Source organism: Streptomyces sp. NPDC051555 (assembly GCF_044454405.1).
GTDB lineage: Bacteria > Actinomycetota > Actinomycetes > Streptomycetales > Streptomycetaceae > Streptomyces.
Genome location: NZ_JBITDP010000008.1, coordinates 1 through 56554 on the forward strand (window position 1 = coordinate 1; position 56554 = coordinate 56554).

Below are 56554 nucleotides of genomic sequence, written 5' to 3' on the forward strand. Positions count from 1 at the left end.
CCCGAACGGATCGGCGTCCACCTCTCCGAGGAGTTCCAGCTCCACCCCGAACAGTCCACCGACGCCATCGTCATCCACCACCCCGAAGCGAAGTATTTCAACGCACGCTGACGCGGACCGACGTACACTTGTCGGTCCCATACAGGCCGGTCGCCTGTTCCCCCCGGGTATGCCCGCGGGGAAGAGGTGACCGGCCTTCTCGTCCCTACAGAGAGGTGTGCCGGATGACCAGCACCGTTCCCGCGCCCGTAGCCCGTACGGCCGACGGACACGCCCTGCAGGCGGTGCTGCTCGACATGGACGGCACCCTCGTCGACACCGAGGGGTTCTGGTGGGACGTCGAGGTCGACATCTTCGGCGAACTCGGCCACCGACTTGACGAATCCTGGCGTGACGTCGTCGTCGGCGGGCCCATGAGCCGCAGCGCCGCCTTCCTGATCGAATCCACCGGCGCGGCCATCGGCGTCGCCGAGCTCTCCGTCCTCCTCAACGAACGCTTCGAGGCCCGCATCGCCGACGCGGTGCCCCTGATGCCGGGCGCCGAGCGGCTGCTGTCCGAGCTGGCCCGGCACAACGTCCCCACCGCCCTCGTCTCCGCCTCGCACCGCCGGGTCATCGACCGGGTCCTGCGTTCGCTGGGCCCCGAGCGCTTCGCCATCAGCATCGCCGGCGACGAGGTACCGCGGACCAAGCCCCACCCCGACCCGTACCTGATCGCCGCCCGCGCCCTCGGCGCCCACCCCTCGCGCTGCGCCGTGGTCGAGGACACCGCGACCGGGGTCGCCTCCGCCGAGGCCGCCGGCTGCCGGGTGGTCGCCGTACCGTCCGTGGGCCTGATCCCGCCCGCCCCGGGCCGTACCGTCGTCCGCTCGCTGGAGGACGTGGACCTCCGCTTCCTGCGGTCCCTCATCACTCCGATGAACTGATCGCACACTCAGGGTTCCGAACAGAATGACGGTGGGACCAAGGTCCCACCGCAGACCGTCCGGTACGGAGCCCCGGAGGCCGAAATTCCATCCTTGCCGGGGCAGTTGCCCGGGTGACCTTTGTCACCGGAGCGGCTGCCCCCGGCCATGCCCAGAGCACCCATCGGCTTCCTTTGTGTCCCGATTGATCAGCTCCTGACCGAATCCGCGCGGACTTCGGTGTGAGCAGGCGTACTCCTCCCATCACGGTGCGAATACACCCCCGCCGCGACCCGTTCAAGCCACCCCTTCCGGGCCCACTAATGTCGTCGCGGGACCTGCCGCCGCACCGCAGCCGCCCCGCGCACACACCCTTGTGCCGGGGTCGCGCGGACCGATCGTCACACCACCGGCCCGATCGTTCCGCCCTGAACGGGCGACGCCGCGCAGTGCCCTTTTCACCGCTGTGAAACAAGTGCCGGGTTGAGGGAGTTTTTCGAGGATGAACCGCAAGACCATGGTGCTGACGGCCGCGGCCGGCCTGCTCACCCCCGCGCTGACCGCCTGCGGCAGCACCAGCGGAACCGGAGCGGGCACAGGAGCGATCGTCGTCGGCACCACCGATCGGTTCGAGGCCGCCGACACGGTCCCCGCACCGTTCGACCCGGCGTACGCCTACGACGCCGGGACCTGGAACGTACTGCGCCAGACCGTCCAGACCCTGATGCACACCCCGCGCGGCGGCGGCCAGCCCGTCCCCGAAGCGGCCTCCGACTGCCGCTTCACCGACGCGGGCAACGAGAGCTACCGCTGCACCCTGCGCCCCGGGATGAAGTTCGCCAACGGCGACCCGCTCACCGCGAAGGACGTCAAGTTCTCCATCGAGCGCGTCCTCGCCATCAAGGACGAGAACGGCCCGGTCTCCCTGCTCTCCACCCTCGACACCGTCGAGACCAAGGGCGCGGACACCGTCGTCTTCCACCTGAAGACCCCGGACGCCACCTTCCCGTACAAGCTGTCGACGCCCGCCACCGGCATCGTCAACCAGAAGATGTACGACGGCAAGAAGCTCCGCGACGGCTTCGACGTCGACGGCTCCGGCCCGTACACGATGAAGGCCGAAGTCAAGGACAACCACCTCGTCCGGGCCGTCTTCAGCAAGAACCCGAACTACAAGGGCGACATCAAGCTGCAGAACGACAAGGTCGAACTGCGCACCTTCACCGACTCCGCCGCGATGGGCAAGGCCCTCACCGACGGGTCGATCCAGATGCTCTCGCGCACCCTGTCGCCCGCCCAGATCCAGGACTTCGCCGCCAAGCCGCCCAAGGGCGTCAAGCTCGTCCCGATGCCCGGCCTGGAAATCCGCTACATCGCCTTCAACACCGAGGCCCCGGTCGTCAAGGACAAGGCCGTCCGCCAGGCCCTCGCCGCCGCGGTCGACCGGAACGCGATCATCTCCAAGGTGTACGGGAAGTCCGCGACCCCGCTCTACTCGCTGGTCCCCACCACGGTCAACGGACACGTCAACTCCTTCTTCAACAAGTACGGCGAGGCGAACACCGCCAAGGCCGCCGCACTGCTGAAGGACGCCGGGATCAAGACCCCGGTCAAGCTGACGCTGAACTACACCAACGACCACTACGGCGACGGCACCGCCGGAGAGTTCGCCGCCCTCAAGGCCCAGCTGAACTCCACCCAGCTCTTCGACGTCACCGTCCAGGGCACCGACTGGGCCGACTTCCGCCCCGCGCAGAAGAAGGGCGACTTCGCCGCCTACGGCCTCGGCTGGTTCCCCGACTACTCCGACGCCGACAACTTCCTCGCCCCGTTCCTGGAGCAGGACAACTTCCTGGGCACCCCGTACGCCAACAACGCGGTGCGCTCCAAGCTCATCCCCGAATCGCGCCGCGCCGTCGACCGCAGCGTCGCCGCCCCCGCGATCGCGGAGATGCAGGACATCGTCGCCGACGACGTCCCCGTCCTGCCCCTGTGGCAGGGCAAGCAGTACGTCGCCGCGCGCGACGGCATCACCGGTGTGGAGTGGTCCGTCAACTCCATCTCGGACCTGCAGCTGTGGGAACTCGGCCGGGGTGTCAGCGGCTGAGCACCACAGCGACCGGCCCGCGGGACGACCGCGGGCCGGCGTCAACGAAACAGCTCGACTGTGAAGGACGTTCGTGAGATGAGACGTAACCCGTGGCTGGTCGCCCCGGTAGGGGCGGTCACCGCCGCCGCGCTGCTCAGCGGTTGCGGAGCACAGAACGGCGCCGCCGCCGGCGACGGCAAGGGCGTGGTCATGGGCATATCCGCCGATGTGCGCTCGACGGACCCGGCGGCGGGTTACGACCCCGGCTCCTGGCTGCTCTTCAACAACGTCTTCCAGTCGCTGCTGGCCTTCCCCAAGGGCGGCACCTCCCCCGAACCGGACGCCGCCCAGTCCTGCGCCTTCGAGGGCAGCGACAGCAAGCTCTACAAGTGCACCCTGCGCGCCGGCCTGAAGTTCAGCAACGGCAACAGCCTCACCGCCCAGGACGTCAAGTACTCCTTCGAGCGCACGCTCAAGATCAACGACCCGAACGGCCCCGCCGTCATGTTCGGCTCGGTCACCCGCATCGACACCCCGGACGACAAGACCGTCGTCTTCCACCTCAAGTCGTCCGACGCGACCTTCCCCAGCAAGATCGCGTCGGGCGCGGGGTCCATCGTCGACCACCGCGAGTACCCGGCCGACAAGCTCCGCACCGACGGCAAGGCCGTCGGCTCCGGCGTCTACAAGCTGGACTCCTTCTCCAACAAGAGCGCCGCCTTCTCCGTCAACGGCTCCTACACGGGCCAGGCCAAGGCGAAGAACACCGGCGTCACCATGAAGTTCTTCCACGAGGACGAGGGCGCCCTCAAGGCCGCCCTCGAAGCGGGCGACGTCGACTTCGCCTTCCGCGGCCTCGCCGCCAAGGACATCGCGGGCATGGCCGCCAAGACCGGCGACGAGAAGGTCCTCGTCGTCCAGGGCGCCGGAGCCGAAGTCGAGCACCTCGTCTTCAACATGAACGACCCGGTCGTCGGCAAGCTCCCCGTCCGCAAGGCCATCGCCTACCTCGTCGACCGCGACGCCCTCGTCAAGGACGTCTACGACGGCACCGCGACCCCGCTCTACTCCATCGTCCCCGCCGGGATCGGCTCCCACAGCACGGCCTTCTTCGACCGCTACGGCGGCAACCCCCAGCCCGACAAGGCCAGGGCCGTCCTCAAGGCCGCCGGCTACAAGGACAAGATCAAGCTCACGCTGTGGTCCACCCCCTCCCGCTACGGGCCCTCCACCGACCAGGAGTTCCAGGCGATCGCCAAGCAGCTCAACGCGAGCGGCCTGTTCGACGCCGAGGTCAAGTCCGTCGAGTTCGGGCAGTACGAGAAGGACATCCAGGCGGGCAAGTACGGCGTCTACGTCAAGGGCTGGGTGCCGGACTACCCCGACGCCGACAACTTCACGCAGCCCTTCTTCGGCCCGGACAACGTCCTCGTGAACAACTACGACAACAAGGAGATCACCGGGACCATCATCCCGGCGACCTCCGCGAAGGCCGACCGCACCGCCACCACCACCGACTTCACGCGCCTCCAGGACATCGTGGCCGAAGAGGTGCCGATCCTCCCCCTGTGGCAGAGCAAGCAGTACGCGGTCGCCCGCCCCGACATCGCCGGACTCCAGTGGTCCCTCGACGCCTCCACGGTCTTCCGCTTCTGGGAGATCAGCAAGGGCTGACCGGCCCCCGCCGCCCGACCGCCCCGCCCTCAGGGAGTCACTGCGCTCCCGGGCGGACCAGGCCGCTCTCGTACGCGTACACGGCGGCCTGGACCCGGTCGCGCAGACCCAGCTTCGTCAGCACGTGACCCACGTGCGTCTTGACCGTGGTCTCGCTCACGAACAGGTCCGCCGCGATCTCCGCATTCGACAACCCGCGCGACACCAGCTTCAACACCTCGACCTCGCGCTCCGTGAGCGTGCCCAACGTGTTCGGCACGGGGGAGTCACCCGACGGCAGGTGCCCCGCGTACTTGTCCAGGAGCCGGCGCGTGACGCTCGGCGCGAGCATCGCCTCGCCCGCCGCCACCACCCGGATCGCCTGCAACAGCTCCACCGCCGGCGCGTCCTTCAACAGGAAGCCGCTCGCCCCCGCACGCAGCGCCTCCACCACGTACTCGTCCAGGTCGAAGGTGGTCAGCACCAGCACCTTCGCCGGCCCGTCCCGCCCCGGCCCCGTGATCTGCCGGGTCGCCTCCACCCCGTCCATCCGCGGCATCCGGATGTCCATCAACACCACGTCGGGCTGGAGCGCCCGCACCTGGTCGATCGCCTGCAGGCCGTCCCCGGCCTCGCCCACGACCGCGAGATCACCCTCGGCTTCCAAGATCATCCGGAAACCGGTGCGCAGCAGTGGCTGGTCGTCGACCAGCAGGACGCGGATCGCCACAGGGTCTCCCTCGTAATCGCATCAACACTCGGACAGCACGGCAGGACCCCGCCCATTCTGCCCTGCCCCACCCCTCACGATTCCTCCGACCGCTCCACCGCCGGCCGCGCCGGGGGCACCTCCCGGCGGTAGCCGGGAGAGATCACCAGCGGATACACCGGGGGAGTGCCACCGAACTCCGGACACACCGCCTGGTGGTCGCACCAACCGCACAACTTCGTCGGCCGCGGCCGCCAGTCACCCGACTCCGTCGCCTCCTTGATCGCCTCCCACAGCGCCAGCAGCTTGCGCTCCATCCGCTCCAGGTCCTCGATCACCGGGTCGTACGTGATCACGTCACCGCTGCCCAGGTACACCAGCTGGAGCCGCCGCGGCACCACCCCCTTGAGCCGCCACACCACCAGCGCGTAGAACTTCATCTGGAACAGCGCGCCCTCCGCGTACTCCGGCCGCGGCGCCTTGCCCGTCTTGTAGTCGACGATCCGCACCTCGCCCGTCGGCGCGACGTCCACCCGATCGATGATCCCCCGCAGCCGCAGCCCCGAATCCAGCTCCGTCTCCACGAAGAACTCCCGCTCCACCGGCTCCAGCCGCGTCGGGTCCTCCAAGGTGAACCACCGGTCCACCAACGACTCGGCCTCCGTCAGCCACCCCGCCAGACCGACGCCCCCGTCGTCCCCCGGGAACAGCTCCGTCAGCTCCGGCTTCGCCTCCACCAACCGTTCCCACTGCCCCGGGATCAAGGCCTTCGCCCGCGGCGCCGTCCGCTCCTGCGCCGGGTGATCGAAGAGCCGCTCCAGCACCGCGTGCACCAGCGTCCCCCGGGTCGCCGCCGCGCTCGGCTTCTCCGGCAGCTTGTCGATCACCCGGAACCGGTACAGCAGCGGGCACCGCATGAAATCGCTCGCCCGCGAAGGGGACAGCGAAGTGGGCCGGGCTGCTTCGGCCGGACCGGTACCGGGGCTCGTCGTCATACCAAGACCCTACGACCCGCCGCCGACAGCACGGGCATACCATCGACGCCGACCCCCCTCGCACTGCATGATCGGAGCATCACACCGCGCGACCGCGCGGCCCCACCGACCCCGGCAGGACCGCACGGACGCCGCCGATCGACCGAAGGACAACCGTGGCAGACAGCGACGAAACCGGCGAGCGCACCAGTCGCCGTCCCGGACCGGGCGGCGGAATCCTCATGGGCCGACCCTTCGGCGTACCCGTCTACGTCTCGCCCAGCTGGTTCCTCGTCGCCGCCCTCATCACCTGGATCTTCGGCAACCAGCTCGAACGCGTCCTCCCCGACCTCGGGCCCACCCGCTACCTCGTCGCGCTCTTCTTCGCGATCGCCTTCTACGCTTCCGTCCTCGTCCACGAACTCGCCCACACCGTCGCCGCCCTCCGCTTCAAACTCCCCGTCCGCCGCATCCAGCTCCAGTTCTTCGGCGGCGTCTCGGAGATCGAGAAGGAATCCGAGAGCCCCGGCCGCGAGTTCGTCCTCGCCTTCGTCGGCCCCCTCCTCTCCCTCCTCCTCGCCGGCGCCTTCTACCTCGGCATGAAGGCCGTCGAACCCTCCACCGTCCCCGGCGTCCTGCTCGCCGGACTGATGATCTCCAACCTCCTCGTCGCCGCCTTCAACCTCCTCCCCGGCCTCCCCCTCGACGGCGGCCGCATGCTCCGCGCCGTCATCTGGGCCCTCACCAAGAACCCCATGACCGGCACCGTCGCCGCCGCCTGGGTCGGCCGCGCCATCGCCGTCGCCGTCCTCTTCGGCCTCCCCCTCCTCACCGGCACCGGAGTCATCGACGGCACCCCCACCCGGGACCTCGGCGGCATGGACACCGTCATGAACGCCCTCCTCGCCGCGATCCTCGCCGGCATCATGTGGACCGGAGCCGGAAACAGCCTGCGCATGGCCCGCCTGCGCCAACACCTGCCGCAGCTGCGCGCCCGCACCCTCACCCGGCGCGCCATCCCCGTCGAATCCGCCACCCCCCTCTCCGAGGCCCTCCGCCGCGCCAACGACGCCGGAGCCCGCGCCCTCGTCGTCGTCGACGGCCACGGCGACCCCACCGCCCTCGTCCGCGAGACCGCCATCGCCTCCGTCCCCGAACACCGACGCCCCTGGGTCGCCGTCAGCGGCCTCGCCCAAGACCTCACCGACGGCATGAAGGTCTCCGCGGAACTCTCCGGCGAAGACCTCCTCGACCGCCTGCGCGCCCACCCCGCCAGCGAGTACCTCGTCCTCGAACCCGGCGGCGAGATCTACGGCGTCCTGTCCACCCTCGACGTCGAAAAGGCCTTCGTGAAGGCCATGGCACGGCCCCAGTCCTAGACCCAATACACTGGTCACATGTCCGAACCGACCGGTGCCGCCCGCCGACGCGGGCCCTTCAAGGTCGGGGACCAGGTTCAGCTCACCGACCCCAAGGGCCGCCACTACACGTTCACGCTCGAAGCCGGGAAGAATTTCCACACCCACAAGGGTTCCTTCCCGCACGACGAGCTGATCGGTGCTCCCGAGGGCAGTGTTGTCCGCACCACGGGGAACGTCGCGTACCTCGCGCTGCGCCCCCTGCTCCCCGACTACGTCCTGTCCATGCCCCGCGGCGCCGCCGTGGTCTACCCCAAGGACGCGGGCCAGATCCTGGCCTTCGCCGACATCTTCCCCGGCGCCCGCGTCGTCGAAGCGGGAGTGGGCTCCGGATCGCTGAGCAGCTTCCTGCTCCGCGCGATCGGTGACCAGGGCATGCTCCACAGCTACGAACGACGCCCGGACTTCGCCGAGATCGCCACCGCGAACGTCGAGCGCTACTTCGGTGGCCCCCACCCCGCATGGCAGCTCACCGTCGGCGACCTCCAGGACAACCTGTCCGACACGGACGTCGACCGTGTGATCCTCGACATGCTCGCCCCCTGGGAATGCCTGGAGGCCGTCTCCAAGGCCCTCGTCCCCGGCGGCATCCTCTGCTGCTACGTGGCCACCACCACCCAGCTCTCGCGCACCGTCGAATCCATCCGCGAGTTCGGCTGCTACGCCGAACCGCAGCCCTGGGAATCGATGATCCGCAACTGGCACGTCGAAGGCCTCGCCGTCCGCCCGGACCACCGGATGATCGGCCACACCGGCTTCCTCGTCACCGCCCGCCGCCTCGCGGACGGCGTCGAGGCCCCGCTGCGCCGCCGCCGCCCCTCCAAGGGCGCCTACGGCGAGGACTACGACGGCCCCGGCAGCCGCTCCGCCGAGCGCACCGCCGAGACCGAGCGCACCGCCGACACCGAGCGCGGCTGACCGCCGCCCCGCACAACGCACCGGCGCCGGTGTGCAGTTCCCCGCTCCCAGCGGGAACTGCACACCGGCGCCTCTTCGTTGTACCCACAGAAAGCACGGGCCCCACCCGTCTCACCGGCCACCAGGACGGACCCGCCCGTTCCGCGCCCGTGTGAGGTGTGGCACGATGCTGGCTCCCCGTCAGCGCCGCCCCACAGGAGACGCACCGCGTGCCGCACACCCCCGCCGCCCCGGACCAGGCCCACACCCGCACCCGACCGGTGCACTGGACCGCCACCGCGGTGGCCCTGGGCGCCGTCGTGGCCGCCGCGGCCTTCCTCCAGCCCGACCCCGCCGCAGCCTCCGCGCCCCGAGCCGTCGCCGGACCCGAAGCCCGACCCGCCGCACCCGATCCGGCCGCGGTGACCTACCCGCTCGACTGCCACGGCGTACCGCAGCGCGTCATCGCCAGCGCACAGGGCGACCTAGACGGGGACGGCCGCCCGGAAACCGTCGCCGCCGTCCGTTGCGACGCGGGCTCGGGCACCCCGCCCCACGCCGTCTACGTCCTCACCACGGGGCCCGGAGCCGGCGCGGCCGCCGCGACCCCCCGGGTCGTCGCGACCCTCCTCGAAGCCGGTGCGCGCAAGACCGTCACCGACCTCGCCGTGCGTGACCACATGGTCACGGCCACCCTGCTCGGGTACTCGTCACCGGAGATACCGCGCTACGCACCCGATCTGAAGCAACAGGCCAAGTGGCGCTGGACCGGCGGAAAATTCAGCCAGGAGCTTACGGACTCGGCCGCAAAACGGGTTTGATTCCGGTACGGCATTAATCCGCGTCCGGGCCGAAGACCTCGACCCTGTCCGAAACCCGTCGCACGTGGATGCAGTCGCCCGGGCATTCCTTGGCCGAATCGACGACGTCCTGCAACAACGGCAGCGGAACCGGAGTCGTCGCCCCCGCCTCCTGGAGCAGTTCGTCCTCACCGCTCTTCACGTACGCCAGACCATCGATGTCCAGCTCGAAGACCTCCGGCGCGTACTGGACGCAGATCCCGTCGCCGGTGCAGAGGTCCTGGTCGATCCAGACCTCCAACAGCTCGCCGCCCTCGCCGGCACCACCCGTGTGGGCCTCGTGCTGCACGGTCATATCTCCTGCCGTTCCCTGTCCTCGGTGATCCACTCCGTTCACGCATCGCAGCAAGTCGCGCGAGCCCTGACGGGTGTTGAACAGTTCGACCTTACAACCGGCTGCTTTCCGATGTTGAAGGGTGGGTATTTCCTTGGCGTGAGGGAGTACGCAAGGGTGAAGATCGGACACACCCCTACCGTCTTTGTGATCTAGGGGTTTCAATCACCACCAGCCCAGGTAGGGTCAGGAAGCGTCCAGCTCCCCTTGGAGGAGGTGAGGACCGTGGCAGCCCACGACGATGACATCACCCGCGGCATCCGGCCGGGGCGAGGGTCCGATGACCCCGCCGGTCAGGTTGCCTATCTCGAGCAGGAAATCGCCGTCCTGCGACGCAAGCTCGCCGACTCTCCGCGACACACGAGGATTCTCGAAGAGCGGATCGTCGAACTGCAGACAAATCTGGCCGGTGTATCCGCACAGAACGAGCGACTCGCCAATACGCTCCGCGAGGCACGCGACCAGATCGTGGCCCTCAAGGAGGAAGTCGACCGGCTCGCACAGCCGCCGGCCGGCTTCGGAGTCTTCCTGCAAGCGAACGAAGACGGCACGGTCGACATCTTCACGGGGGGCCGCAAGCTCCGCGTGAACGTCAGCCCCAGCGTCGACCCCGAGGACCTCAGGCGTGGCCAGGAGGTCATGCTCAACGAGGCCCTCAACGTGGTCGAGGCCATGGAGTTCGAACGGGCCGGGGACATCGTCACCCTCAAGGAGATCCTTGAGGACGGCGAGCGCGCCCTGGTGGTCGGGCACACCGACGAGGAAAGGGTGGTGAGGCTCGCCGAGCCGCTCCTGGACATCACCATCCGCCCCGGCGACGCCCTCCTGCTCGAACCCAGGTCCGGCTACGTCTACGAAGTGGTGCCGAAGAGCGAGGTCGAGGAGCTCGTCCTCGAAGAGGTCCCGGACATCGACTACGAGAAGATCGGCGGCCTGGGCGACCAGATCGAACTGATCCGCGACGCGGTCGAGCTCCCGTACCTCCACCCCGACCTCTTCAAGGAACACGAACTGCGCCCGCCCAAGGGCATCCTGCTCTACGGCCCGCCCGGCTGCGGAAAGACGCTGATCGCCAAGGCGGTCGCCAATTCCCTGGCCAAGAAGGTCGCCGAGGTGACCGGCCAGCCCGCGGGGAAGTCCTACTTCCTCAACATCAAGGGCCCCGAACTCCTCAACAAGTACGTCGGCGAGACCGAGCGGCACATCCGCCTCGTCTTCCAGCGTGCCAGGGAGAAGGCGAGCGAGGGCACCCCCGTCATCGTCTTCTTCGACGAGATGGAATCCCTCTTCCGCACCCGCGGATCCGGTGTCAGCTCGGACGTGGAGAACACCATCGTCCCCCAGCTGCTCGCCGAGATCGACGGCGTGGAAGGCCTGGAGAACGTCATCGTCATCGGCGCCTCCAACCGCGAGGACATGATCGACCCGGCCATCCTGCGCCCCGGCCGTCTCGATGTGAAGATCAAGATCGAGCGTCCGGACGCCGAGGCGGCCAAGGACATCTTCGCCAAGTACCTCAAGGCCACCCTGCCCCTGCACACGGACGACCTGTCCGAACACCAGGGCTCCCCGGCCGGCACCGTCCACAGCATGATCCAGACCGTCGTCGAGCAGATGTACGCCGAGTCCGAGGAGAACCGCTTCCTCGAGGTCACGTACGCCAACGGCGACAAGGAAGTCCTCTACTTCAAGGACTTCAACTCGGGCGCGATGATCCAGAACATCGTGGACCGTGCGAAGAAGATGGCCATCAAGGCCTTCCTCGAGCACAACCAGAAGGGCCTCCGGGTCTCCCACCTCCTCCAGGCGTGCGTGGACGAGTTCAAGGAGAACGAGGACCTGCCCAACACCACGAACCCGGACGACTGGGCCCGCATCTCCGGAAAGAAGGGCGAGCGGATCGTATTCATCCGCACGCTCGTCACCGGGAAGCAGGGCGCGGACACCGGACGCTCCATCGACACGGTGGCCAACACCGGTCAGTACCTCTGACGGAGCGGGGCGGCTGCGGGTGCCCCCACCGGGGCACCCGCAGCCGACTGCTTTTCGGCCGCGGCCGGGCCAAGGCAATGATTGAAATGATCTCCCCACCAGCGCGGAGCCGCTCTAGGCTCTTCCGTACCGCCGCATCCGCTGTGCGGGGACGGGCACCGCACACGCACCGGAGCACCAGCGGTACTTGAGCGCCGCTTCCGATCGGAAGCGCCGCCGGGCAAGGAGGGCCGCATGACCGTACGGCGAGTAATGGGGATCGAGACGGAGTACGGGATCTCCGTCCCCGGTCACCCGAACGCCAATGCCATGCTCACCTCGTCCCAGATCGTCAACGCCTACGCGGCGGCGATGCACCGGGCGCGACGCGCCCGCTGGGACTTCGAGGAGGAGAACCCGCTGCGGGACGCCCGCGGCTTCGACCTCGCCCGCGAGGCCGCAGACAACAGCCAGCTCACCGACGAGGACATCGGCCTCGCCAACGTCATCCTCACCAACGGCGCACGGCTCTACGTCGACCACGCGCACCCCGAGTACAGCTCGCCGGAGATCACCAACCCGCGCGACGCCGTCCTCTGGGACAAGGCCGGCGAACGGATCATGGCCGAGGCTGCGGAGCGGGCCGCCCAGCTGCCCGGCGCCCAGCCGATCCACCTCTACAAGAACAACACCGACAACAAGGGCGCCTCCTACGGCACGCACGAGAACTACCTGATGAAGCGGGAGACCCCCTTCTCGGACATCGTGCGCCACCTGACGCCCTTCTTCGTCTCCCGCCAGGTCGTCACCGGCGCCGGCCGGGTCGGCATCGGGCAGGACGGCCGCGAACACGGCTTCCAGATCAGTCAGCGCGCCGACTACTTCGAGGTCGAGGTCGGCCTGGAGACCACCCTCAAGCGCCCCATCATCAACACCCGCGACGAGCCGCACTCGGACGCCGAGAAGTACCGTCGCCTGCACGTGATCATCGGCGACGCGAACCTGTCCGAGATCTCCACCTACCTCAAGCTCGGCACCACCGCCCTGGTCCTCTCCATGATCGAGGACGGGTTCATCAACGTCGACCTGGCCGTGGACCAGCCGGTGCGCACCCTGCACCAGGTCTCCCACGACCCGGACCTGCGCCAGCTCATCACCCTGCGCAGCGGGCGCACGCTGACCGCCGTCCAGCTCCAGATGGAGTACTTCGAGCTGGCGCGGAAGTACGTCGACGAGCGGTTCGGCTCCGACGCGGACGAGCAGACCAAGGACGTGCTGGCCCGCTGGGAGGACGTGCTGGGCCGCCTGGAGACCGACCCGATGAGCCTCGCGGGGGAGCTGGACTGGATCGCCAAGCGGGAGATCCTGGAGGGCTACCGCAGGCGCGACGGACTCGACTGGGACGCGGCGCGGCTCCAGCTGGTGGACCTCCAGTACTCGGACGTCCGCCCCGACAAGGGCCTGTACAACCGCCTGGTGGCCCGCGGCAAGATCAAGCGACTGGTGGACGAGCCGGCCGTCGAGCGGGCCGAGAGCAAGCCCCCGGAGGACACCCGGGCCTACTTCCGCGGCCGCTGCCTGGAGCAGTACGCCGACGACGTGGCCGCGGCCTCCTGGGACTCGGTCATCTTCGACCTGCCGGGCCACGACTCGCTCCAGCGGGTCCCGACCTTGGAACCGCTGCGCGGCACCCGTGCGCACGTCAAGGAGCTCCTGGACCGCTGCCGCACGGCGGAGGACCTGGTCCGGGTCCTTTCGGGGCGCTGAACACGGCTGAAAGGCCTCCGGTCCGGGAATCATGAGAAAGACCGGATGTTGAGGAAAGTGCGGGGACGAATGTCGGACCCTCCTTGTAGGGTCCGACGTAGGGTCTGATCTTGAGGGATCCCGAATTCGCGGGGTCTCTCGACGTGAGCGTGCGAACCGAGCGGGGTGAGGTAGACATGGCGACCAAGGACACCGGCGGCGGACAGCAGAAGGCGACGCGCTCGACCGAGGAGGTCGAGGAGACGACCGCCGAGGCGAGTTCGGACGTCCAGGAACGGCACGAGAAGCTCTCGGACGACGTCGACTCGGTACTTGACGAGATTGACGATGTACTCGAGGAAAATGCCGAGGACTTCGTTCGGAGTTTCGTACAAAAAGGCGGCGAATAACCTTCGAATCTAAGGCGATTCGGCCAGTGTGGAGTTCATGTCCAATGGCACGAAGTGGTGTCGCGGCTGCGCCCGCGACGTTCCTCTGAGCGGATTCGCCGCAGATCGAAATCGAGGCGACGGCCTCCAGGCGAGGTGTCGTGAATGCGTGGCGGCGTACGGTGCGCAGCACTACCGGCGCCGCCAGGCAGCCTTAGGCAAGACGGTCAAGGAGAGAGTCGATGTTCCGCCGGGGCACAAGTTGTGCCGGCAGTGCGGGGAGGTCAAGCCGCACAGCGACTGGCACAGGAACGCGACTGCCTCTGACGGCCTGTCCACTCGCTGCAAGGCATGTCGGGCCGTGCAAGGTCGTGCGGGCCATCTCAAGCGCGCGTACGGCATGACCGAGGCTCAACGAGACGCGATGATCGCAGCTCAAGGCGGGCTGTGTTGCATCTGTCTGAAGCGTCCCGCAGTACATGTGGATCATTGCCATCAGACGGGTAAGGTCCGGGGCGTACTTTGCTTTAACTGCAACACGGCCATCGGCAAGTTGGGCGACGATCCCGACGCTGCACGCCGGGTCGTCTCATACCTGGAGGGACACGCGTGGAAGCCAACAATCACGGCACAGGGCGTCTACCGGCAGCCTTCCTGACGCCGGGGTCCTCCTCCTTCATGGACTTCCTGGGCGCGCACTCGCCCGAGATGCTGCCGGGGAACCGGAGGCTGCCGGAGGGGATCGTGCAGGCGCCGCACGGGACGACGATCGTCGCGGCGACGTTCCCGGGTGGGGTCGTGCTCGCCGGTGACCGGCGGGCGACGATGGGCAACATGATCGCCCAGCGCGACATCGAGAAGGTGTTCCCGGCCGACGAGTACTCCGCGGTGGGCATCGCGGGTACGGCGGGTCTGGCCGTGGAGATGGTCAAGCTGTTCCAGCTGGAGCTGGAGCACTTCGAGAAGGTCGAGGGCGCGACCCTCTCCCTGGAGGGCAAGGCGAACCGCCTGTCCACCATGATCCGCAGCAACCTCGGCATGGCCATGCAGGGCCTCGCGGTCGTCCCGCTGTTCGCCGGCTGGGACGAGGCCAAGGAGCGGGGCCGGATCTTCACCTACGACGTGACGGGCGGGCGCTCCGAGGAGCACGGCTACGCCGCCACCGGTTCGGGTTCGATCTTCGCCAAGGGCTCCATGAAGAAGCTGTACCGCGACGATCTGACGGAGCAGCAGGCCACGACGCTGGTCGTGCAGGCGCTGTACGACGCCGCGGACGACGACTCGGCGACCGGTGGCCCGGACCTGGCCCGTCGGATCTTCCCGATCGTCACCGTGATGACCGACGAGGGCTTCCGCAGGCTCACCGACGTTGAGTCGGGGGAGCTGGCCCGCGCGGTCACCGAGCACCGCCTGGCGCAGCCCGACGGGCCGCGCGCCGCTCTGCTCTGACCATCCGTAGCCCTGTAGAAGACCGGAAGAAAGGGACGGACAGCCGGTGTCGACTCCGTTCTATGTGTCACCCCAGCAGGCCATGGCGGACCGTGCGGAGTACGCCCGCAAGGGCATCGCCCGCGGTCGCAGCCTCGTCGTGCTGCAGTACGCCGACGGCATTGTGTTCGTCGGCGAGAACCCGTCCCGCGCGCTGCACAAGTTCAGCGAGATCTACGACCGCATCGGTTTCGCGGCGGCCGGCAAGTACAACGAGTACGAGAACCTGCGGATCGGCGGTGTGCGGTACGCGGATCTGCGCGGGTACACCTACGACCGCGAGGACGTGACGGCCCGTGGTCTGGCCAACGTCTACGCGCAGACGCTGGGCACGATCTTCTCCAGTGCGGGTGAGAAGCCGTACGAGGTGGAGCTGGTGGTCGCGGAGGTGGGTGCGACGGCGTCCGGCGACCAGATCTACCGGCTGCCGCACGACGGGTCGATCGTGGACGAGCACGGTTCGGTCGCGGTCGGTGGCAACGCCGAGCAGATCAGTACGTTCCTGGACCAGCGGCACCGGGACGGGATGACGCTGGCCGAGGCGTTGAAGTTGGCCGTGCAGGCGCTGTCGAGCCAGGCCAACGGGACGGACCGGGAGATCCCGGCGGACCGGTTGGAGGTGGCGGTGCTGGACCGTACGCGGGGTCAGCAGCGCAAGTTCAAGCGGATCCGGGGGCGTCAGCTGTCGCGCCTGTTGGAGGCCGACGTGCCGGTGGCGGCGCAGGTCGACGCCGTGTCGAACGACGAGGACCCCGAGGACGAGGCGGCCGAGTAGGCGTCGTCGCGGTGTGGTCCGGTGCCCCGGTCCGTCTCTCACGAGGCGGGCCGGGGCACCGGTGCGTTCAGCGCCCGTCAGCGCCCGTCAGCGCCCGTCAGCGCCCGTCAGCGCCCGTCAGCGTCCATCGGGGTCGGCGGGGGTGCGGTGGAGCCGCGTACGACGAGCTGGACGGGGAGGTCGGGGGCGTTCCAGGGGGCGCCGTCGAGGACGGCGAGGAGGGCGCTCATGCCGTGTTCGCCGACGCGTTCGGCGGGGAGGCCGATGGTGGTGAGTTCGGGTTCGACGGCGGTGGCGAGGGCGAGGTCGTCGAAGCCGGTGACGGAGAGGTCGTCGGGGACGCGCAGGCCGAGGCGGCGGGCGGCTTTGCAGGCGCCGGCGGCGAGGATGTCGTCGTCGCAGACGATGGCGGTGGGTCGCTGCCCGGGGGTGGTCAGGGCGGCTTCCATGGCGGCTCTGGCGGCGTCGACGCTGAGGTCGGACCTGGTGGTGCGCAGTTCGGTGCCGGGGCCCAGGAGGCGGCTCAGGGCCTTGGCGCGGACGTCGAAGGTCCAGGTGTCGACGGCGGAGGCGAGGTGGAGGAAGCGGCGGTGGCCGAGGGCCTGGAGGTGTTCGGTGACCTGGCGCATGCCGTCGGCGATGGCGAGGTTGACGTGGGCGGCGGCGCGGCCGGCGGTGGGGTCGCTGTCGAGCATGACGAGGGGGAGGTCGTTGCCGCCGATGGCTTCGAGGGCGTGGGCGGCCATGGAGGAGGCGATGACTCCGTCGAGGGCGGCGCTGGCGGAGGCGAAGGGGTCGCGGGCGGGTCCGGTGCCGTCGGGGGAGGGGTAGAGGACGACGCCGAAGCCGTTTTCGGCGGCGATCCGGGCGGCTCCGCTGTAGACGCGGGCGAAGAATTCGTTGGTGAGGGCGGGGACGACGAGGAGGGCGGTGCGGGTGCTGCCGAGGCGGAGGTTGCGGGCGGCGAGGTTGGGGCGGTAGCCGAGGTGTGCGGCGCTCTCGCGGACCTGGGCGGCGGTGCGCTCGGAGACGCGGCCGCGCCATTTGTCGCCGAGGACGAGGGAGACGGTGGCCTGGGAGACCCCGGCGGCGTGGGCGACGTCGCGGCTGGTGGGTCGGGTCACGGGGGTCTCCGGGGTGGGTGGGGCGGGCGGTCGGCGGGCTTGTGGGGTGGACCCCTGGGCTGTCGCCATGGTACGTATGACCCGTCACGTTATACGTATTACCCCGGCTGGATCCGGGCGGAAGGGGGCGGTCATGGCCGCGGGATACGCGGAGCTGCTCAGGACCCGGCACGCGGCGAGGCTGCTCGTGGGCACGCTGATAGGCCGGCTGCCCAACGGCACCGCCCCGATCGCCATCGTCCTGTTCACCCGGGCCGAGGGCGGCAGCTACAGCCTCGCGGGTGCGCTGGCCGCGGTGTACGGCGTGGCGAACGCGGTCGGGCAGCCGTTGCTGGGTCGGGCCGTGGACCTCTTCGGGCAGCCGCGGATCCAGTTGCCGGCCGCGTTGGTCTCGGCGCTCGGCATGGTCTGGCTGGCGCTGGCGGGCACCGGTTCGGCCCTTTCGGCGTACGCCGCCGTGGTGGTGGCGGGGCTGTTCACGCCGCCGCTGGAGGGTGGGCTTCGGGCCCTGTGGCCGGGGGTGCTGGGCGGCAAGGAGGAGCGGGTGCACGCCGCGTACGCGATGGACGCGGTGGCGCAGGAGGTCATGTTCACGGTCGGTCCGCTGATGGTGACCCTGTTCGTCGCCCTGTGGGACCCGGCCGTGGCGCTGTTGGTGATCAATGCGATCGGGGTGCTGGGTGCGCTGTCGGTCGTGGTGAGCGAGCCGTCGCGGAGCTGGCGCTCCGCGCCGCGGGAGGCGCACTGGTTGGGTGCGCTGCGTTCGCGGGGGCTGCTGGCGCTGCTGGGCGCGTTCTTCTTCGTGGGGACGGCGCTCGGTTCGATCACGGTGGCGGGGGTGGCGTACGCCGACGAGCACGGCGGCCAGGCGGTGTACGGCTGGCTGATGGCGGCGCTGGGGCTGGGCGCGCTGATCGGTGGCGTGGTCTACGGGGCGCGGCACTGGGCGGGGGCGCCGGAGCGGCGGCTGCGGGTGTTGGTGGCGTTGTTGGCGGTCTGCTACCTGCCGCTCATGTGGGTGCCGGGTGTGGTGGCGATGACGGTGTTGGCGGCGTTGGCCGGGGTGTTCCTGGCGCCGGCCATCGCGTGCGCGTTCATCGTGGTGGACCGGCACGCGCCGTCGGGCACGGTCACCGAGGCGTTCTCCTGGTTGGTGACGTTCTTCGGGGTGGGTGCGGCGATGGGTACGGCGGCCGCGGGTCCGGCGGTGGAGCTGGGTGGTACGGCGTCCGGTTTCGCGGTGGCGAGCGTGGGTGGGGCGGCGGCGCTGCTGGTGCTGACGTTGACTCAGCGTGCGCTGTCGGGGCGGTCGACGGGCGTGTCCGAGAGGGCTTCTGACGGGGCATCGGAGGAAAATGATCGGAACGCCGCTCTCGAACCCGGTTTCAGAACACAGCAGAAGGCGTAATGTTCAGTCATGGACCGCCGCATTTTCGGGCTGGAGAACGAGTACGGCGTCACGTGCACGTTCAGGGGACAGCGCCGACTGTCTCCTGACGAAGTGGCGCGCTACCTCTTCCGCCGTGTCGTCTCATGGGGCCGCAGCAGCAATGTCTTCCTGCGGAACGGCGCCCGCCTGTACCTCGATGTGGGTTCGCATCCGGAATATGCAACTCCCGAATGCGACAACGTGACCGAGTTGGTCACCCACGACAAGGCCGGCGAGCGCATTCTCGAAGGTCTGCTCGTCGACGCCGAACGCCGCCTGCACGAGGAGGGAATCGCGGGCGACGTCTACCTCTTCAAGAACAACACCGACTCGGCGGGCAATTCGTACGGTTGCCACGAGAACTACCTGGTGGCCCGGCACGGAGAATTCTCCCGCCTGGCGGACATCCTCATTCCCTTCCTCGTCACGCGCCAGCTGATCTGTGGCGCGGGCAAGGTGCTGCAGACCCCCCGGGGCGCGGTCTACTGCGTGAGCCAGCGGGCCGAGCACATCTGGGAGGGCGTGAGCTCCGCGACGACCCGGTCGCGGCCCATCATCAACACCAGGGACGAGCCGCACGCGGACGCCGAGCGTTACCGGCGCCTGCACGTCATCGTCGGTGACTCGAACATGTCCGAGACGACCATGCTGCTGAAGGTCGGCGCGACCGATCTGGTGCTGCGCATGATCGAGGCGGGCACGGTGATGCGCGATCTGACCCTGGAGAACCCGATCCGGGCGATCCGCGAGGTCAGCCACGACATCACGGGTCAGCGCAAGGTGCGCCTGGCGAGCGGTCGGGAGGCCTCGGCGCTGGAGATCCAGCGCGAGTACTACGACAAGGCCGTGGACTTCGCCGAGCGCCGGGGGATCCGGACGGGGGTCGTGGACCAGGTCCTGGAGCTGTGGGGCCGCACGCTGGACGCGATCGACGCCGAGGACCTGGACCGGATCGGCACGGAGATCGACTGGGTCATGAAGTACCAGTTGATCGAGCGGTACCGGGCCAAGCACAACATGACCATGTCGAACCCGCGGGTCGCGCAGATCGACCTCGCCTACCACGACATCCACCGCCGGCGGGGTCTGTACTACCTGCTGGAGCGCAAGGGGCAGGCGGCGCGGATCTGCAACGACCTGAAGATCTTCGAGGGCAAGTCGGTGCCCCCGCAGACCACGCGGGCGCGCCTGCGCGGTGATTTCATCCGGCGGGCGCAGGAGCAGCGGCGGGACTTCACGGTCGACTGGGTGCACCTGAAGTTGAACGACCAGGCGCAGCGCACCGTGCTGTGCAAGGACCCCTTCCGGTCGGTGGACGACCGGGTGGAGAAGCTCATCGCCGGGATGTGACCGGGTTCCCGCCGGTGGTGGAACGCGCGGCGGGATCTTGGAGTGGCAGATCTCACGGGCCCCGTACGTCTCTCGTACGGGGCCCGGTGCACGCCTTAGAGTTGGCGGCGACCGATGTGCCGTCTGAGATCTGAGGAACACGTGCGCCGAATTGCCGGCCTGCTTGTCGTCCCCCTTCTGCTGCTGTCGACAGCGGCCTGTGGTGGCGGCGACGACAAGGGCTCCGACTCCGCCCAGATGAAGAACGGGGTGCCCTCGATCACGAAGGGCGCCAAGTTCGGCGAGGAACCCACCGTCTCGAAGGGCAAGGGTGACCCGCCCAAGGAGCTGAAGGTGGAGGTGCTCAGCGAGGGCAGCGGCCCGGCGCTGAAGAAGGGTGACGCGGCGCAGGTGAACTACCTGGGTCAGGTCTGGGACGGCAGCGAGCCGTTCGACAAGAGCTTCGGGCGTCCGGCTCCCTTCGACCTCACCATCGGTGCGGGCGCGGTCATCAAGGGCTGGGACCAGGGCCTGGAGGGCAAGAAGGTCGGCAGCCGCGTGGAGCTGGTGATCCCGCCGGAGCTCGGTTACGGCAAGGAGGGCTCCGGCGACAAGATCAAGCCGAACGCGACGCTCGTCTTCGTCGTCGACATCGTCAAGGGCACGTCCATCCCGGCTTCGGCCAAGGGCAAGGAGGTCCCCCAGGAGGACAAGGACCTGCCCAAGATCGGCACGAACACGGACGGCAAGGAGGTGTCGGTCGCGGTTCCCAAGGACGCGACCCCGCCGGCCAAGCTGGTCTCGAACTACGTGCTGGAGGGTGACGGCGCCGTCGTGAAGGAGTCCGACAGCGTGGTGGTCCGGTTCAACGGCAAGACGTGGAAGGACGACAAGACCTTCGAAAGCACGTACGCCACGGACTCGTCGGTGACCTGGCCGCTGTCGCAGATGTCGGTCAAGGGCCTCAAGGACGGCATCGTCGGCAAGAAGCTCGGCAGCCGCGTCCTGCTGGTCATCCCGCCGGCCGACGGCTTCGGTGACAAGGAGCAGGGCACCATCCCCGCGAACTCGACGCTGGTCTTCAGCCTCGACATCCTCGCCGTGATGTAAGACTTGTCCGGTTGCCCTCCCGGCTCCCGCTGGGAGGGACCCCTTTTTTGTCCGTACGTATGAGGAGCAGTTCCGTGAGCGACAAGCTCGAGAAGCCCGAGATCGACTTCCCCGAAGGCGACGTCCCGACCGACCTCGTGATCGAGGACGTCTGGCTGGGCGACGGGGCCGAGGCCAAGGTGGGCTCCAAGATCCGCGTCCACTACGTGGGCGTCGCCTTCTCCACCGGCGAGGAGTTCGACTCCTCGTGGAGCCGCAACGAGCCGCTTCCCTTCACCCTCGGCATCGGTCAGGTCATCCAGGGCTGGGACAAGGGCGTCCAGGGCATGAAGGTCGGCGGGCGTCGCAAGCTGACGATCCCGGCGCACCTCGCCTACGGCGACCGTGGCGCGGGTGCGGCGATCGCCCCGGGCGAGACGCTGATCTTCGTGTGCGACCTGATGGCCGCCTGATCCACCGGTCTTCACCGTGAGGGGCCCCCGCCGTACGGCGGGGGCCCCTCACTTGTGCGTTCGCTTTTGCCGACGGGGCCCAGGACGGTACGGTCAACGGTCACGAGTGTGTCGTGGGAGATCGGGGGGATGGGCGTCGATGGCGATTGCCAAGGCCGAGCGGTTGATGAACCTGGCGCTGTGTCTGTTGGGGACCCGCCGGCCGCTCAGCAAGCGCGAGTTGCGCGGGTCCATCGAGGCCTATCTGGAAGCCGGCAACGACGAATCCTTCAACCGGATGTTCGAGCGGGACAAGGACGACCTGCGCGAGCTGGGGCTGGTCATCGAGACCGTCGAGAGCCTCGACGGGGACATCGGCTACATGGCGCGCCGGGACAGCAACCGGCTGCCCGCGGTCTCCTTGGACGCGGAGGAGGCCGCCGCGTTGGGCGTGGCCGCCAAGGTGTGGCAGCAGGCGCGGCTGGCGGGTGCGGCCAGTGGCGCCCTGCAGAAGCTGCGGGCCGGGGGCATGCCGGAGGCGGGGGATCCGTACGACGGTCAGCACAGTGCGATCGAGCCGCGCATCCCGGTCCACGAGGCGGCCTTCGAGCCGTTGATGTTGGCGTGCCGGGACCGGCGCCCGGTGGTCTTCGACTACCGCAAGTCCAATGCGGCGCACCCGGCGACCCGGCAGGTCGAGCCGTGGGCGCTGGAGTGCTGGCGGGGCCACTGGTACCTGGCCGGTTTCGACCGGGACCGCGGCGCGGAGCGGGTGTTCCGGCTCTCCCGGATCACCGGCAAGGTGCGCTCGCGGGCCGGGCAGTACACGGCCGGGGTGCCGGACGTGGTGACCGTGCGCGAGACGGTGGCGAGCTGGGCCGGGGACACCGCGGACCGTTCGGCGCTGATCCGGCTGCGGGCGGGTGCGGGTTATCCGCTGCGGGCCCGGGCGACGGCCGTGCGCGAGGGCGCCGACGGCTGGGACGAGTTGGAGATCCCGTACGGTCACGGACTGGATGCCTGGCTCGTGGAGTTCGGGCCGGACGTGGTGGTGGTGGAGCCCGCGGACCTGCGGGCCGACGTGGTGGACCGGCTGCGCGCCGTGGCCAAAGGCTGAGGGGAACACGTAGCGGCATGGCTGCCAATGCCATTGACCAGACCCGACGGATGTTGTCGCTGGTGACGTACTTGCGCGAGCGCCCCGGGGCGCACGTGGCGGACGTCGCGCGCGCCTTCGGGATCACCGAGGACGAGCTGATCTCGGACCTCGACGTGCTGCCCATGTGCGGGACGAGTTTCCGCGGCGGGGACCTGCTGGACATCGACACCGACGGCGAGCGCATCTGGTGGCGCAACCCCGACGCGTCGGGGGAGTCGACGGCCGAGCCGCTGCGGCTGGCCGCCGACGAGGCCACGGCCCTGTTGGTGGCCGCGCGGGCGGTCGCCACGCTGCCGGGGCTGCGCGAGAGCGACCGCGAGGCGCTGCTGCGGGCGACCGCGAAGCTGGAGGCCGCGGCGGGCGAGGCGGCCGGGGCGAGCTCGCGGCTGTCGGTGACCTTCGAGTCGGAGGGCGGGGTCTTCGCGGACGTCGACCGGGCGATCGCCGAGCGCCGTCGGGTGTGGCTGCGGTACTACTCGCCGGCCCGCGACGAGCTGACCGAGCGCACGGTGGACCCGATCCGGTTGTTCGCGGTGGGGCACACCTACATGGAGGGGTGGTGCCACCTCTCCGAGGCGAGGCGCACCTTCCGGCTCGACCGGGTCGCGGAGATCCGGTTGCTGGACGAGCGGGCCGACCCGCCGGCGATCGAACCGCGCGACCTGTCGGTGGGGCTCGTACAGCCGGCGGCGGGGGACCCGGAGGTCGTCATCGAGGTGGGGCCCGGCGGCCGCTGGGTCGCCGAGTACTACCCGCACGACAGTGCGCAGGAGCTGGCGGACGGGGGGCTGCGGATCACCCTGCGCACCCCGGATCCGGCGTCGCTGCGCCGGCTGGGACTGCGGCTGGGTGGGGACGGTCGGATCGTGTCGCCGACCGAGCTGTCGGACAGTGCGCGCCGGGCGGCGCGCGAGGCATTGGCCGGGTACGGAGAAGAGGTCTGAGGACCGCGACCGAGGGGGACCGCCGCACGATGTCAGTCATCACCACGCCCGACACCGCCGCGCCCGGTGGGGAGGCGGTCAGCTTCAAGGCCGCCTGTCCCGACTGCCGGGGTCGCTTCGAGCTGACCGCGGGGGCGCTCCGGCTGGCCATCGGGGGCAGCCGCCGCACCACCTTCTACTCCTTCACCTGCCCGGAGTGCGGGGCGGCGGTGCGCAAGCACGCCGGGGAGCGGATCATCGAGCTGTTGACCGGCGGCGGTGTGAGCACGCTGCGCAGCGTGTAGACAGCGGTGCGCGGTCCCCGCGGGGAGGGTGCGGGCGCAGGCGTTCCGCTCGACGGTCGCTGGACGTCCCGTCGTGTGTGGCCGGGCGCCGCGCCCTGCCCGTACCGGCGGCGGGGGCAGGCGCTAGGCTCGGCGCATGCTGTGGCCGATGCTCGCAATTGTCCTGGGTTTCCTCGGGGTCGCCGTCCTGGCCGTCCTCGCCGTGCGGGTGTTCGTCGAGGTCCGCAGGCTGTCCGGACAGGTCGCCGAGGCGAGCCGCCGGATCGCGGACGCGTCGGGCGAACTGGAGCGGGCGAGCGTCGATCTGGCCCGTGCGGGCGGCGGCGCGCACTAGACGCGCGCAATCACGGGGGCGCCGGGGGATTGCCGGGCGTTCACCCCTGGGGGTTACGATCCTTGTCAGAGCGGTTTCCGGATTCCTGTCCCGGACCACCGCGTCCTTACGACCAGCCGCTTCGGTGAGAAGGAAGTCAGACATGATCGGCAATCTGAAGCCTCTTGAGATCCTCCTGATCATCGCCGTGATCTTCCTGCTGTTCGGCGCCAAGAAGCTCCCGGACATGGCCCGCTCGCTGGGCAAGTCCGCCCGCATCCTCAAGAGCGAGGCCAAGGCGATGAAGAAGGACGGCGAGGCCGAGGACGCCGCGGCGGCCGCTGCCGCGCCCGCCGCTCCCGCGGACCAGGCTCCGCAGGCCGCCCCGCGCACCATCCAGGCCGCGCCCGGTGACGTCACGAGCGCGCGTCCGGTCAGCGAGCCGAACCGCTCCACCCAGGCCTGACCCCCACCGGTCGCGCCAGTCATCTGCAACGAGCCAAGGGACCTGGGTTGCTCAAGTCTGCCCGAAAGCAGGAGAAGCGGGAGAAGGACGCCGAAGGGCGGATGCCTCTCATCGAGCACCTGCGTGAGCTGAGAAACCGCCTGCTCAAGACGGTCGTGGCGATCCTCGTGATCACCATCGTGGCGGCTTTCTACTACAAGAACCTGATCGACTTCATGCTGAAGCCGATGCTGGATTCGGTGGGCTGCACCAACGGAGTGGTCTCGCAGCGCAACGGCCGGCCCTGTGCCGACATGACCGTGAACGGCCTCATCGCGCCGTTCTCGATCGCCTTGAAGGTCTCGCTCACCGCGGGCATCGTGCTCTCCGCCCCGGTCTGGCTCTACCAGCTCTGGGCCTTCATCGCGCCGGGCCTGCACAACCACGAGAAGCGGTACGCGATCGGCTTCGTGGCCATCGGCGCCCCGCTCTTCGGCGCGGGCGCGGTGCTCGCGTACAAGATCCTGCCGCAGACCGCGCAGATCCTGCTGGAATTCACTCCCGACAACGCGCGCAACCTGCTGCCCGTCGATGACTACCTCGACCTGGTCACGCGCATGGTCGTCGTCTTCGGTCTGGCCTTCGAGCTGCCGCTGCTGCTGATCCTTTTGAACGTCACCGGGGTGCTGACCGCCAAGCGGCTGGCCAGCTGGTGGCGGATCATGGTCCTCGGCATCACGATCTTCGCGGCGTTCGCGACGCCCACCGGCGATCCGCTCACGATGATGTCGCTCGCGGCGCCGATCATCGCGCTCTACTTCATCGCGCTCGGCATCTGCCTGATGAACGACCGCCGGCGCAAGCGCAAGAACCCCGACGCCGACCTCGACGACGACGAGGCGTCCGCGCTGGACCTCACCCCGGCGCCGGTCGGCTCGATCGACGAGGTCGCGGCGCCCACGGCGCTGCCCGGCCAGGCCGACGGCGGACGCCAGCGGATCAACGGTTTCGACGACGCCACCTGACAGGTAGATTCCGCGGGGTGAGTGCAGAGATCACCCTCTTCGTCAATCCCACCGCCGGACGCGGCCGGGGCGCGCACGCCGCGCAGCCGGCCGCTTCCGCGCTCCGGGAGGCAGGTTTCTCCGTGCGGACGGTCGTCGGCACGGACGCCGCGGACGCGCTGGTGCGGCTGCGCGCGGCCGTCCGTGAGGGCACCGGAGCGGTGATCGCGGTCGGTGGGGACGGGATGGTCTCGCTGGCCCTGCAGGCCGTGGCGGGCACGCTGGTGCCGCTCGGTGTGGTCGCGGTGGGCACCGGCAACGACTTCGCGCGGGCGCTGGGGCTGCCCGTGCGGGAGCCGGCGGCGGCCGGACGGCTGGCGGCCCGGGTCCTCAAGGAGGGCCGGTTCCGCGAGATCGACCTCGGGCGGGTGGCCGGCAGCTGGTACGGGACCGTGCTCTGCTCCGGCTTCGACTCGCGGGTCAACGACCGGGGCAACCGGATGCGCTGGCCGGTGGGGCGCTTCAAGTACGACCTGGCGATCCTCGCCGAGCTGGCCGCCTTCCGGCCCTTCCCCTACCGGATCACCCTGGACGACGGTCCGGTCATCGAGACCGAGGCCACGCTGGTCGCCGTCGGCAACGGGTCCTCCTACGGCGGCGGGATGCGTATCTGCCCGGACGCCCGGCCCGACGACGGGCTCTTCGACGTCACCGTGGTCGGGGACTGCTCCCGGGCCACCTTGCTGAAGGTCTTCCCGCAGGTCTACAAGGGGACGCACACCGGCCACCCGAAGGTGAGCGTGCACCGGGCCGCGAAGGTCACCCTGGAGGCCGTCGGGCTCACCGCCTACGCGGACGGGGAGCCGGTGGGGCCGCTGCCCGTGACCGCCGAGTGCGTGCCCGCTGCGCTGCGGCTCCTGTCATAAAGATCGCGCTTGTTGTCAGAGGGGGCGGGTAGGCTCGACGACAAGATGACCGAGGAACTTTCCCCCGCCGACGCGTACGCCGCGTTCCGCCGCCGCGCCGCCGAAGAAGCCATGGCCCTGCACCCCTTCCGGGAGATGTACGAGTTCGATCTGGATCCCTTCCAGATCGAAGCGTGCAAGGCCCTGGAGTCCGGAAAGGGCGTGCTCGTGGCCGCCCCCACGGGCTCGGGCAAGACCATCGTCGGCGAGTTCGCCGTCCACCTGGCACTGCTCCAGGGCAAGAAGTGCTTCTACACCACGCCGATCAAGGCCCTGTCGAACCAGAAGTACGCCGACCTCGCCAAGCGCTACGGCGCGGCGAAGGTGGGTCTGCTGACCGGTGACAACAGCGTCAACGCCGATGCGCCGGTGGTCGTGATGACCACCGAGGTACTGCGCAACATGCTGTATGCGAAGTCCCCCGCATTGACCGGTCTCGGCTACGTCGTCATGGACGAGGTGCACTACCTTTCCGACCGGTTCCGCGGAGCCGTCTGGGAGGAAGTGATCATCCACCTCCCCGAGTCGGTCACCCTCGTGTCGCTGTCGGCGACCGTGTCCAACGCGGAGGAGTTCGGCGACTGGCTGGACACCGTCCGCGGTGACACCGAGGTGATCGTCTCCGAGGAGCGGCCCGTTCCGCTGTGGCAGCACGTCATGGCCGGCCGCCGGATCCACGACCTCTTCGAGGAGGAGAGCGACCACGGCGGCCGCGGCAGCGCGCGCCGCGAGGTCAATCCCGACCTGCTGCGCATGGCGCGGGAGGAGAACACCCGCTCGTACAACCCGAAGGACCGCCGGCGCGGCAAGATGGTCCGCGAGGCCGACCGCGAGCGCGAGCGCCGCTCCCGCAACCGGATCTGGACGCCCGGCCGCCCCGAGGTCATCGAGCGCCTGGACAACGAGGGCCTGCTCCCGGCCATCACCTTCATCTTCAGCCGCGCCGGCTGCGAGGCCGCCGTCCAGCAGTGCCTGTATGCCGGGCTGCGCCTGAACGACGACGCCAAGCGCGCCCGGGTCCGGGAGATCGTCGAGGAGCGCACCGCCTCGATCCCGACCGAGGACCTGCACGTCCTCGGCTACTACGAGTGGCTCGAAGGGCTGGAGCGGGGCATCGCCGCGCACCACGCCGGAATGCTGCCGACCTTCAAGGAGGTCGTGGAGGAACTCTTCGTCCGCGGCCTGGTCAAGGCCGTCTTCGCCACGGAGACCCTGGCGCTGGGCATCAACATGCCCGCGCGCACGGTGATCCTGGAGAAGCTGGTCAAGTGGAACGGTGAGCAGCACGCCGACATCACCCCCGGCGAGTACACGCAGCTCACCGGCCGGGCCGGGCGCCGCGGCATCGACGTCGAGGGTCACGCAGTGGTGCTGTGGCAGCGCGCGATGGACCCGGCGGCCCTCGCGGGCCTGGCCGGTACCCGTACGTATCCGCTGCGCTCCAGCTTCAAGCCCTCGTACAACATGGCCGTGAACCTGGTCCAGATGTTCGGGCGGCACCGCTCGCGCGAGCTGCTGGAGACCTCCTTCGCGCAGTTCCAGGCGGACCGCTCGGTCGTCGGCATCTCCAAGCAGGTGCAGCGCAACGAGGAGGGCCTGGAGGGCTACACCGAGGGCATGACCTGTCACCTCGGGAACTTCGAGGAGTACGCGCAGCTGCGCCGCGACCTCAAGGACCGCGAGACGGACCTGGCCAAGCAGGGCGCCTCCCAGCGCCGGGCCCAGGCGGCCGGTTCGCTGGAGAAGCTCAAGCCGGGCGACATCATCCACGTGCCGACCGGCAAGTTCGCCGGGCTCGCGCTGGTCCTGGACCCCGGTGTGCCCGCGGGGCGCTCCAACGGGCACCGCGGCCAGGAGTACACCGAGGGCCCGCGCCCGCTGGTGCTCACGGCGGAGCGGCAGGTCAAGCGGCTCGCCGCGATCGACTTCCCGGTGCCGGTCGAGCCCATCGAGCGGATGCGGATCCCCAAATCGTTCAACGCGCGCTCCCCGCAATCGCGCCGCGACCTCGCCTCCCAGCTGCGCGTCAAGGCGGGGCACATCGCGCCGGAGCGGTCCCGGCGGGGTCGGGCCGAGGCGGCGGACGACCGGGAGATCGCCCGGCTGCGCGCCGCGCTGCGCGCGCACCCGTGCCACGGGTGCGACGAGCGCGAGGACCACGCGCGTTGGGCGGAGCGCTACCACCGGCTGAAGCGGGACACCCAGCAGTTGGAGCGCCGGATCGAGGGGCGGACCAACACCATCGCCCGCACCTTCGACCGCATCCACGCGCTGCTGACGGAGCTGGACTACCTGCGCGAGGACGAGGTCACCGCGCACGGCCGGCGCCTGGCCCGGCTGTACGGCGAGTTGGACCTGCTGGCCTCGGAGTGCCTGCGGGCCGGGATCTGGGAGGGCCTGAGCCCTGCCGAACTGGCCGCGTGCGTCTCGGCGTTGGTGTTCGAGGCGCGGCAGTCCGACGATGCGGTGGCGCCGAAGGTGCCGCCGGGTGCGGCGACGGGCGCGCTGGCGGAGATGGTGCGGATCTGGGGCAGGCTCGACGCGCTGGAGGAGGAGCACCGGATCAACCAGGCGGAGGGCGTGGGTCAGCGCGAGCCGGACCTCGGTTTCGCGTGGGCGGTGTACCAGTGGGCCTCCGACAAGAGCCTCGACGAGGTGCTGCGCGAGGCCGGGATGCCCGCCGGGGACTTCGTGCGCTGGTGCAAGCAGGTCATCGACGTGCTCGGCCAGGTCGCGGCGGCCGCCCCGGCCAACTCCGGTGGCGGGACCAGCACGGTGGCGCGAAATGCCCGTAAGGCCGTGGACGCCCTGTTGCGGGGTGTAGTGGCCTACAGTTCGGTCGGCTAGCCGCTTTTGGGGCTTCCTCCGAAAGCGGGCATGGCTTGATCTGATCTCTTGCCATGATCCTTTCTCCGTGCGCTGTGCGACGATCTGCGCATGAGTGGGGCAGTGGGCGAAGGAGCGAGACGGGTCGGTCGGCCACGTGCCGATCAGCGAAGACCGGACAGTGGGCGGCCGCCGCGCGAGGAACTCCTCGGCGCGGCGGCGGAGCTGTTCACGGTCCGCGGGTACGCGGCCACCACCACACGGGCGGTGGCCGAACTGGCCGGTATGCGCCAGGCGACGATGTACCACTACTTCGGCGGCAAGGAAGAACTCCTCGCCGAACTCCTGGAGTCCACGGTGGCCCCCTCGCTGGTCCTGGCCAGGAGGCTGCTCGCCGCCGCGGACCTGAGCGCCGAACGCAGGCTGTGGGAGCTGTGCCGCTCCGACGTCATGCTGTTGTGCGGCGGGCCGCACAACCTGGGCGCGCTCTACCTGCTGCCCGAGGTCGGCGGCGGTGAGCGGCTCGCCCGCTTCCGCCAGATGCGCGCCGAACTGCGCGAGGTCTACCGCGTGTTGCTGCGCGGTACGGACGCGGGCGCCGAACTGGCGCGCGACGCGGCGGGGTTGGCCCTGCGCAACGACCTGGTCTTCGGTCTGATAGAGGGCGTGATGCTCATCCACCGCTCCGATCCGGGTCGACCCGTCGAGTCCGTCGCGACGGCCACGGCGGACGCCGCCCTGCGGATCGCGGGCGTGCCGCACACCCCCTAGGCCGCCCAGGCCTCGTAGTCGTCCCAGGCCCCCAGCGTGCGCGCGCTCTCGAAGCGGTGCGCGAGCCCGGTGACCGGGTCGGTGAACGACAGGACGCGGGCCAGGAGTTGCAGCGGGCGGCGGTAGTCGTCGGGGGCCGGATCGCCGACCTCCGGGTAGACGGGGTCGCCGAGGATCGGGGCGCCCAGGCCATTCATGTGGACGCGGAGCTGATGGGTGCGCCCGGTGTGCGGGGTCAGCCGGTAGCGCCCCAGGGCGCCGCGGTGCTCGATGAGCTCGACCAGGGTCTCGGCATTGGGCACGCCGCCCGGGACCTGGATCGCGGCCATCGTCCCGCGGGTCTTCTCGATCCGGCTGCGCACGGTGCGGGGCAGGTCGAGCGCCGGGTCGTAGGGCGCGACGGCCTCGTACTCCTTGTGCACGCGCCGGTCCTGGAAGAGGAGTTGGTAGGCCCCGCGGTCCTCGGGCCGGATGCTGAACATGAGCAGCCCCGCCGTCAGCCGGTCCAGTCGGTGCGCCGGGCTGAGCGCGGGCAGCTCCAGGCGGTGGCGCAGCAGGGCGAGCGCGGTCTGGGTGACGTGGCTGCCGCGCGGGGTGGTGGCCAGGAAGTGCGGCTTGTCCACGACGAGCAGGTGCGCGTCCCGGTACAGGACGCGGGGCGCGGCGGGCGCCGGGTGCTCCGCGGGCAGGTCGCGGTGGAACCACAGGAAGGCGTCCCGCTCGTACGGGTCGTCCGCGCGGCGGGGCCGCCCGTCGGAGCCGTACACCCGGCCCGCGCCCAGCAGCCGCGCCATCGGCTCGGCGCCCGCCGTGCCCGCGTAGTGGGCTTCGAGGAAGGCGCCGATGGTGGGGTGCGGGGTGTCCCGGTGCATCAGGAGCCGGACGGGGTCGATGCCGTGGAGCTGGGGCAGTGGGGCGGGGGGCTGGGCTCTGCTTCTCATCGGGACCAGCGTATGCGGCCCGGTGGCGTCACCCGGCGCGGGTGAAGGTCCCCAGGTGTCCGGGCCCGGCGTCCAGGTACTCGACGCGGACCTTGCCGTCGGTGAAGGTCACCCCGGTGCGGCCGGCCGCGTTCTCGCCGGCGGTCTCGAAGCTGAAGGTGTCGCCGTCGTAGTGGGTCAGCGGGAAGCGCAGCGGCTTCGGGCCGAGCGAGAGCGTCAGGCCCCGGCCGGCCGGGGCGCCGGCTTCGGCGCTCACGGTGAGCCTGCCGTAGTAGGGGCTCTCGTAGGTGCCGGTGTACGCGCCGTCCTCGCGGGCGGGCTTCGCACCGGTGGGCGGGTGGGCGTAGTCGGTGGGCGAGCGCGGGGCTTCGTCCGACCGGGCGTAGACCGAGGCGTAGAGCGCCAGCCAGTCGGCGGTGGGCTTGCCGTGCTCGGCGGTGTCGAAGAAGTCGGCGGCGGTGGCGTCGGCCATGCCCACGGGCGCGCCGTTGGTCAGGACGACGATGGCCAGCTGTTCCAGGGGCAGCATCGTGACGTTGGTGTTGGCGCCGAGGGCGAAGGCGCCGGAGTGGCTCAGGCGCAGGCGGCCCGCGTCGTCGTAGGACACGTTCCAGCCCAGTCCGTAGAAACCGGTGCGCCCGGTGGGGGTGGCGGGCGGCGAGGAGACGATCTCGGGCAGGTGGGTCCGGGCCAGGGTGCCCGCCGGGACGATCCGGTGGCCGTCGAGGGTGCCCCCGGAGAGTTGGAGCCGCAACCAGCGGCTCAGGTCGCGGGCGGTGGAACTCACCCCGCCGGCGGCGGCCTGTGCGTCGGGATCGCGGACGTAGCGCGGGCTCCAGCTGCCGTCGGCGTTCTTGACGTGCGTCGCGGCGCGGTCCGGGGCGTCCTCGTAGGCCTTGAAGGTGGTCGAGGTGTGCGTCATCCCGGCGGGTTTGAAGAGGGTGTCCTGGCTCAGCTTCTCCCAGCTGACGCCCTTGGCGCGGGCGACGGCCTCGGCCGCGGCCGTCAGGCCGAGGTTGGTGTAGGCGTAGCTCGCGCGGAAGGGGGCGAGGGGCTCCTCGCGGAGGTGGCCGAGGATGTACGCCTGGTCGTAGCCGAGGTCTTCGAGGAGGTCTCCGGCGTGGTCGGGCAGGCCGCTGCGGTGGGAGAAGAGGTCGGCGGTGGTGACGTGGTCCGTGACCCAGGGGTCCTTCAGCGCGAAGCCGGGCAGCTCCACGTGGCGGTCCCAGTCGGCCGGGTCGGCGAGGGCGCCCGCGACGACCGTCGAGGAGACCGGCTTGGAGACCGAGGCGATCTGGAAGACGGTGTCGGGGTCGACCTTCGCGGGATCGCCGGTCCTGCGGACACCGAATCCCTTGAGGTAGACGACCTTGTCGTGGCGGACCACGGCGACGGAGACCCCGGGGACGCCGGTGCGGCGCATCAGGGCGGTGATGGTCGCGTCGAGGCCGGCCACGGCCTTGTCGACCTGGGCGTCGGTGAGGGAGGGCTTCGGCTGCGGGGGGCCGGTGGCGGCCTCGGCCGCCGTCGCGGTGGTGGCGGTCGCGGTGGTGGTGAGGGTCGTGGCCAGGAGCAGGGCGGCTCCTGCGGCGCCGAGGGTTCGGGCGCGGGTGCGTTCGCTGCGCATGGCCCCATTGTCCTGCGGGGGGTGTGGCCCCGCCCGCCGGGGCGGGGACGCCCCCGCGCCCGCGCCCCGCCCCGGCCGGGCCGTTCGACGCCGGGTGCGGGTCGTCCTGCCCTCCGGGGGCGCCTCAAACGCCGGCGGGGCTGGAAGGGGCTGGGGTGGGCGCCTCGAACGTGCTCGGGGGTCGGTCAGCCCTGTTCGGCTTCTACCTGGGCGTTCCAGTCGCGCTTGATCGCGCGCCAGCCCTCGTCCGTCTCGCCCAGGCGCCAGTAGCCCGAGATCGACTGCTGCTTGGCCGGGATGCCTCGATCGACCTTCAGGTGGCGGCGCAGCTCCTTCACGAAGCCCGCCTCGCCGTGGACGAACACCTGCACCCGGCCCGGCGGGAACTGCAGCGAGGTGACGGCCTCGACCAGGGCCTCGCCCACCGGGCGCTCGCCGCGGTGGATCCAGATCGGGACGATGCCGTCCGGGGTGGCGATCTTCTGCTCGTCGTCCGGGCCGCCTACCTCCACCAGGGCGATCACCTCGGCGCCCACCGGCATGTGCTCCATGGTGGTGCCGATCGCGGGCAGAGCGCTCTCGTCACCGGCCAGCAGGTGCCAGTCGGCCGTCGGGTCGGGGCCGTACGCGCCTCCGGGACCCAGGAAGCGGACCGTTTCGCCGGGCTGGACGCGCGCCGCCCACGGGCCCGCCAGCCCTTCGTCGCCGTGGACGACGAAGTCGATGGTCAGCTCCGAGTGCGCCGGGTCCCAGGCGCGCACCGTGTAGGCGCGCTGTCGGGGCCAGTGCTCGCGGGGGTGCGCCGCTCTGATGTCTTCCAGGTCCCAGGGCTCGGCGTAGGTGACGTCCTCCGGGGCGAAGAGCAGCTTCACGTAGTGGTCGGTGAAGTCCCCGACCGTGAACCTGGCGGCCAGGCCTTCTCCGCCGAGGATGACGCGCACCATGTGGGCGCTCAGTCGCTCGGTCCGGACCACCTCGGCGGTGGCGATCCTGCGTGCACGTCCTTCTGCCACGGCGTCTCCCCGATGTCCCGTGCTGCTTCCCCTGAAACTTAGGATTACCTAAGTTACCACCTCACAGTCGAAGTGCACTGGTGAGGCGCGCGACAGCGCCTCCCAGGCCCCACCGGTGACCGAGCGCGTTCAGCACGTCGGGGTGCGCCGGAGCGGCCGGCAGCGCCGGATCGAAGGAGGGAAGCGGCACGTCACGGGCCACTTGGACCACCTTGGGGGCCACGGCGAGGTACGGACGGGCCTCGTCGAGCCGCTTGCGCTGCGTCGGGGTCAATTTCGAGCCCGGGTCGCCGACCGCCGCGAGGATTCCGGCCAGGTCACCGTAGGCGTCGAGCAGTTTCGCGGCCGTCTTCTCGCCCACTCCGGGCACTCCCGGCAGGCCGTCGCTCGGATCCCCGCGCAACAATGCCAAGTCGGCGTAGCCGGGACCGTCCACCCCGTACTTCTCCCGCAGCCAGGCCTCGTCGGTGACCTGGAGGGTGCCGACCCCCTTGAGCGGGTACAGGACGCGGCGCGCCTTGGCGTCGTCGACCAGCTGGTAGAGGTCGCGGTCGCCGGTGACGATGTCCACCGGACCGGTGGCCCGGGTGGTGAGGGTGCCGATCACGTCGTCCGCCTCGTAGCCCTCGACGCCCACCCGGGCGATGCCGAAGGCGTCGAGCGCGGCCTCGATGATCGGGACCTGCGGGGCCAGGGTGTCCGGGGTCTCCTCCTCGTCGGGGCCGGTCTCCGTCTCCACTGCGACGCGGTGGGCCTTGTACGAGGGGATCAGCTCCACCCGCCAGTGCGGCCGCCAGTCCGCGTCCATGCAGGCCACCAGATCGTCCGGCCGGTGGTCCTGGACGAGGCGCCCGATGAAGTCGAGCAGCCCGCGCACGGCGTTGACGGGGGTCCCGTCCGGTGCCCGGACGGAGTCCGGGACGCCGAAGTAGGCGCGGTAGTACAGGGAAGCGGTGTCGAGGAGCATCAGGCGTCGGGTCACCTTGACGATGATGCCGTACCCCACCGACACCCTCCCGCCCCTCCGTCACCAACTGCGACGGAACAGGACCGGAACGCCACCATCCGTCACTGGAATACGGCTCGGAATTCGCCGGGGCCCCGATACGGTCGGGCCGTGCGAGCGGTGCAGGGGGCCGATGCTGCGTAAGGTGCTTACAGCACACCTATGTGCGACGGACAAGGGGAGGGCAGCCCCGCCATGGACGACAAGGAAAAGGAAAGAGACACCAAGGAACCGCTCCGGGTGGGCGTGGCCGTGCGCAAGCGGCGGCGCGCGCTGCGACTCACCCTCGCCGCCGTCTCGGCGCGCAGCGGACTCTCGGTGCCGTTCCTGAGCCAGATAGAGAACGAACGGGCCCGGCCCAGCATGCGCTCCCTCGAACGGGTCGCGGACGCGCTGGAGACCACGGCCGTCGAACTGCTGGCCGCGTCCGACACGGCGCGTACGGTCGACCTGGTCAGCGCCGCCGACGACCCGGGCCTCGAACCGGCCCCGGGCGTACGCCCCTTGGTGCGCGGGCACCACCAGCTGCACGCCCTGGAGTTCACCGGGGACCGGGACGCGGGCCGCGAGTACCAGCACCGCAACGACGAGCTGATGTACGTGGTCTCCGGGTCCTGCCAGGTAGAGGCCGAGGGGCGGGCGTACCGGCTGGAGTGCGGCGACGCGCTGTTCCTCTCCGGCGGGGTGCGGCACCGCTGGCGGGCCATGACCGAGGAGACCAAGCTCCTCGTCGTCGCCGTCGGGGACCACATCCACGCCACCTCCGAGCCCCCTTCGCCGGAGCACTGACCGGGGTGCGGGGGCCGCGGGTCGTCTCCCTGGTGCCCTCGTTGACCGAGGCGGTCGCGGTGAGCGCGCCGGGGCTGCTGGTGGGGGTCACCGATTGGTGCACGCACCCGGCGGACCTCGGCGCCGCGGTGCGGATCGGCGGTACGAAGAACCCGGACGTGCGGGCCGTCGTGGAGCTGCGCCCGGACCTGGTCATCGCCAACGAGGAGGAGAACCGGCTCCCGGACCTCGATGCCCTGCGCGCGGCCGGGCTGCGGGTGCTGGTGACCGGGATCCGTGACCTCCCGCAGGCGCTGCGGGAGCTGGAAGGGCTGTTCGTCGACGCCCTGGGGCTGGCCCGGCCCGGCTGGCTGGCGGACGCCGGGGCCGCGTGGGCGCGGGTGGAGCCGATGGGCGCCTGGAACGCCTTCGTACCGGTGTGGCGGCGGCCCTGGATGGTGCTGGGCCGGGACACCTTCGCGGGCGATCTGCTGGCCCGCCTGGGGGTGCGCAACGTCTACGCCGACCACGCCGAGCGGTACCCGAGGATCCCGGCGGCCGAGCTGGCCGCGGCGGGCTGCGATCTGGTCGTGTTCCCGGACGAGCCGTACCGCTTCACGGCCGGGGACGGTCCGGAGGCCTTCCCCGACCTGCCCGCCGCCCTCGTCAGCGGCCGGCACCTGACCTGGTACGGGCCCTCGCTGGCCGAGGCTCCGGCGGTACTGGCGGCGGCCCTGCGGGCGGCGCGGCCCCGGTCACAGGACTAGCGGGGCGCGGCCAGGAGCCGGCCGGTGTACAGGCCGCGCAGGGTGTTCGCGGCGGCCGCCAGCCAGGCGATGACGAGGGCCACGAACAGGGCGGTGGCCAGCCAGGCGAAGGCGGTGAGGCCGGTGTGGCGGGAGAGCCCGGCGGCTCCGGTGACGCAGGTGCCGATGGGGAAGGTCAGCGCCCACCAGGTCATCGCGAACCCCATGCCGCGTCGGGCGGCCCGCACCAGCATCGCGGCGGCCAGGGCCAGCCACAGCAGGGCGAATCCCATCACGGGAACCCCGTAGACCACGGCGAAGACCCCGAACCCGTCGGCGTAGGGGGCGGCTATCGACCGGGGAGCCATGTCCGCGAGCGAGTTCACGGCGGTGGTGGACTGGCCGAGGGGCCCGAGGACCAGGAAGAGGGTGGGGGTGAGGGCCAGGGGCAGGGGGCCGTTCACGATCAGCCGGCCGAAGACCAGGGGGAGCATCAGCAGGGTGGCGAGCAGGCTGATCCCGAACATGGCGTAGCAGGCGAGCAGCATGGCCTCGCGGGCCTGCCCGGCGGCCAGGTGGGGGATCAGCAGGGGACCCAGTGCGGCGGAGACCATGGGGGCGACGACGGGGAGCAGCCAGACGGGGGTGGCCTTCTCGGCCTCGACCTTGTGGCGGACCACCATCAGGTAGGGGATTCCGGCGGCGGCGAGCAGACCGATCAGGGTGCCCGCGGTGAACAGCACGGTGTCCACGGCCACGGCGGCGGTGATTCCGATGAGGTCCTTGCCGACGATGAGGGTGCCGCCGCCGACGGCCAGCAGGGCCATCGAGAGGCAGCCGTAGAAGGGGGCCACCGTGGGGTCGAGCAGGTGGGCGCGGGCCTGGTCGCGGTGGTGCAGCCAGTGTCCGGCGCGGGCGGTGAGCAGAACGAGCAGGAGGGCCGCCGACAGCGCCCAGACGGCCTGGCAGGCCACGCGCTGGCCGGGGAGCTGGTAGGGGAGGGTCGCACCGGCGTTGGCGATGATCGCCGTGCCCATGATCGAGGCGTACCAGTTCGGGCCGAGGTGGCGCAGGACCGGGAACGGGCGCCGGGGGGCGGTGGTGCCGGAGGGCCGGGTGCCCAGGGCTTCGTGGGCCCGTCGGGCGGAGGGTCGGTGGTGCGCGGTGGTGGCCATGGATCCAGCGTGCGCCCGGGGAGGGGTGGACGGCAGAACCCGGCTTCCTATGAGGACATAAACTGACCTTATGACTGAAGCTGGCGTCGGATCTGCCGCACACCCGGTTCCGCTCTCGCACCGGGTGCCCGACCTGGGCGCGCTCGAACTGCTGATCGCGGTCGCGCGGGTCGGCAGCCTCGGCGGCGCCGCGCGGGAGGTGGGGATCACCCAGCCCGCGGCGAGCAGCCGGATCCGGGCCATGGAGGCCCGGCTGGGGGTGGCGCTGGTGGACCGTACGCCGCGCGGCTCCACGCTGACCGCGCAGGGCGCGCTGGTCACCGACTGGGCGCGGCGGATCGTGGAGGCGGCCGAGGCCTTCGACGCGGGGGCCCAGGCGCTGCGGGGAGCGCGGGACTCGCGGCTGCGGGTGGCGGCCAGCATGACGATCGCGGAGTACCTGCTGCCGGGCTGGCTGATCGCGCTGCGCGCGGAGCGGCCGGGGACGGCGGTGTCCCTCCAGGTGGACAACTCGGCGCTGGTGGCGGAGCGGGTCCTGGCGCGGGAGGCGGACCTCGGCTTCATCGAGGGGCCGGCCGTGCCGGACGGGCTGGACTCGGTGGTCATCGCGCAGGACCGGTTGGTGGTGGCGGTGGCGCCGGTGCACCCGTGGGCGCGGCGGCGGTCGGGGGAGGTGACCCCCGCCGAACTCGCCACGACCCCGCTGATCCTGCGGGAGCGCGGGTCGGGGACGCGGCAGGTGCTGGACGCGGCGCTGGCCGGGTGCGGGGGGTTGGCGCAGCCGCTGCTGGAGCTCGCCTCGACGACGGCGGTGAAGGCCGCGGCGATCAGTGGGGCAGGGCCGTGCGTGCTGTCGGAGCTGGCGGTGCGGGACGAGTTGGCCGGGCGGCGGTTGGTGGCGGTGACGGTGGCGGGCGAGTCGCTGGGGCGGTCGTTGCGCGCCGTCTGGCCGGCGGGGACCCGGCCCGCGGGACCGGCCCGGGACCTGTTGTCGCTGACGCGGTCGACGCCGGCGTGACGGGGGCCGGGTGGCGTCCGCCGGTACGGGTGCCTCCGGTGGGGCTTGATGTGGTGGCCGGGGTCGGGTGGCGTCCGCCGGTGCTGGTGCCTCCGGCGGCGCCTCAAACGCCGGCGGGGCTGAACGGGGTGGCCGCGGGCCGGCTAGTGTCCGACGGTTGTCGTGGCCTCCGGCGGCGCCTCAAACGCCGGCGGGGCTGGAGTGGTGGCTCCGGGGGGCGCCTCAAAACGCCGGCGGGGCTGGATCTCCCAGCCTCGCCGGCGTTTGAGGCGCCCCCCGGAGGGGCGTGAGGGGCGGTCTACGGGAGGGTGGCCGGGACGCGGGTGGCGGCGGTGATCAGGGCCGACATCACGCGGGTGTCCTTGTCGCGTTCGGGGTGCCACTGGACGCCCAGGGCCCAGGCGGCGTCGGCCGCCGGGAGTTCGATGGCCTCCACCGTCCCGTCCAACGCGTGCGCCGAGGCGATCAGGCCGCGCCCGAGCCGGTCCACGCACTGGTGGTGGTACGTCGGCACCTCCGCCACCTCCGGCACGAGCGACGCGTAGCGCGTCCCCGCCACCGGCCGCACCGGGTGCCAGTCCACCGGCCCCGGCACCCCCGCGTGCCCGTCGATGTGCTGGACCAGCGTGCCGCCCAGGGCCACGTTCAGCGCCTGCATGCCCCGGCAGATCCCCAGCAGCGGGGTGCCCGCGTCCAGGGCGGCCCGGATCAGGGCCAGCTCCCAGGCGTCGCGCACGGTCGCGGGGGCGCCCGTACGGGGGTCGCGGGGGGCTCCGTAGTGGACCGGGTCCACGTCCGGGCCGCCCGCCACGACCAGGCCGTCCAGTCGGCTCAGGACCGCGGCCGCCTGCCCGGGATCGTCCGGCGGGAGCAGCACCGCGCTGCCGCCGGACGCCTGGACCAACTCGTAGTAGCCGATGGGCACGAGGGCGGTCGGGAGGTCCCACGCGCCGTAGCGGGTGGACGCCTCCACATAGGTGGTGATGCCGATGAGCGGCCTGGGCACGGTGCATACCTCCAGCGGGTGGAACGACGGGCGGTGGTGGTCGACGGGACGAGCGTGTCAGTCCCGGGTCAGTTCCGCCTCGGCTGCCGCCAGAGCCGCGAACTCCTCCTCGGGCGCCGAGGCCACCAGGTGGTGCCGACTGTAGAACGCGAAGTAGGCGAGGGCGACGGCGTACACGGCGAGTGCGATGAATGCGGCGTCCTTGTCCACCAGGAAGGTGGCGACCAGGGCCGACAGGGCGAGTACGAAGGCCACCGTCGAGGTGACCATCCCGCCCGGAGTGCGGTACGGCCGCTCCAGGTTCGGCTCGCGGCGGCGCAGCACGATGTGGGACAGGGCCATCAGGGCGTAGGAGATGGTGGCGCCGAAGACGGCAATGTTGAGCATCCGCTCCCCGTCGCCGGTGGCGGCGGCGAGCGCGAAGCCGATCGCACCCGGGATGACCAGGCCGAGGTAGGGCGCCTTGCGGCGGCTGGTCAGGGAGAGGAAGCGGGGCAGGTAGCCCGCGCGGGAGAGGGCGAAGAGCTGGCGCGAACCGGCGTAGATGAGGGAGAAGAAGGACGCCACCAGGCCGGCCAGGCCCGCGTAGTTGACGATGCGGCTGAGGGTGGTCGGTTCGCCCGCCCCCTCCAGGGCCACGATCAGCGGGGCGGTGCCGGGATCCTTGACCGCGTCCGCGCCCTGCGCGCCGGTCGCGGCGAAGAAGGTGATCAGGGCGAGGAGGGCCAGGATGCCCATGGAGATCGCGAGCGCCTTCGGCATGGAGCGGACCGGGTCCTTGGCCTCCTCGGCCGCGAGCGGCACGCCCTCCACGCCGAGGAAGAACCACATGCCGAAGGGGAACGCCGCCCAGATGCCCAGGACGCCGTAGGGCAGCCAGGAGTTGGAGCCCGCCGCGCTCGCGTCGACGGCGATGTCGTCGAGCCCGCTGACCGAGAAGTCGGTGAAGGCGCCGACGGCGAAGATCAGCAGGGCGGCGACGGCGACGGCGGTGACGACGAGGCTGAAGCGCAGTGCCTCGCCCACGCCCCAGAGGTGCACCCCGATGAAGATCACGAAGCAGCCGAGGTAGACCGGCCAGCTGGAGGTGAGGCCGAAGAGGCCGAGGGACTCGACGTAGTCGCCGATGAAGATGACGATCGCGGCCGGGGCCAGGATGTACTCGATGAGGATGGCGGTACCGGTGAGGAAGCCGCCCCAGGGGCCGAGCGCGCGCCGGGCGAAGCCGTAGCCGCCGCCCGCGGTGGGCAGGATGGTGGAGAGCTCGGCGAGGGAGAAGACCAGACAGGCGTACATGGCGCCCATGAGGACGGTCGCTATGGCGAGGCCACCGAAGCCGCCCTTGCTCAGGCCGACGTTCCATCCGGAGAAGTCCCCGGAGACGACGTAGGCGACGCCGAGGCCGGTCAGCAGCAGCCAGCCGGCGCTGCCGCGGCGCAGGGTGCGGCGCTCCAGGTAGTCGTTCCCGCCGTCGGGTCCGCCGTCGGGTCCGCCCTCCGGGGACGGGGTGGGTCCGGGCACGGCCTTCGTCAGCCGGGCCTCGATGTCGTCGGCCATGTGCGCGCTCCTGCCTAGGGCAATGGTTGTGGGGCGTACCTTTGCCGTTCGGGAGTGGCGGGCGCAAGACCCCTGCGTTAAACGGTGGTTACGAAAACCTCCTGGCGCCCGGATCCGGCCCGCCCGCTCACGCCAGGAACCCGCGCAGCAGCGCCGCCGTCCCCCCGCAGTGCTCCCGCATCACCTCGCGCGCCGCCTCCGCGTCCCCCTCCAGGACCGACTCCACCAGGGCGGTGTGCTGCTGCTGCGAGTGCTCCAGATTGCGGACCAGCAGCGGGATGCAGTCCAACAGGTCGTTGACGGTGGCCCTGACGGCCGCGTACTGGGCCGTCAGGGTGGCGGAGCCGGCCAGTTCGCACAGGGTGAGGTGGAAGAGGGTGTCCTGGCGCCGGTAGTCCGCGAGTGGGGCGTCGTGGGTCGCGGCGAGCGCCGCGCGCAGCCGGTCCGCCCGTATCTCGTCCAGTCCCTGCGCGGCGCACAGCCCGGCCGCGCCGGTCTCCAGCACCTCGCGGAAGCGCAGCGCGTCCTCGATGTCCACGCCCGCGACGCGCCGGCGCAGCTCCTCCTCGGTGCCGCCGACGGGGGTGTCGGGGCGGTGGAGCACGAAGGTGCCGCCGTACCGCCCGCGCCGCGCCTCCACCAGCCCCTGGTCCTGGAGGACCTTCAGCACCTCGCGCAGGGTGACCCGGCTGATCCCCATCCGCTCGGCCAACTCGCGCTCCGGCGGCAACCGTTCGCCGCCCGGCACCAGGCCGAGGCGGACCACCTGGAGGATCTGCTCCAGGGCCTCCTCGAAACCGTTGCCCGCCCGCACCTGGCGCAGTACGGGATTCAGCCGCGCGATCGCGCCACCGTCGCCCGCGCCGCCCGCCGCGTTGTTCGTCATATCGGCTCCTCCCCTTCCCAAGCAATGGTTCTGTTCAATACCTTAGGCCTCCTCGGCTCACCGAAGGAGAGATTCCCGTGGTAGACCGCATGCCGCCGCTCGCGCCCGAGGAGCTCCGCTCCCTCGTCGCCGACGGCGAGATCGACACAGTGGTCCTGGCCTTCCCCGATATGCAGGGGCGACTCCAGGGCAAGCGGTTCGCCGCGCAGTTCTTCCTCGACGAGGTCATGTCCCACGGCACCGAGGGCTGCAACTACCTGCTCGCCGTCGACACCGACATGAACACGGTCGACGGCTACGAGATGTCCTCCTGGGACCGGGGCTACGGCGACTTCGCCATGCACCCCGACCTGTCCACCCTGCGCCGCATCCCCTGGAACCCGGGCAGCGCGCTGGTCCTCGCGGACCTCGCCTGGAACGACGGCTCGCCCGTCGTCGCCGCGCCCCGCCAGATCCTGCGGCGCCAGCTGGAACGCCTCGCCGGGCTCGGGTACACCGCGATGGTGGGCACCGAGCTGGAGTTCATGGTCTTCCAGGACACCTACGAGCAGGCCTGGGACGCCAACTACCGCGGCCTGACCCCGGCCAACCAGTACAACATCGACTACTCCGTCCTCGGCACCGGCCGGATCGAGCCGCTGCTGCGCCGCATCCGCAACGAGATGCAGGCCGCGGGCCTGGTCGTCGAGTCGGCCAAGGGCGAGTGCAACCTCGGGCAGCACGAGATCGCCTTCCGCTACGACGAGGCCGTGGTCACCTGCGACCAGCACGCGGTCTACAAGACCGGGGCGAAGGAGATCGCCTCCCAGGAAGGCGTCTCGCTCACCTTCATGGCCAAGTACGACGAGCGCGAGGGCAACTCCTGTCACATCCACCTCTCGCTCAACGACGCCGACGGGCGCAACGTGATGGCGGGCGAAGCGGGCGAAGCGGGCGAGGAGGGCGGCGCACACGGCGGTATGTCACCGGTGATGCGTCACTTTCTGGCCGGCCAGCTGGCCGCGCTGCGCGACTTCTCCCTTCTCTACGCCCCCAACATCAACTCGTACAAGCGTTTCCGGCCGGGATCCTTCGCGCCGACCGCCGTCGCCTGGGGCGTGGACAACCGGACCTGCGCCCTGCGCGTGGTCGGCCACGGCCGCTCCATGCGCTTCGAGAACCGCCTCCCGGGCGGCGACGTCAACCAGTACCTGGCCGTGGCGGGCCTGGTCGCGGCCGGTCTCTACGGCATCGAGAACCGGCTGGAACTGCCCGAGGCCTGCGCGGGCAACGCCTACACCGGCGACTACGCGCACGTCCCCACCACCCTGCGCGAGGCGGCCGAGCTGTGGGAGAACAGTGAGATCGCCAAGGCCGCCTTCGGCCCCGAAGTCGTCGCCCACTACCGGAACATGGCCCGGGTCGAACTCGACGCCTACGACTCCGCCGTGACCGACTGGGAGCTGCGCCGCTCCTTCGAACGCCTGTAACCGCACCCTCCGGGCCGTATCCGTACCCTCCGGGCCGTCACCGCGCCCGCCGGTCCGGCCACCGCCCGGGCGAACCACCCATCGAGCGAACGACTGAGAGGCACCACGTGTCATCCGATGCGCTGGACGTACTGAACCCGGCCACCGAGGAGGTGGTCGCCACCGTCCCGGCCGCCACACGGGACGATGTCGACGCCGCCGTCGTACGGGCCGCCGCGGCCCAGCGCGGCTGGGCCGCCGCCGCACCCGCCGACCGGGCCCGGCTGCTGCGCCGCTTCGCCGCCGCGGTGGACGAGCACCGCGAGGAACTGGCCTGGCTGGAGGTGCGCGAGGCCGGCCACACCATCGGCAACGCCCGCTGGGAAGCGGGCAACGTGCGCGACCTCCTCGAATTCGCCGCCGGGGGAGTGGAACGGCTCGCGGGCCGGCAGATCCCGGTGGCCGGCGGCCTCGACGTCACCTTCCTCGAACCCCTCGGCGTCATCGGCGTGATCGCCCCCTGGAACTTCCCCATGCCGATCGCCGCCTGGGGCCTGGCGCCCGCCCTCGCCGCGGGCAACGCCGTCATCCTCAAGCCCGCCGAGACCACCCCCCTCACCGCACTGCGGCTGGCCTCCCTCGCCCTGGAAGCGGGTCTGCCCGAGCACCTCTTCCAGGTGCTGCCCGGTCGCGGACCGGTCGCGGGCAACGCCCTCGTCGAACACCCCGGAGTCGCGAAGATCGTCTTCACCGGCTCCACCGGGGTCGGCAAGCAGATCATGGCCAAGTGCGCCGAGCGGGTGAAGCGGGTCACCCTCGAACTCGGCGGCAAGAGCCCCAACATCGTCTTCGCCGACGCCGACCTCGAAGCCGCCGCGGCCGCGGCCCCGATGGCCTTCCTCGACAACACCGGCCAGGACTGCTGCGCCCGCACCCGCATCCTGGTCCAGCGCTCCGTGTACGACCGCTTCCTCGACCTGATCACCCCCGGGATCGAGGGCGTGGTCGTCGGCGACCCGGCCGACGAGAAGACCCAGATGGGTCCGCTGATCTCGCGGGCCCAGCTGGAGCGCGTACGGTCCTACGTCACCGACGACCTCACCGCGGTCCGCGGCACCGCCCCCGAAGGACCCGGCTTCTGGTACCCGCCCACCCTCGTCACCGGGGCCGACCCCACCGCCCCCGTCGCCGCCGAGGAGGTCTTCGGGCCGGTCGCCGTCGTCCTGCCCTTCGAGGACGAGGAGGACGCCGTCCGGCTGGCCAACGCCACCGAGTACGGGCTCTCCGGCTCGCTCTGGACCCGCGACGTGGGCCGCGCCCTGCGCGTCTCGCGCGCCGTCGCCGCGGGCAACCTCTCCGTCAACTCCCACAGCAGCGTCCGCTACTGGACCCCCTTCGGCGGGTACAAGCAGTCCGGCCTCGGCCGCGAACTCGGACCCGACGCCCTCACCGCATTCACCGAGACCAAGAACGTCTTCATCAGCACGGAGGCCTGAGCCACATGACCGCCCAGAACACCGACCGGAACACCGACCGGAACAGCGAAGAGATCGTCTGCCGCCGCCTGGTCGGCCGCACCGCCGTCATCACCGGAGCCGGCAGCGGCATCGGCCTCGCCACCGCCCGCCGCCTCGCCTCCGAGGGCGCCGACGTCGTGTGCGGGGACATCGACGAAACGGCCGGCAAGGCCGCCGCCGAAGAGGTCGGCGGCACCTTCGTGAAGGTCGACGTCACCAACCCGGAGGAGGTCGAGGCGCTCTTCAAGACCGCCTTCGACACCTACGGCTCCGTCGACATCGCCTTCAACAACGCGGGCATCTCGCCCCCGGACGACGACTCGATCCTCACCACCGGCCTGGAGGCGTGGAAGCGGGTCCAAGACGTCAACCTCACCTCCGTCTTCCTGTGCTGCAAGGCCGCCCTGCCCTACATGCAGCGCCAGGGCCGCGGCTCCATCATCAACACCGCCTCCTTCGTCGCGATCATGGGCGCCGCCACCTCCCAGATCTCCTACACCGCCTCCAAGGGCGGCGTCCTGGCGATGTCCCGCGAGCTGGGCGTCCAGTTCGCCCGTGAGGGCATCCGCGTCAACGCCCTGTGCCCGGGACCCGTCAACACCCCGCTCCTCCAGGAGCTGTTCGCCAAGGACCCCGAGCGTGCCGCGCGCCGCCTGGTGCACATCCCGGTCGGCCGCTTCGCCGAGCCCACCGAGATCGCGGCCGCCGTCGCCTTCCTCGCCAGCGACGACTCCTCCTTCATCAACGCCACCGACTTCCTGGTCGACGGCGGCATCGCGGGCGCGTACGTCACCCCCCTGTAGCCCCGGACCGCATCGCACCGCACCCTCCCGACAGCCGGGCGTCGCACGACGCCCGGCTGTCGTGCTCCATCGGCCGCGACGATCTTCGTAGGAATCAGGAGCGTTCACCCCCGTGACCCACCCCAGCACCGTCCGACGGCTCCAGGCCGCCGGCGCCGCCCTCGCGATAACCGCAGGCGCCCTCGTGGCCGCCGCCCCCGCCGCCCAGGCGGCCCGGACCGGCGCCCACTGCACCACCCCGCAGGTCGGCGCCGGCTGGTACGGCGACAACCGGGCCCGCCTCCAGCAGCTGATCGACCAGTACGGCCGCTGCAACACCCACCGGCCCGGCCACGACAAGCCCGTGGCCGTCTTCGACTGGGACAACACGGTCGTCAAGAACGACGTCGGCGACGCCACCATGTTCTGGCTGCTGCGGGGCGGCAAGATCCGCCAGCCCGCGCGCGGCGACTGGAGCACCACCAGCCGCTACCTCACCCCGGCCGCCGCCAAGGCCCTCGCCGACGCCTGCGGCGCCCTCGCCCGGCCCGGCGCCCCGCTGCCCACCGGCAACGGCACCCCCGCGGGCACGCGTTGCGCCGACGAGATCAACGCCGTCTACGGCACCGCCGCGACCAGGACGGGCGCCGCGGCCTTCGCCGGCTGGGACCGCCGGACCATCGAGCCCGCCTACGCCTGGCTGCCCCAGCTGACCCAGGGCTACACCGCCCGCGAGGTCCGCTCCTTCGCCGCCGCTGCCCGCACCGAGAACCTCGCGGCTCCCGTCGGCGCCACCCAGCAGGTCGGCAGCTCCACCGCCACCGGCTGGGTGCGCTACTACGACCAGCAGAAGGACCTGATCGGCGGCCTGCGGAAGGCCGGATTCGACGTGTGGATCAGCTCTGCCTCGCCGCAGCCGGTGGTCGAGGTGTGGGCCGAGGGCGTCGGCGTGCCCGCCGACCACGTCATCGGCATCCGCAACACCACCGCGTACGACGGCACCAACACCCCGCACCTCCAGGGCTGCGGCTCGGTGCGCGACGGCGCCGACACGATGATCACGTACGTCGACGGCAAGCGCTGCTGGATCAACAAGGAGATCTTCGGCGTGCGCGGCGCCGCCGCCGAGAAGGTGCAGCCCGCCGGCCGCCGCCAGGTCTTCGCGGCCGGCGACTCCGACACCGACGTCTCGTTCCTGCGCGACGCGACCGCGCTGCGCCTCGTCCTGAACCGCAACAAGAACGAGCTGATGTGCCGGGCGTACGACAACAGCGACGGCCGCTGGATCGTCAACCCGATGTTCATCGAGCCGAAGAAGCAGAAGGCCGCGCCCTACCCCTGCGCGACCACGGGCTTCATCGGGCACGACGGAACGCCCGGCCCGGTGCTGCGCGCTGACGCCGGCGTCGTCCCGGACCAGACGGACTCCGTCTTCTAGCGGTCCGCTCGCCGGCTCAGAGGAAGGTGCGGCCCTCGCCCCGGTACGTCGGGGCGGTGGCCGTCACCCGGTCGCCCTCGACCAGGTGCAGCGCGTCGAAGCGCTCGCACAGCTCCCCGGCCTTCGCGTGCCGGAACCACACCCGGTCACCGATCCGCAGGTCGTCCGCGGGGGCGCCGAGCAGCGGGGTCTGCACCTCCCCGGCGCCCTCCTGCGGGTCGTAGCGCAGACCCTGCGGCAGGTACGGCTGCGGCAGCCGGTCGGCGCCCGCCGCGCCGGAGGCCGGATAGCCGCCGCCCAGCACGGTGATCACGCCCACGCCCGGTCGCCGGACGACCGGCTGGGCGAAGAGGGCCGCCGGACGCCCGCGGAACGACGTGTAGTTGTCGAACAGGCGCGGTACGTACAGGCCCGACCCGGCGGCGATCTCGGTGACCGCGTGCTCGGCCGCCGTCTGCTGCACGCTGCCGGTGCCGCCGCCGTTGACGAACTCCAGCTCCCCGACGACCTCGCGCACCGCCCGTACGGTCTCCGCGCGCCGGACCGCCAGCTCTTTGCGGGCCGTCGCCTGCATCAGCCGGATCGCCCGGGAGCGCAACGGACGGCCCGTCAGGGAGTCGCCCACGCCGGCCACATGACCCTCGTACCCCATCAGCCCGACCACCCGGAAGCCCGGCCGGGCGGTGACGGCGCGGGCCAGTGCGGCCAGCTGCTCCGGCTCGCGCAGCGGGGAGCGGCGGGCGCCGACCCGGACGAGGCCGCCCAACAGGTGCAGTGCGGTGTCCAGTTCGAGGCAGACCCGGATCTCCTCGGCCCCGCCGTCGCGGGCGTGGTCGATCAGCTCCAGCTGCGCCGGATCGTCCACCATCACGGTGACGGCCCGGGCGAACTTGGGGTCCGAGGCGAGCTCGGCGAAGCCCGTGCGGTCGGCGGAGGGGTAGGCGAGCAGGACGTCCTCGAAACCGGACCGGGCGAGCCAGAGGGACTCCGCGAGGGTGTAGGACATGATTCCGGCGAACCCGGGCCGGGCCAGGACCCGTTCGAGCAGGGTCCGGCAGCGGACGGACTTGCTCGCCACCCGGATCGGCTTCCCGCCGGCCCGGCGCACGAGGTCGTCGGCGTTGGCGTCGAAGGCGTCGAGATCCACGATGGCCAGCGGCGCGTCGAGGTGGGCGGTGGCCCGGTCGTAGCGGGCCCGATCGGCGGCGGGGGAAGTCATGGGCGCAGCTTGCCACGCCGCTCTACCAGTGGGTAGGCCCTTCGCCCCGCCTCGCGCCACCGGCCGCCGTCCCGGGCGCACGTCACGGATTCGCCTCAAACGCCGGCGGGGCTGGAAGGGGTCGGCGGGGCTGGGGGGTTCTGGTGGGGGCCGTCCCGGGCGCACGTCACGGATTCGCCTCAAACGCCGGCGGGGCTGAAAGTCGCCGGCGGGGCTGGAGGGCAGATTCAGCCTGCCCGGCGTTTGAGGGCCCGCCGGAGGCAAGGTGGGTACGGGCCCGCCGGGGTTTGGTGGCTGCGGGCCCGCCGGGGGCGAAGTGGCCGCGGGTCCGCCGGAGGCGAGGTGGCTGCGGGCCCGCCGGGGGTGGGTTCGCCTCCAGCCTGCCCGGCGATTGAGGGCGGGCCCGGGCGGGCGTCGTAGAGTACGGGCAGGCACCCGCAGGCACGGCACGGTACGGAACGGGGGCGGAGCCGCCGGATGACCATGTCTGACCGACACACCGCCCCGCCCACGGACCCGGGCGACCCCGGCGACCAAGCCGCCCCGCACGACCCCTGGGCCGCACCCGGGGCCGAAGCCCCCCAGGCCCGCACCGGACCGGCCCGCACCGGACCGGCCCGCACCGCGGCCGCCGCGATCGCCACCGCCGCCGGCCTCGCCCTCATCGGCGGCGCCGCCTTCGGCGTCTGGTCCGACCACCACGCACGCCAGCGCCCCGTCACCCCCGCCGCCGCCTACCGCACGGCGGGCTCGCTCTGGCGCGAGACCCCGATCGACACCCTCTTCCCGCCGACCCTCGACGGCCGCGGCGCCGGACCCGGCGGTTCCGACCGGACCTGGACCCGGGTCGCCCTCGCCCCCGACGCGGAGTGCGCCACCGCGCTCCCCGCCACCTGGCAGGCCCCGCTCGCGCCCACCGGCTGCACCCGCGTGCTGCGCGCCACCTACACCGACGCCACCCGCAGCGCCCTGATCTCCGTCGGCATGGTCTTCACCACGGCCGACGGCCCCGCGATGACGGCGCTCAAGGGGCGCCTGCCGGTCCCCTCCGGCTACGGCTTCGCCGACGGGCAGCGCGGCGCCTGGACGGTGTCGGTCCTGCCCGAGGCGCCCGTCGTCCTCTACTCCGTCTCCGCCTTCGCGGACGGCCGCCCGGTCGCGTCGCCGCGCCCGGCCGCCGACGCGGTGAAGAAGGACGACACCAGCGCCGTCGCCCGGGCCGGTCTCGGCTACGAGGCCAAGGGCGTCGCCGACCGGATAGAGCGCGCCCTGCGCGCACTGGCCGCCCCGCCCACCCCCACGGCGAAACCGGAGCCGTCCCGATGACCCGCCGGCCCCGCCCCGCGCCCCGCCCCGCGCTCCGCTCCGCCGCGGTCTGCGCCGCCCTCGCCCTCGCCTGCGCGGCCCTCGCCGCCCCGCCCGCCGCCGCCGACGCCATTCGCGACCGCCAGTGGAACCTCACCGCCCTGCGCGCGGAGGAGGCCTGGGGCACCACCCAGGGCAGCGGGATCACCGTCGCGGTGCTCGACACCGGCGTCGACGCGACCCACCCCGACCTGGCCGGCCAGGTCCTCGAAGGCACCGACCTCGTCGGCATGGGCGCCTCCCGCGGTGATCGCGCGTGGGCCCGGCACGGCACCGCCATGGCCGGGGTGATCGCCGGGCACGGCCACGGCCCCAACCGCCAGCAGGGCGTCTTCGGCATCGCGCCGCAGGCCAAGATCCTGCCGGTCCGGGTGATCCTGGAAGAGGGCGACCCGGGCCGGGCGAAGGCCCGCGAGAGCAAGGGCGGCGCCCTCGCCGAGGGGATCCGCTGGGCCGCCGACCACGGCGCCGACGTGATCAACATGTCCCTGGGCGACGACAGCCAGTCCGCCCACCACGAGGCCGCCGAGGACGAGGCCGTGCAGTACGCCCTGGCCAAGGGCGTGGTCGTGGTCGCCTCGGCCGGCAACGGCGGCGAACAGGGGGACCACACCTCCTACCCGGCCGCCTACCCCGGCGTGATCGCCGTCACCGCCGTGGATCGCAAGGGCGCCAAGGCACCCTTCTCCACCCGCAACTGGTACGCCACCGTCAGTGCCCCCGGGGTCGACATCGTCATCGCCGACCCGGACCGCGGCTACTACGAGGGGTGGGGCACCAGCGCGGCCGCGGCCTCCGTCTCGGGCGTGGTGGCGCTCGTCCGCTCCGCCCACCCGGAGCTGGCCCCCGCGCAGATCAAGAAGCTGCTGGAGGACACCGCCTCCGACGCCCCGCGCGGCGGCCGCGACGACGCCCGTGGGCACGGCCTGGTCGACCCGGTCGCCGCCCTCCAGGCCGCCGACGCGCTCACGGCGGACTCCATCGCGCCGACCCCGGTCGCGGCCACGAGCCGATACTTCGGCCCCGGGCCCGAGCCCGTACGTCCCCCCGCGCGCCACGGCCGGTACGCGGCGCCGGTCGCGGCGGGCGCCGGGGTGGCGCTGCTCGTGCTGGCGGGCGTACTGGTCCGGCGGCGCCGGCCGGACGAAGAGCACCCCGCCGCGATATAGGGTCGGGTAACTGTGGCCCAGAAGAACATTCCAGACCCCGGTTTCTCCGACGACGACGGCACCGCCGATCCCCGGCTGAGCGCGGCCCTGGCCGCGTGGGCCCAGGACAGATCGCAGGAGCCACAGGTGCTGGCGGCCCTCAAGGACGCGCGCCTCCTCGTCCCGGTCGTCGCCGTGCTCGGCGAGGTCGAGACCGACCCCGAGACGGGCCTGAAGCGCGAGAAGACCAGCGACATGGCCGTCCCCACCCTCACGGCGGGCGACCGGCGGGCGCTGCCCGCCTTCACCTCGATCGCCTCGCTGGCCCTGTGGGACCCGGCGGCCCGGCCGGTGGCCGTCCCGCTGCACCAGGCGTTGGCGGCGCTCGCGCACGAGAAGGCCGACACCCTCGTCCTGGACCTCGCGGGCCCGGTGCCCTACCAGCTGACCGGCCCGGCGCTGCTCGCGGCGGCCGAGGGCCGCACCGACGCCGACCCGCTCGCCGACCCGGCGGTCACCGGGGCCGTACGGGCGGCCGTGGTCGCGACCCGGAGCGTCGTGCGGTCCTACCTCGGCCCGGCCGGCGCCGACGCGGACGGCACCCTCGCCGTGGTGCTGGCCGACGGCGCCGACCCGGCGCGCAGCGCCCAGGAGCTCGCCGAGGCGCTGGCGGCCGACGAGACCCTGCGGGCCCGCCTGGTGCGCGGACTGGACCTGGCCCTGCTGCCCGCGGACGCGGCGGCTCCCGGCGAGCTCCTCTTCGTCCGGGACTGAAGATCCGGGACTGAAGATCCGGGACTGATGTTCCGGGACTGAAGATCCGGGACAGAAAAACGGTCCTGGCGGGATCCCCGGTCCGGGGACTCCGCCAGGACCGTCGCCGAGCGGGGTGGTGCGGGACGGATCAGCCGAAGACCGGACCCGTGAACTTCTCGCCCGGGCCCTGGCCCGGCTCGTCCGGGACCAGCGAGGCCTCGCGGAAGGCCAGCTGGAGCGACTTCAGGCCGTCGCGCAGCGGGGCCGCGTGGAAGGAGCTGATCTCGGTGGCGCTGGCGGTGACCAGTCCGGCCAGGGCCGTGATCAGCTTGCGGGCCTCGTCGAGGTCCTTGTGCTCGGAGTCGGGCTTGTCCAGGCCGAGGTTGACCGCGGCGGCGCTCAGCAGGTGCACGGCCACCGTGGTGATCACCTCGACCGCGGGCACGTCCGCGATGTCGCGGGTCATGGCGTCGTAGTCGGGAGCCTGGTCGGCTTCGGTGGTCTCGGGGGGCGTCGCGTCAGTCATGCATTCACGATAAGCCGGTGTCGGAGGGGGTCGGGACCGGGCCCCCACGGCGTCGGGCCGGGCTCCGCGGGTGGCCGGTTCCCGGCCGGGTTAGCGTCTGGGAAGACCCCTTGCTATATTGGGGTCACCAGACCGGCTGGATGCGCATGCGTCCGGCCCACAAGTGGAGGCTCCGTACTCCCACCTAGTCGTCCTCCGGGATGGCAGGTCACCGGTCAAGGCAGTATCCATCGTTCCGTACGGACGATGGAAAGCGGCCTGATGCTGCGCCCCGCGATGTTGTGATGCGGTGGTGTTCCGGTATTTCCAAGGAGCCCCGCCTGTGTCCCGTCCGGGGCATTTTTTGTGTTCCGGGTCGGTTGGTCTCGCGTCAGAGACGTTACGCGGCTGTCTGCCAGGCGGCCGTGTGGTGGTGCAACCGAGGAGGATCCATCAGCACCGAGCCCCGCATCAACGACCGGATTCGCGTTCCCGAGGTACGACTTGTCGGTCCGAGCGGCGAGCAGGTCGGCATCGTGCCGCTCGCGAAGGCGCTTGAGCTTGCGCAGGAGTACGACCTCGACCTGGTCGAGGTAGCGGCGTCCGCCAGGCCGCCGGTCTGCAAGCTCATGGACTACGGCAAGTTCAAGTACGAGTCGGCCATGAAGGCCCGTGAGGCGCGCAAGAACCAGGCGCACACGGTCATCAAGGAGATGAAGCTCCGGCCGAAGATCGACCCGCACGACTATGACACCAAGAAGGGTCACGTCGTCCGGTTCCTCAAGCAGGGCGACAAGGTCAAGATCACGATCATGTTCCGTGGTCGCGAGCAGTCCCGTCCGGAACTGGGCTACCGACTGCTTCAGCGTCTGGCTTCGGACGTCGAGGACCTCGGGTTCATCGAGTCGAACCCGAAGCAGGACGGCCGAAACATGATCATGGTTCTCGGTCCGCACAAGAAGAAGACCGAGGCGATGGCCGAGGCCCGTGAGGCGCAGGCCGCCCGCAAGGCCGAGCGCCAGGGCCTTTCCGCCACGGACGAGGGTTCCGAGGACGAGTTCCTCGCGGACGAGGCCGGAGTCGACGAGGTCCTCGCCGACGAGGCCACCGAAGCCGAGGTCCCCGCAGCCGAGGCCGCTCCGGCCGAGGACGCCTCCACCGAGGCTCCTGCCGAGGCCTGAGTCCGGAGCAGCCCGCCCCGGACTCAACCGAAACTATTGACGCTCCCGCCAGCCTGGTTCTTCCGGACCGGTGGGAGCGCCACCGACGAGGAGACAACGGCGCTATGCCGAAGAACAAGACGCACAGCGGTTCCAAGAAGCGCTTCAAGATCACCGGTGCTGGCAAGGTGCTCCGTGAGCGCGCCGGCAAGCGCCACCTGCTCGAGCACAAGTCGTCCCGTGTCACCCGCCGCCTGACCGGCACCGCGGAGATGGCCCCCGGCGACGCCGCGAAGATCAAGAAGCTTCTCGGCAAGTGACGTCTCTCCGCTCTCGGCCGTAGGCCGGGGGCACCTCCCAGCGTGAGCCGGGGGGAGGGACGTCAGGACCGGGACCCCATCGAATTCGGGCCGTGTGAAGACAACCACGGCCCTGTTACAAGGAGTACAAAGTGGCACGCGTCAAGCGGGCAGTAAACGCTCACAAGAAGCGTCGGGCGATCCTCGAGGCCGCCAAGGGTTACCGCGGTCAGCGTTCGCGCCTGTACCGCAAGGCCAAGGAGCAGGTCACCCACTCCCTGGTCTACAACTTCAACGACCGTAAGAAGCGCAAGGGCGACTTCCGCCGGCTCTGGATCCAGCGCATCAACGCCGCTGCCCGCCAGAACGGCATGACGTACAACCGCCTCATCCAGGGTCTGAACGCCGCCAACATCGAGGTGGACCGCAAGATCCTCGCCGAGCTGGCCGTCAACGACGCCAACGCGTTCGCCGCGCTGGTCGAGGTCGCCCAGAAGGCGCTTCCGGCCGACGTCAACGCCCCGAAGGCCGCTGCCTAAGCAGTCCGTCCTTCACGAGCCCTCACCGGCTCACCGGCCCTCAGTGGCCACAGCCCGGACCCGCAGGCCTCGTGCCTGCGGGTCCGGTGCGTTTGACCGGCCGTTCTCCGCTGGTCCGCGCTGTTTCGATCCGTTTCGACCCGCAGTACGCACGGAAGCGAGCCGACCGCCATGGGTACCCCCGTCCCCGCCGAGCTGATCTCCCCGCGATCCCCCCGGGTGGCCGCCGCCCGACGGCTCGCGCGCCGGAACTTCCGCACCAAGGAGCGGCGCTTCATCGCCGAGGGCCCGCAGGCCGTCCGCGAGGCCGCCGAACACCGCGGCGAGGCGGGCGCGACCCTGATCGAGCTGTTCGCCACCGTCGAGGCCGCCGAGCGCTACAGCGACATCATCGAGGCGGCCCGGGCCGCCGGCGCGCGTGTGCACTACGCCTGCGACGAGGTGCTCGCCGAGGTCTCGCAGACCGTCACCCCGCAGGGCCTGGTCGGCGTCTGCCACTTCCTCGACACCTCCTTCGAGTCGGTCCTGCAGGCCGGCCCGAAGCTCGTCGCCGTCCTCGCGCACGTCCGCGACCCCGGGAACGCGGGCACCGTACTGCGCTGCGCCGACGCCGCCGGGGCGGACGCGGTGATCCTCACGGACGCCTCCGTCGACCTCTACAACCCCAAGTCCGTACGGGCCTCCGTGGGCTCCCTCTTCCACCTGCCGGTGGCCGTGGGCGTCCCCGTCGAGCAGGCCGTCGAGGGGCTGCGCGCGGCCGGCGTGCGGATCCTGGCCGCCGACGGCGCGGGCGAGGACGACCTCGACGCCGAGCTGGACGCGGGCACCATGGGCGGCCCCTCGGCATGGGTGTTCGGCAACGAGGCCTGGGGGCTGCCGGAGGAGACCCGCGCACTCGCGGACGCCGTCGTGCGCGTCCCGATCCACGGCAAGGCCGAGAGCCTCAACCTCGCCACGGCCGCCGCCGTGTGCCTCTACGCCTCCGCCCGTGCACAGCGGGCTCCCGGAGGGTGCCGCTCCGTGACCCCCAGCTAGTAATGTGGCGCCCCGGGGGCGCCCGTCGCGGCGACCCCACCGGAGATGTGGGGTACGGGTACATGACCGTCGGTACGAACAGCTCCCCGCGGGAGGCCACCCAGCGGGCGGCCCTGTCCGCGGGGCCCGGTGAGCCGGTGGCCGCGTCCCCGCTGGACGGCGGCGCAGCCGCACCGGGCGACGCGCTCGGAGCGGGCTTCGGCATGCACCCCGACGACCTGCCCGACGGGTTGGTCGTCGCCGACCATGCGGGCCGGATCGTCTGCTTCAACCGGGCCGCCGCGCGGATCACCGCCGTCGACCCCGGCAAGGCCCTCGGCGACCGGATCGAGCAGGCGCTGCCGCTGGAGGACCTCGAAGGCCGCCGCTGGTGGGCGCTGACCGACCCCTACGGCGGCCTCGCCACCCGGCGCGGCCAGCCCGAGCGCAACCTGCTGCTGCCCGGCGGCCGCGAGGTGCTGGTCTGCGCCCGCTACGTCCGTACGCACCCCACGGGGCCGCTCAGCCACCTCGTGGTGAGCCTGCGCGGCACCGAGGCCCGGCGCCGCACCGAACGCAGCCACGCCGAGCTGATCGCCACCGTCGCGCACGAGCTGCGCTCCCCGCTCACCTCGGTCAAGGGGTTCACCGCGACGCTGCTGGCGAAGTGGGAGAGGTTCACCGACGACCAGAAGCGGCTCATGCTGGAGACGGTCGACGCCGACGCCAACCGGGTCACCCGGTTGATCGCCGAGCTGCTCGACATCTCCCGGATCGACTCGGGACGCCTGGAGGTGCGCCGCCAGCCCGTGGACATCGCCACCGCCGTGGCGCGCCACGTCCAGGCGCTCACCGCGAACGGCCAGGCACCGGACCGCTTCCTCGTACGGGTCGCCAGCCCCCTGCCCGATCTGTGGGCCGACCCGGACAAGATCGACCAGATCCTCGGCAACCTGCTCGAAAATGCGGTGCGGCACGGTGAGGGAACCGTCACCATCGAGGTGGCACCCGCTCCGGCCGGTGCGTCCGCGACCAAGAACGACAACGAGATGGGTACGGCCGTCACCGTGACCGACGAAGGCCCCGGCATCCCCGAGGACTCCATGCGCCGCGTCTTCACCCGCTTCTGGCGGGGCAGCAAGCGCGGCGGCACCGGTCTGGGCCTGTACATCGTCAAGGGCATCGTGGAAGCCCACGGCGGCACCATCACGGTCGGTCGCGGCCCCGGCGGCGGCGCCGAATTCCGATTTATCCTGCCCGTCGCCGCGCCGGCGTACCT

The 56554-nt window shown here is 71.3% G+C and carries 54 protein-coding genes (1 of these 54 cut by a window edge); 40 read left to right on the plus strand and 14 right to left on the minus strand.

Annotated elements, in window-relative coordinates; genetic code table 11:
• Nucleotides 1-224 precede the first annotated feature (224 nt).
• From ACIBEA_RS18095 to ACIBEA_RS18105, 3 genes are all read left to right on the plus strand, one after another.
• Nucleotides 225-926 carry an HAD family hydrolase gene (locus ACIBEA_RS18095; protein ID WP_399261975.1) on the plus strand — a complete coding sequence of 234 codons (702 nt, stop codon included), beginning with the start codon at nt 225-227 and terminating at the stop codon, nt 924-926.
• 481 nt (nt 927-1407) lie between these two features.
• Entirely contained in the window at nt 1408-3012 is a 1605-nt protein-coding gene (locus ACIBEA_RS18100) for an ABC transporter substrate-binding protein (RefSeq protein WP_399261977.1), read from the plus strand.
• A 78-nt stretch (nt 3013-3090) separates the two neighbouring features.
• Complete coding sequence (locus ACIBEA_RS18105) at nt 3091-4668, plus strand: ABC transporter substrate-binding protein (protein WP_399261979.1); 1578 nt, start codon at nt 3091-3093, stop codon at nt 4666-4668.
• A gap of 37 nt (nt 4669-4705) precedes the next feature.
• Here the strand turns inward: ACIBEA_RS18105 and ACIBEA_RS18110 are convergent, their stop codons facing one another.
• Nucleotides 4706-5377, minus strand: a complete 672-nt coding sequence (locus ACIBEA_RS18110) for a response regulator (protein WP_399261981.1) — start codon at nt 5375-5377, stop codon at nt 4706-4708.
• 74 nt (nt 5378-5451) lie between these two features.
• Entirely contained in the window at nt 5452-6351 is a 900-nt protein-coding gene (locus tag ACIBEA_RS18115; protein WP_399261983.1) for a RecB family exonuclease, read from the minus strand.
• A 155-nt stretch (nt 6352-6506) separates the two neighbouring features.
• Between ACIBEA_RS18115 and ACIBEA_RS18120 the strand changes: the two genes are divergently transcribed.
• The 3 genes from ACIBEA_RS18120 (at nt 6507) to ACIBEA_RS18130 (ending at nt 9466) form a co-directional block, all read left to right on the plus strand.
• Nucleotides 6507-7709: a site-2 protease family protein gene (locus ACIBEA_RS18120; protein WP_385785725.1), complete on the plus strand. Its 1203-nt coding sequence runs from the start codon at nt 6507-6509 to the stop codon at nt 7707-7709.
• 18 nt (nt 7710-7727) lie between these two features.
• Nucleotides 7728-8666 carry a tRNA (adenine-N1)-methyltransferase gene (locus tag ACIBEA_RS18125; protein WP_399261985.1) on the plus strand — a complete coding sequence of 313 codons (939 nt, stop codon included), beginning with the start codon at nt 7728-7730 and terminating at the stop codon, nt 8664-8666.
• A gap of 209 nt (nt 8667-8875) precedes the next feature.
• Entirely contained in the window at nt 8876-9466 is a 591-nt protein-coding gene (locus tag ACIBEA_RS18130) for a hypothetical protein (protein WP_399261987.1), read from the plus strand.
• A gap of 13 nt (nt 9467-9479) precedes the next feature.
• On the opposite strand, the gene ACIBEA_RS18135 is transcribed toward ACIBEA_RS18130, so the two are convergent.
• Nucleotides 9480-9800 carry a ferredoxin gene (locus tag ACIBEA_RS18135; protein ID WP_399261989.1) on the minus strand — a complete coding sequence of 107 codons (321 nt, stop codon included), beginning with the start codon at nt 9798-9800 and terminating at the stop codon, nt 9480-9482.
• Between the two features lie 264 nt (nt 9801-10064).
• On the opposite strand from ACIBEA_RS18135, the gene arc reads away from it, so the two are divergent.
• From arc to prcA, 6 genes are all read left to right on the plus strand, one after another.
• A complete protein-coding gene (gene arc / locus ACIBEA_RS18140) occupies nt 10065-11831 on the plus strand; it encodes a proteasome ATPase (RefSeq protein WP_354383624.1) in 1767 nt (588 codons plus the stop codon).
• Between the two features lie 234 nt (nt 11832-12065).
• Nucleotides 12066-13577 (plus strand): depupylase/deamidase Dop, encoded by a 1512-nt coding sequence (gene dop, locus ACIBEA_RS18145; protein WP_399261991.1) that lies wholly within the window; start codon nt 12066-12068, stop codon nt 13575-13577.
• Between the two features lie 176 nt (nt 13578-13753).
• Complete coding sequence (locus ACIBEA_RS18150) at nt 13754-13966, plus strand: ubiquitin-like protein Pup (protein WP_354383626.1); 213 nt, start codon at nt 13754-13756, stop codon at nt 13964-13966.
• A gap of 37 nt (nt 13967-14003) precedes the next feature.
• A complete protein-coding gene (locus ACIBEA_RS18155) occupies nt 14004-14603 on the plus strand; it encodes an endonuclease VII domain-containing protein (protein WP_399261993.1) in 600 nt (199 codons plus the stop codon).
• Nucleotides 14555-15394, plus strand: a complete 840-nt coding sequence (prcB, locus tag ACIBEA_RS18160; RefSeq protein ID WP_399261995.1) for a proteasome subunit beta — start codon at nt 14555-14557, stop codon at nt 15392-15394. Before ACIBEA_RS18155 ends, prcB begins: the two co-directional genes overlap by 49 nt.
• Nucleotides 15395-15440: 46 nt before the next feature.
• Nucleotides 15441-16208, plus strand: a complete 768-nt coding sequence (prcA, locus tag ACIBEA_RS18165; RefSeq protein ID WP_399261997.1) for a proteasome subunit alpha — start codon at nt 15441-15443, stop codon at nt 16206-16208.
• A 107-nt stretch (nt 16209-16315) separates the two neighbouring features.
• Here prcA and ACIBEA_RS18170 read toward each other — a convergent pair whose 3' ends face one another.
• On the minus strand, nt 16316-17332 hold the full coding sequence (locus ACIBEA_RS18170) for a LacI family DNA-binding transcriptional regulator (RefSeq protein ID WP_399261999.1): 1017 nt from the start codon (nt 17330-17332) through the stop codon (nt 16316-16318).
• 133 nt (nt 17333-17465) lie between these two features.
• Here ACIBEA_RS18170 and ACIBEA_RS18175 point away from each other — a divergent pair, with 133 nt between their 5' ends.
• The 13 genes from ACIBEA_RS18175 (at nt 17466) to ACIBEA_RS18235 (ending at nt 30342) form a co-directional block, all read left to right on the plus strand.
• A complete protein-coding gene (locus ACIBEA_RS18175; protein WP_399262001.1) occupies nt 17466-18740 on the plus strand; it encodes an MFS transporter in 1275 nt (424 codons plus the stop codon).
• Nucleotides 18741-18749: 9 nt separating this feature from the next.
• Complete coding sequence (gene pafA / locus ACIBEA_RS18180; RefSeq protein WP_030016332.1) at nt 18750-20111, plus strand: Pup--protein ligase; 1362 nt, start codon at nt 18750-18752, stop codon at nt 20109-20111.
• Nucleotides 20112-20252: 141 nt separating this feature from the next.
• Complete coding sequence (locus tag ACIBEA_RS18185; protein WP_399262003.1) at nt 20253-21200, plus strand: FKBP-type peptidyl-prolyl cis-trans isomerase; 948 nt, start codon at nt 20253-20255, stop codon at nt 21198-21200.
• Nucleotides 21201-21259: 59 nt separating this feature from the next.
• Entirely contained in the window at nt 21260-21652 is a 393-nt protein-coding gene (locus ACIBEA_RS18190) for an FKBP-type peptidyl-prolyl cis-trans isomerase (protein ID WP_399262005.1), read from the plus strand.
• 139 nt (nt 21653-21791) lie between these two features.
• Nucleotides 21792-22748 (plus strand): helix-turn-helix transcriptional regulator, encoded by a 957-nt coding sequence (locus ACIBEA_RS18195; RefSeq protein WP_399262007.1) that lies wholly within the window; start codon nt 21792-21794, stop codon nt 22746-22748.
• Nucleotides 22749-22765: 17 nt separating this feature from the next.
• Nucleotides 22766-23734, plus strand: coding sequence for a helix-turn-helix transcriptional regulator (locus ACIBEA_RS18200; RefSeq protein WP_399262009.1), 969 nt, complete (start codon nt 22766-22768; stop codon nt 23732-23734).
• Nucleotides 23735-23763: 29 nt separating this feature from the next.
• A complete protein-coding gene (locus ACIBEA_RS18205; RefSeq protein ID WP_399262011.1) occupies nt 23764-24018 on the plus strand; it encodes a hypothetical protein in 255 nt (84 codons plus the stop codon).
• A gap of 136 nt (nt 24019-24154) precedes the next feature.
• A complete protein-coding gene (locus tag ACIBEA_RS18210) occupies nt 24155-24352 on the plus strand; it encodes a hypothetical protein (RefSeq protein WP_399262013.1) in 198 nt (65 codons plus the stop codon).
• Nucleotides 24353-24494: 142 nt separating this feature from the next.
• Nucleotides 24495-24797: a Sec-independent protein translocase subunit TatA gene (tatA, locus tag ACIBEA_RS18215; RefSeq protein ID WP_385783223.1), complete on the plus strand. Its 303-nt coding sequence runs from the start codon at nt 24495-24497 to the stop codon at nt 24795-24797.
• A 47-nt stretch (nt 24798-24844) separates the two neighbouring features.
• Nucleotides 24845-25801 carry a twin-arginine translocase subunit TatC gene (gene tatC / locus ACIBEA_RS18220; RefSeq protein ID WP_399262015.1) on the plus strand — a complete coding sequence of 319 codons (957 nt, stop codon included), beginning with the start codon at nt 24845-24847 and terminating at the stop codon, nt 25799-25801.
• 17 nt (nt 25802-25818) lie between these two features.
• Nucleotides 25819-26706, plus strand: a complete 888-nt coding sequence (locus ACIBEA_RS18225) for a diacylglycerol kinase (RefSeq protein ID WP_399262017.1) — start codon at nt 25819-25821, stop codon at nt 26704-26706.
• A 45-nt stretch (nt 26707-26751) separates the two neighbouring features.
• Nucleotides 26752-29592 (plus strand): DEAD/DEAH box helicase, encoded by a 2841-nt coding sequence (locus ACIBEA_RS18230; RefSeq protein ID WP_399262019.1) that lies wholly within the window; start codon nt 26752-26754, stop codon nt 29590-29592.
• Nucleotides 29593-29682: 90 nt separating this feature from the next.
• On the plus strand, nt 29683-30342 hold the full coding sequence (locus ACIBEA_RS18235; protein WP_399262021.1) for a helix-turn-helix domain-containing protein: 660 nt from the start codon (nt 29683-29685) through the stop codon (nt 30340-30342).
• On the opposite strand, the gene ACIBEA_RS18240 is transcribed toward ACIBEA_RS18235, so the two are convergent.
• From ACIBEA_RS18240 to ACIBEA_RS18255, 4 genes are all read right to left on the minus strand, one after another.
• Nucleotides 30339-31283 carry a pseudouridine synthase gene (locus tag ACIBEA_RS18240; protein ID WP_399262023.1) on the minus strand — a complete coding sequence of 315 codons (945 nt, stop codon included), beginning with the start codon at nt 31281-31283 and terminating at the stop codon, nt 30339-30341. The two genes, ACIBEA_RS18235 and ACIBEA_RS18240, sit on opposite strands and share 4 nt — an antisense overlap.
• Before the next feature lie 28 nt (nt 31284-31311).
• Nucleotides 31312-32910 (minus strand): serine hydrolase, encoded by a 1599-nt coding sequence (locus ACIBEA_RS18245; RefSeq protein WP_399262025.1) that lies wholly within the window; start codon nt 32908-32910, stop codon nt 31312-31314.
• Nucleotides 32911-33095: 185 nt separating this feature from the next.
• The gene (locus ACIBEA_RS18250; protein ID WP_399262027.1) at nt 33096-33923 is read right to left on the minus strand and encodes a siderophore-interacting protein; all 828 of its coding nucleotides are present in this window, start codon (nt 33921-33923) and stop codon (nt 33096-33098) included.
• Nucleotides 33924-33984: 61 nt separating this feature from the next.
• A complete protein-coding gene (locus tag ACIBEA_RS18255) occupies nt 33985-34890 on the minus strand; it encodes a 5'-3' exonuclease H3TH domain-containing protein (protein WP_399262479.1) in 906 nt (301 codons plus the stop codon).
• A 234-nt stretch (nt 34891-35124) separates the two neighbouring features.
• On the opposite strand from ACIBEA_RS18255, the gene ACIBEA_RS18260 reads away from it, so the two are divergent.
• Both ACIBEA_RS18260 and ACIBEA_RS18265 read left to right on the plus strand, forming a co-directional pair.
• Nucleotides 35125-35718, plus strand: coding sequence for a helix-turn-helix domain-containing protein (locus ACIBEA_RS18260; protein ID WP_399262029.1), 594 nt, complete (start codon nt 35125-35127; stop codon nt 35716-35718).
• A 5-nt stretch (nt 35719-35723) separates the two neighbouring features.
• Nucleotides 35724-36464 carry a helical backbone metal receptor gene (locus ACIBEA_RS18265; protein WP_399262031.1) on the plus strand — a complete coding sequence of 247 codons (741 nt, stop codon included), beginning with the start codon at nt 35724-35726 and terminating at the stop codon, nt 36462-36464.
• Here ACIBEA_RS18265 and ACIBEA_RS18270 read toward each other — a convergent pair.
• Nucleotides 36461-37618: a TDT family transporter gene (locus tag ACIBEA_RS18270; RefSeq protein WP_399262033.1), complete on the minus strand. Its 1158-nt coding sequence runs from the start codon at nt 37616-37618 to the stop codon at nt 36461-36463. The two genes, ACIBEA_RS18265 and ACIBEA_RS18270, sit on opposite strands and share 4 nt — an antisense overlap.
• Nucleotides 37619-37688: 70 nt before the next feature.
• Between ACIBEA_RS18270 and ACIBEA_RS18275 the strand changes: the two genes are divergently transcribed.
• Nucleotides 37689-38636, plus strand: coding sequence for a LysR family transcriptional regulator (locus tag ACIBEA_RS18275; protein WP_399262035.1), 948 nt, complete (start codon nt 37689-37691; stop codon nt 38634-38636).
• Between the two features lie 298 nt (nt 38637-38934).
• Here the strand turns inward: ACIBEA_RS18275 and ACIBEA_RS18280 are convergent, their stop codons facing one another.
• The 3 genes from ACIBEA_RS18280 to ACIBEA_RS18290 form a co-directional block, all read right to left on the minus strand.
• A complete protein-coding gene (locus ACIBEA_RS18280; RefSeq protein ID WP_399262037.1) occupies nt 38935-39642 on the minus strand; it encodes a gamma-glutamyl-gamma-aminobutyrate hydrolase family protein in 708 nt (235 codons plus the stop codon).
• Nucleotides 39643-39699: 57 nt separating this feature from the next.
• Entirely contained in the window at nt 39700-41199 is a 1500-nt protein-coding gene (eat, locus tag ACIBEA_RS18285) for an ethanolamine permease (RefSeq protein WP_399262039.1), read from the minus strand.
• A gap of 127 nt (nt 41200-41326) precedes the next feature.
• Nucleotides 41327-42085, minus strand: coding sequence for a FadR/GntR family transcriptional regulator (locus ACIBEA_RS18290; protein WP_399262041.1), 759 nt, complete (start codon nt 42083-42085; stop codon nt 41327-41329).
• Nucleotides 42086-42162: 77 nt separating this feature from the next.
• On the opposite strand from ACIBEA_RS18290, the gene ACIBEA_RS18295 reads away from it, so the two are divergent.
• From ACIBEA_RS18295 to ACIBEA_RS18310, 4 genes are all read left to right on the plus strand, one after another.
• Nucleotides 42163-43554, plus strand: coding sequence for a glutamine synthetase family protein (locus ACIBEA_RS18295; RefSeq protein WP_399262043.1), 1392 nt, complete (start codon nt 42163-42165; stop codon nt 43552-43554).
• 107 nt (nt 43555-43661) lie between these two features.
• Nucleotides 43662-45029, plus strand: coding sequence for an aldehyde dehydrogenase family protein (locus ACIBEA_RS18300; RefSeq protein ID WP_385783269.1), 1368 nt, complete (start codon nt 43662-43664; stop codon nt 45027-45029).
• 5 nt (nt 45030-45034) lie between these two features.
• A complete protein-coding gene (locus ACIBEA_RS18305) occupies nt 45035-45853 on the plus strand; it encodes a 3-oxoacyl-ACP reductase (protein ID WP_399262045.1) in 819 nt (272 codons plus the stop codon).
• A gap of 112 nt (nt 45854-45965) precedes the next feature.
• On the plus strand, nt 45966-47270 hold the full coding sequence (locus ACIBEA_RS18310; protein WP_399262047.1) for a haloacid dehalogenase-like hydrolase: 1305 nt from the start codon (nt 45966-45968) through the stop codon (nt 47268-47270).
• Nucleotides 47271-47286: 16 nt separating this feature from the next.
• Here the strand turns inward: ACIBEA_RS18310 and ACIBEA_RS18315 are convergent, their stop codons facing one another.
• Complete coding sequence (locus ACIBEA_RS18315; protein ID WP_399262049.1) at nt 47287-48489, minus strand: amino acid deaminase/aldolase; 1203 nt, start codon at nt 48487-48489, stop codon at nt 47287-47289.
• A 477-nt stretch (nt 48490-48966) separates the two neighbouring features.
• Here ACIBEA_RS18315 and ACIBEA_RS18320 point away from each other — a divergent pair, with 477 nt between their 5' ends.
• From ACIBEA_RS18320 to ACIBEA_RS18330, 3 genes are read left to right on the plus strand one after another with little or no spacing between them, the layout of a single operon-like run.
• Nucleotides 48967-49815: a hypothetical protein gene (locus ACIBEA_RS18320; protein WP_399262051.1), complete on the plus strand. Its 849-nt coding sequence runs from the start codon at nt 48967-48969 to the stop codon at nt 49813-49815.
• Nucleotides 49812-51023 carry a type VII secretion-associated serine protease mycosin gene (mycP, locus tag ACIBEA_RS18325; protein WP_399262053.1) on the plus strand — a complete coding sequence of 404 codons (1212 nt, stop codon included), beginning with the start codon at nt 49812-49814 and terminating at the stop codon, nt 51021-51023. Before ACIBEA_RS18320 ends, mycP begins: the two co-directional genes overlap by 4 nt.
• 12 nt (nt 51024-51035) lie before the next feature.
• Nucleotides 51036-51776 (plus strand): SseB family protein, encoded by a 741-nt coding sequence (locus ACIBEA_RS18330; RefSeq protein ID WP_399262055.1) that lies wholly within the window; start codon nt 51036-51038, stop codon nt 51774-51776.
• Nucleotides 51777-51906: 130 nt separating this feature from the next.
• Here ACIBEA_RS18330 and ACIBEA_RS18335 read toward each other — a convergent pair whose 3' ends face one another.
• Nucleotides 51907-52284 carry a DUF1844 domain-containing protein gene (locus ACIBEA_RS18335; protein ID WP_354382649.1) on the minus strand — a complete coding sequence of 126 codons (378 nt, stop codon included), beginning with the start codon at nt 52282-52284 and terminating at the stop codon, nt 51907-51909.
• Between the two features lie 404 nt (nt 52285-52688).
• On the opposite strand from ACIBEA_RS18335, the gene infC reads away from it, so the two are divergent.
• The 5 genes from infC to ACIBEA_RS18360 form a co-directional block, all read left to right on the plus strand.
• Entirely contained in the window at nt 52689-53444 is a 756-nt protein-coding gene (infC, locus tag ACIBEA_RS18340; RefSeq protein WP_399262057.1) for a translation initiation factor IF-3, read from the plus strand.
• Between the two features lie 104 nt (nt 53445-53548).
• Entirely contained in the window at nt 53549-53743 is a 195-nt protein-coding gene (gene rpmI, locus ACIBEA_RS18345; protein WP_351053231.1) for a 50S ribosomal protein L35, read from the plus strand.
• A 131-nt stretch (nt 53744-53874) separates the two neighbouring features.
• Complete coding sequence (rplT, locus tag ACIBEA_RS18350) at nt 53875-54261, plus strand: 50S ribosomal protein L20 (protein ID WP_330329547.1); 387 nt, start codon at nt 53875-53877, stop codon at nt 54259-54261.
• Nucleotides 54262-54432: 171 nt separating this feature from the next.
• Nucleotides 54433-55296, plus strand: coding sequence for a TrmH family RNA methyltransferase (locus tag ACIBEA_RS18355; protein ID WP_399262060.1), 864 nt, complete (start codon nt 54433-54435; stop codon nt 55294-55296).
• Between the two features lie 62 nt (nt 55297-55358).
• Nucleotides 55359-56554 carry the 5' portion of an ATP-binding protein gene (locus ACIBEA_RS18360; RefSeq protein WP_399262062.1) on the plus strand. Its footprint extends 10 nt past the window's final position, so the window shows 1196 of its 1206 coding nt (coding positions 1-1196); it begins with the start codon at nt 55359-55361; the stop codon falls past the right edge of the window.

What these genes read in the sequence shown, in the direction of transcription:
- eat (WP_399262039.1), bottom strand. Translation starts at nt 41,199, where the DNA reads ATGGCCGACGACATCGAGGCCCGGCTGACGAAGGCCGTGCCCGGACCC.
- ACIBEA_RS18095 (WP_399261975.1), top strand. Translation starts at nt 225, where the DNA reads ATGACCAGCACCGTTCCCGCGCCCGTAGCCCGTACGGCCGACGGACAC.
- ACIBEA_RS18260 (WP_399262029.1), top strand. Translation starts at nt 35,125, where the DNA reads ATGGACGACAAGGAAAAGGAAAGAGACACCAAGGAACCGCTCCGGGTG.
- ACIBEA_RS18155 (WP_399261993.1), top strand. Translation starts at nt 14,004, where the DNA reads ATGTCCAATGGCACGAAGTGGTGTCGCGGCTGCGCCCGCGACGTTCCT.
- ACIBEA_RS18105 (WP_399261979.1), top strand. Translation starts at nt 3,091, where the DNA reads ATGAGACGTAACCCGTGGCTGGTCGCCCCGGTAGGGGCGGTCACCGCC.
- ACIBEA_RS18270 (WP_399262033.1), bottom strand. Translation starts at nt 37,618, where the DNA reads ATGGCCACCACCGCGCACCACCGACCCTCCGCCCGACGGGCCCACGAA.
- rpmI (WP_351053231.1), top strand. Translation starts at nt 53,549, where the DNA reads ATGCCGAAGAACAAGACGCACAGCGGTTCCAAGAAGCGCTTCAAGATC.
- ACIBEA_RS18255 (WP_399262479.1), bottom strand. Translation starts at nt 34,890, where the DNA reads ATGCTCCTCGACACCGCTTCCCTGTACTACCGCGCCTACTTCGGCGTC.
- ACIBEA_RS18175 (WP_399262001.1), top strand. Translation starts at nt 17,466, where the DNA reads ATGGCCGCGGGATACGCGGAGCTGCTCAGGACCCGGCACGCGGCGAGG.
- ACIBEA_RS18305 (WP_399262045.1), top strand. Translation starts at nt 45,035, where the DNA reads ATGACCGCCCAGAACACCGACCGGAACACCGACCGGAACAGCGAAGAG.
- ACIBEA_RS18190 (WP_399262005.1), top strand. Translation starts at nt 21,260, where the DNA reads ATGAGGAGCAGTTCCGTGAGCGACAAGCTCGAGAAGCCCGAGATCGAC.
- ACIBEA_RS18320 (WP_399262051.1), top strand. Translation starts at nt 48,967, where the DNA reads ATGACCATGTCTGACCGACACACCGCCCCGCCCACGGACCCGGGCGAC.
- ACIBEA_RS18195 (WP_399262007.1), top strand. Translation starts at nt 21,792, where the DNA reads ATGGCGATTGCCAAGGCCGAGCGGTTGATGAACCTGGCGCTGTGTCTG.
- ACIBEA_RS18125 (WP_399261985.1), top strand. Translation starts at nt 7,728, where the DNA reads ATGTCCGAACCGACCGGTGCCGCCCGCCGACGCGGGCCCTTCAAGGTC.
- ACIBEA_RS18245 (WP_399262025.1), bottom strand. Translation starts at nt 32,910, where the DNA reads ATGCGCAGCGAACGCACCCGCGCCCGAACCCTCGGCGCCGCAGGAGCC.
- ACIBEA_RS18315 (WP_399262049.1), bottom strand. Translation starts at nt 48,489, where the DNA reads ATGACTTCCCCCGCCGCCGATCGGGCCCGCTACGACCGGGCCACCGCC.
- mycP (WP_399262053.1), top strand. Translation starts at nt 49,812, where the DNA reads ATGACCCGCCGGCCCCGCCCCGCGCCCCGCCCCGCGCTCCGCTCCGCC.
- ACIBEA_RS18210 (WP_399262013.1), top strand. Translation starts at nt 24,155, where the DNA reads ATGCTGTGGCCGATGCTCGCAATTGTCCTGGGTTTCCTCGGGGTCGCC.
- pafA (WP_030016332.1), top strand. Translation starts at nt 18,750, where the DNA reads ATGGACCGCCGCATTTTCGGGCTGGAGAACGAGTACGGCGTCACGTGC.
- ACIBEA_RS18115 (WP_399261983.1), bottom strand. Translation starts at nt 6,351, where the DNA reads ATGACGACGAGCCCCGGTACCGGTCCGGCCGAAGCAGCCCGGCCCACT.
- ACIBEA_RS18235 (WP_399262021.1), top strand. Translation starts at nt 29,683, where the DNA reads ATGAGTGGGGCAGTGGGCGAAGGAGCGAGACGGGTCGGTCGGCCACGT.
- tatA (WP_385783223.1), top strand. Translation starts at nt 24,495, where the DNA reads ATGATCGGCAATCTGAAGCCTCTTGAGATCCTCCTGATCATCGCCGTG.
- ACIBEA_RS18230 (WP_399262019.1), top strand. Translation starts at nt 26,752, where the DNA reads ATGACCGAGGAACTTTCCCCCGCCGACGCGTACGCCGCGTTCCGCCGC.
- dop (WP_399261991.1), top strand. Translation starts at nt 12,066, where the DNA reads ATGACCGTACGGCGAGTAATGGGGATCGAGACGGAGTACGGGATCTCC.
- ACIBEA_RS18275 (WP_399262035.1), top strand. Translation starts at nt 37,689, where the DNA reads ATGACTGAAGCTGGCGTCGGATCTGCCGCACACCCGGTTCCGCTCTCG.
- ACIBEA_RS18200 (WP_399262009.1), top strand. Translation starts at nt 22,766, where the DNA reads ATGGCTGCCAATGCCATTGACCAGACCCGACGGATGTTGTCGCTGGTG.
- ACIBEA_RS18150 (WP_354383626.1), top strand. Translation starts at nt 13,754, where the DNA reads ATGGCGACCAAGGACACCGGCGGCGGACAGCAGAAGGCGACGCGCTCG.
- ACIBEA_RS18335 (WP_354382649.1), bottom strand. Translation starts at nt 52,284, where the DNA reads ATGACTGACGCGACGCCCCCCGAGACCACCGAAGCCGACCAGGCTCCC.
- ACIBEA_RS18135 (WP_399261989.1), bottom strand. Translation starts at nt 9,800, where the DNA reads ATGACCGTGCAGCACGAGGCCCACACGGGTGGTGCCGGCGAGGGCGGC.
- ACIBEA_RS18240 (WP_399262023.1), bottom strand. Translation starts at nt 31,283, where the DNA reads ATGAGAAGCAGAGCCCAGCCCCCCGCCCCACTGCCCCAGCTCCACGGC.
- ACIBEA_RS18290 (WP_399262041.1), bottom strand. Translation starts at nt 42,085, where the DNA reads ATGACGAACAACGCGGCGGGCGGCGCGGGCGACGGTGGCGCGATCGCG.
- ACIBEA_RS18205 (WP_399262011.1), top strand. Translation starts at nt 23,764, where the DNA reads ATGTCAGTCATCACCACGCCCGACACCGCCGCGCCCGGTGGGGAGGCG.
- ACIBEA_RS18355 (WP_399262060.1), top strand. Translation starts at nt 54,433, where the DNA reads ATGGGTACCCCCGTCCCCGCCGAGCTGATCTCCCCGCGATCCCCCCGG.
- ACIBEA_RS18100 (WP_399261977.1), top strand. Translation starts at nt 1,408, where the DNA reads ATGAACCGCAAGACCATGGTGCTGACGGCCGCGGCCGGCCTGCTCACC.